Below are 57,671 nucleotides of genomic sequence, written 5' to 3'. Positions count from 1 at the left end.
ACGCTGAGCTTGAATCGGATCCGGAAAAAATTAAGACCCTGATGATCGAGCAGATTTATCGCCCGGTTCGCTGGACTGCCTGCGCACAAAAAATTATTGGCTCCGGAGTGGAGCAAATGGTTGAGTGTGGTCCGGGTAAGGTTTTGTCTGGCCTGATCAAACGTGTCGATCGAAGTGTTTCCTGTCACGCAATCGATAGCCCCAGTAACTTTAATGAAGCTCTGCGAGCTACAGCGGTATAAATCGCTCAAAAAGTAGTCCAGAAGTCGAATAAGGATAAGTGAGAATGACCTTACAGATGTCCCTTGAGGGTAAAGTTGCCTTGGTGACAGGTGCAAGTCGCGGTATTGGTGCGGCAATTGCAGATATGCTCGGTGGAATGGGTGCCACAGTTATTGGTACTGCCACCAGCGAATCCGGTGCTGAAAAAATAAGCGCCCGCTTCGCAGAAGCCGGTATCGCAGGTGCCGGTAAAGTTCTGGATGTGGGCAATGCGGAAAGTGTTTCCGAGCTTCATGCAGCGATAAAAAATGAGTTTGGTGCTCCTGCGATATTGGTTAATAATGCTGGCATCACCAAGGACAACTTGTTGATGCGCATGAAGGATGACGAGTGGGATTCAGTCGTCAATACGAATTTGACCGCGGTCTATCGCATGAGTAAGGCTTGCCTGCGCGATATGACCAAGGCGCGATGGGGACGGATTATTAATATCAGCTCCGTCGTAGGAAGTATGGGTAATGCCGGTCAGAGCAATTATGCGGCGACCAAAGCTGGTGTGGGAGGGTTCGCCCGCTCCCTGGCTTCAGAGGTGGGCTCCCGAGGAATCACGGTTAATACCGTAGCCCCCGGCTTTATTGATACTGATATGACAAAAGTCTTGCCTGAAGCGCAACGCGAGTTGCTTCTGGGTAAGATTCCTCTCGCGAGGCTCGGGAAGCCGGAAGAAATTGCTTCGGTGGTTTCCTTCCTGGCGAGTGATGCGGGAGGCTATGTCACCGGCGAGACAATTCATGTCAATGGCGGTATGTACATGGCGTAGTTTGTGTTTCAAAATGTCTCTTTAACTTATTGATTTTAGAGATATTTATGTTTTTGCTGATGGTGTTGAGGGGCCGCACATTACATCCCGAAAAACTTGGGGTACAATGGCCTCTGAATTATCCAAAAGCTGTGTGAGCCGGTCGTTATCACCAACAACATTGGATACGGTGAAAAACAATAGCGACTAAAACAGATTTTTACCCACTAGGAGTTAAATTGAATCATGAGCAGCATTGAAGAGCGCGTTAAAAAGATCGTTGCTGAACAACTGGGCGTTAAGGAAGAAGACGTTAAGCCTGAAGCCTCTTTTGTTGAAGATCTGGGCGCTGACTCACTCGACACAGTTGAGCTGGTTATGGCTTTGGAAGAGGAATTCGAAACTGAAATTCCCGATGAAGAAGCTGAAAAAATCACTACTGTTCAGCTGGCAATGGATTACATCAAGGATAACCTTGGTTAATTCCTGCTGGGTAGTTTAGGCACGGGCAGCTCAATATGCTGTACCTAGCCGAGCGATTCTGAAAGCCGTTCTATGTTTCATAGCGCGGCTTTCTTGTTATTGGTACTACGGAATTGTGACTGCTGACCGGATGTTGTTCTTTTAACTACATTGGTGAAGGACGGTAGCAGAAAATTTCAGGGGGGAGCGCAGTGTCGCAAAGAAGAGTTGTTGTAACCGGAATGGGAGTCGTTAGCCCGTTAGGTAACACCCTAGAGGATACTTGGTCTGGGGTACTACAGGGAGCTAATGGTGCTGCTCCGATTGAGACATTTGATGTCTCGGCTTTTTCAACCCGCTTCGCCGCTACTGTAAAGAATTTTGATCCCACGCCATACATGCCCGCAAAAGAAGCGCGCAAGATGGATACTTTCTTGCAGTACGGACTGGTTGCCGGTATTCAGGCTATGCAAGATAGCGGCCTGGAGGTAACCGAAGAGCTGGGTCCGCGCGTGGGTACCTGTATTGGCTCTGGTATGGGCGGTATCCTGGCTATCGAAGATAATTCATTGCTGATTGCCGAAAAAGGCCCTCGCCGTGTATCACCTTTCTTTGTACCTGGCGCCATCATTAATATGGTTGCGGGTAACCTCTCGATTAAATATGGCCTCAAAGGCCCCAATCTGGCGGTGACAACAGCCTGTACCACAGGAACCCATGCGATTGGCCTAGGAGTTCGTGCGATTCAGCACGGTGATGCCGATGTGATGGTATGTGGTGGTGCAGAAATGGTTACCACCCCGGTAGGGCTCGGCGGTTTCTGTGCGGCAAGGGCGCTGTCCACCCGCAATGATGATCCGCAATCAGCTAGCCGCCCCTGGGATAAAGACCGTGATGGTTTTGTACTGGGCGAAGGGTCTGCGGTACTCGTTTTGGAAGAGTACGAAAATGCAATCGCTCGCGGAGCCAAGATTTATGCAGAAGTAGCTGGCTTTGGTATGAGCGGTGATGCCCACCACATGACCTCTCCTCCGGAAGATGGCGCTGGCGCTGCTCTCTCAATGGAAAATGCCTTGAGAGATTCCGGTATGAGCCCAAGTGATATCCAGTATATCAATGCTCATGGTACTTCTACTCTGCTGGGAGACACAGCTGAGATCCTGGCGGTTAAAAAAGTATTCGCGGGGGTGACGGACTCCCTCGCTGTGAGTTCTACCAAGTCGATGACCGGTCACCTGCTGGGGGCTGCCGGCGCTATTGAAGCCGTTTTCTCGGTATTGTCATTGCGCGACCAGGTTGCGCCCCCAACTATCAATCTCTTCTCCCCGGATGAGGCCTGTGCCGGTATTAACCTGGTGCCCCAAGAGGCCCAGCCAATGGCAATCAATGCAGTCCTATCCAATTCCTTTGGTTTCGGTGGCACCAATGGGTCACTGATATTCAAGCGAGTCTGATTCCCGTGCCCACCGCGAGGTGGGCACACCTGCCTTGGGAGCTCCATGTACCAGTTACCTCAAATGTACTTTCGGGGGCTGGCCGTTGATCAGTTGCCAGATGATGCTGATTACTCGGGTGGAATCCTCGAAACAATGCGCTGTCACAACAAAGGTCTACCGCTTTGGTCTTTCCACCGCGCTCGCCTGGAGCGTTCGGGAGTGTTGGATGAGGCCTGTCTGGGAGAAATTGAGCAGTCGACGTTAAAATTGACAGCCGGCTGTCGCTGGCCTGAGGCGATTGCGCGCCTGCGTGTTGGCAGTGTGCGCGGGCAGCAATGTTGGGATTTGGTGCTGCGGCCGCTGATTGAAACTGCTGAGGGGCAGGTGGGCACTAGCCTTTTTCCTTGTTCGACGAGCTTGCCGATCGGTAGTAATTCGAACCAGGGCTGCAAAACTTTACTCCGTAACCGATATAATGCGGCAAAAGCAGAGCTGCCGGTGGGTCAATTTCTCGATGGATTGATGCTGGATTCGGCGGGAAGGGTCATCGAAACCCTGCGCTGTAATATCCTGGCCCGATTTGGTGGGAAGTGGATGACTCCATCCCTGCACCGGTGTGGTGTTCATGGTGTGATGCGGCAGTGGCTCTCGAGCCATATCCACTGGCAAGAGGAAGACATGGAGCTTTCCGAGCTCTGTGAGGCCGATGAGCTGGCTCTCTGTAACAGTGTTCGAGGTGTATTACCGGTAGTAGAGGTAATCGGTTACAAAAATTGGCCTGTGGGTGTCGAGACCCGCAAGCTACAGAAGCTGATATTGGATAAATTGTGGTGAAGAAAAAGCAAGCGAGTTTCGCTTGGAGAGTGTTGAAGCTGTTATTTGGCGGGCTGGTATTAGCCTGCTTGGTAGCAGTTGCCTCTCTATACGTGGCAAAGGAAGCCTTGGAATCCCCCCTGCCGATTGCACAAGATGGGCTTACGCTTCAGGTGGAAAAGGGCGGAAGTTTGTCCCGGACGCTGCGAAGCTTGCAGGGCGAAGGGATAATCCAGTGGCCGCAAATACTCCTCGCCTATGCCTACTGGGAGGGCACAACAGAAATCCATTCCGGCGAGTATTTAGTTCCCTTTGGCAGTAACGCCCGGGACTTGATTGCGCGCCTGAATCGCGGTGAAGTTACCCGCTATCGCATTACGCTATTAGAGGGCTGGACCTTTCGCCAGGCCCTGCGACAAATCCGCTCCGGTGAAAGAATCGTTCAGTCCGAAGAGGGGAGCAATGTCAGTGCCGCTGCCCGGGCTTTGGGTTTAAAGGAGGATGAGGTCGAGGGTTGGATTTTCCCGGATACTTACGTCTACCGGTCCGGTACCACAGATATTGAGCTGCTGCGTCAGGCCTATAATCGGATGCAGAAGGTACTGGATGAGGAGTGGCAATCAAAAGGGGATGATCTGCCCTATAAGTCGCCCTATGAAGCCTTAATCATGGCTTCAATTATCGAGAAAGAGACAGGGCAGCCATCTGAGCGCAGTGAAATAGCCGGTGTTTTTGTACGCAGGCTGAATAAAGGTATGCGCTTGCAGACAGACCCCACCGTAATTTACGGCTTGGGTGAGGACTTTGACGGAAATCTGACCCGTACACACCTGCGCCAGGCAACACCTTATAATACTTATGTTATTAATGGCCTTCCCCCTACGCCGATTGCCCTACCTGGGCGAGCGGCAATTCGGGCCGCTTTAAATCCAAAGCCCGGCAAGAGCTTGTATTTTGTTGGCAAAGGGGATGGATCTCATCATTTCTCAGCGACTCTGACAGAGCACAATCGTGCGGTGCGGGAGTATCAGCTGAAAAGGCGCGCGGATTACCGCTCGAGTCCGGCAAAAGGAAAGAATTAGTGTCGCACGGCAAGTTCATCACCCTCGAGGGTGTAGAGGGGGTGGGGAAATCTACCAATTTACTCTTCATCACCGAGTGGCTCAAAAAGCACAATATTAACTTTATCCAAACCCGGGAGCCGGGAGGCACCCCATTGGCAGAACAGCTGCGCGAGCTGTTATTGGCCAAACGGGATGAATCCGTTGATCCCACGGCGGAATTATTGATGGTGTTTGCCGCCCGCGCGCAACATCTGTCCCAGGTTATACTGCCCGCCTTAAAACGTGGGGATTGGGTGATCTGTGATCGCTTCACCGATGCTACCTATGCCTACCAAGGCGGTGGTCGCAGACTGGATCGACAATTGATCGAGCAGTTGGAGCAGACAGTTCAAGGGGATTTGCGCCCAGATAAAGTGCTTTTATTGGATCTCGACCCAGAAGTGGGGCTACAGCGAGCTGCACGCACTGGGGAAGCGGATCGGTTTGAGAGTGAGCATCTGGAGTTTTTTCAGCGGGTGCGTGCGGCTTATCGTGATCGAGCTGAAGCTGCGCCTGCCCGTTACGCGGTTGTGGATGCCGGTCAATCTCTGGAACAGGTGCAGATGGATCTAGCCAAGCAATTGGAGCTGTTGCTTTAAGCTATCTTGCCCCAGAATCTATTTTTAAATGATAAGAATTGTGGCTGATGTCTGTGCCTGAAACTTTTGAGTATAAATCGATACCGGTACCTCTTCCCTGGCACTCCGAGCAATGGCAGCGGTTGGGCTTGCAGTTGCAGGCGGGCCGCTGCCCGCACGCTTTGCTGCTGACTGGCCCGGAGGGGTTGGGAAAGCGACAATTCGCGGCTGCTTTTACCGCGTTGGCCCTATGTGAACAACCGAGGGCAGGTCAGGCCTGTGGAGAGTGTAAGGATTGTCGGTTGTGGATGGCTGGCTCGCATCCTGATTTCCTACAAGTTGAACCTGAAAAGCCCGGTGGCCCGCTGAAAGTGGAACAGATCCGTCAGCTGGGCAACTTTGTTTCCCGCACCAGTGGGCGGGGCGGGGCGCGTCTGGTTTGTTTGTCGCCAGCGGAGGCGATGAATGTCAACGCAGCCAATGCCCTGTTGAAAAACCTGGAAGAGCCGGCACCCTCCGTTATCTTTGTGTTGATCACCGATGCCCCCGCAGGCCTTTTGCCAACCATTCGAAGTCGCTGTCAATCTATAGCTTTTCCGCCCCCAACTGGAGAGGTGGCGTTACAGTGGCTATACAGCAATGGGCTGGAAGAGCCGCTGGCACAGCGTGTCTTAACTCTGGCAGGCGGGGCACCATTATTGGCGGCGGAGCTGGCCGAGCCCAAGTCGAGAGAAGTACGCGAGCAGTTTTTTAAAGATTTGGTTGCTGTAGCTCAGGGTACGGCAAGTTCAGTCTCTACAGCGGGCCGTTGGGAAACACCGGCCGAGGGTGTTGAATTGGTTCAACTTCTGCTTTTCTGGCAGCACTGGTTAACCCAGATGGTGCAGATTCGCAGTTGTGATCTTAGTGGAGATGCCCAGCTAATGGTTCTTTTGCAGAGGTTGCCGGGGTCGAGTGAGCAAAGCTTGCAGCCAGTATTTGCGTTCTACGATCATTTGCTTCAGGCGCGGAAAGGGTTACTGGGCACAGCTAACCCCAATCGTCGTTTGCTGCTGGAAGAATTATTTATTCGTTGGGCGAAGCTTTTTGCTTAGGCGTCTTGCACAAGTCGGGTAGGGTAATTGACGTTGCCTGGACACAGGCAGCGGGCTTAGATAAGTTAGCGCATCATTTAGAAATATAAACATTGAGGTTGTCCATGAAAGCCATGGGAGGCGGTGCCCGCAACGGCATCCTGTCACTGAAAATCCAGGATAAATCTGTGCTCTATGCGGCCTATATGCCCTTCGTAAAGAATGGTGGCTTATTTATCAGTACGGATAAATCGTACAACCTTGGCGATGAGGTTTTTCTGCTTCTGAGCTTAATGGATGAGCCGGAAAAGATTCCGGTTGCCGGTAAAGTGATCTGGATTACGCCCAATGGTGCTCAAGGCAACCGCACTCCCGGAATCGGAGTTCAATTTGGCGATAAGGACAATATCGCGCAAAACAAGATTGAAACCCACTTGGCGGGAACCTTAGAATCCAGCCGCCCAACCCATACGTTGTAACTCTCTAATGCTTGTTGATTCTCACTGTCACCTGGACAGACTTAAGCTCGATAAATTTGATGGCGATCTGGATGCTGTATTGGACCTGGCCCGCAGTCGCGGTGTTGGCAAGTTCCTCTGTGTCGGTATCAGTTTGGAAAACGCCGATGCGGTTGTTGAAATCGCATCCCGCTACGAGGACGTAGTCTGTTCCGTTGGTGTGCACCCGCTGGATGTCGACTCCGGCATGGCGGATGTTGAGCGACTGGTAGAAATGGCTAACCAGCCCAATGTTGTTGCATTGGGGGAGACAGGCCTGGATTACTACTACAGCACTGACACCCAGGAAATCCAGAAGCAGAGCTTTATTGCACACCTGAAAGCGGCGGGGCAGGCAGAGCTTCCGGTTATTGTGCATACGAGAGATGCGCGGGAAGATACTATCGCTCTCATTAAAGAGCACGGTAATACCAATACCGCAGGTGTTCTGCACTGTTTTACCGAGAGCTGGGATATGGCCAAGGCTGCCCTGGATCTCAATTATTATATTTCTTTGTCCGGCATCGTGACCTTTAAAAATGCCGAGGAGCTGCGGGATGTCGCCCGCAGGCTGCCTTTGGATCGGTTGCTCGTTGAGACTGACTCCCCTTATTTGGCTCCAGTGCCCTATCGGGGTAAGCCCAATATTCCGGCCTATGTGCGTGAAGTGGCAGAATTTATCGCTGATTTACGCGGTATTCCCTACGAAGAGCTGGCCGAAATCACCTCAGAAAACTTTTTCAGATTATTCCCCCGGGCAGTTTGATCCGGGTCTATTGGATGTTCCCCTATGATGAAGCAGCAGTTGCAAGTCATGCTGACTCTGCAAGACCAGATTAATACAGTAGTAAATGAAAACTGGCGTGAGCAAAACTTTGCCTGGTACCGCGCTATTTGGGTAGAAAGTGCAGAGTTGTTAGACCATTACGGTTGGAAGTGGTGGAAGAAGCAGCTTCCAGAAATGGATCAGGTGAAGCTTGAATTGGTGGATATCTGGCATTTCGGTTTGAGCCTTGAGTTGCAAAAAGGCTCTCCGCAGGAAGTGGCTGAGATCATGCTGAAGGAGTTTGCCGGTTCCGAGCGTACGGCGGGTGATTTCCGTGAAAACCTCGAGTCTTTCACCTTGAACACCCTGGCCACCAAACAGTTTGATGTTGCTGGCTTTGCTCAACTATTGGCCGATGCAGAAATGTCTTTTGCTGAGTTGTACCAGCGATATGTTGGTAAAAATGTACTCAACCGATTCCGCCAGGATAACGGCTACAAAGATGGCAGCTATGTAAAAAACTGGGCGGGCCGTGAAGACAATGAACATCTAGCGGAAATTGCCGGACTTTTGGACCCATCTGCTGCTGATTACAGTGACCAGGTTTACAAGGCACTGCAGACGCGTTACCGGGAATTGGCGCTGACATAATCACTCGCAAAGAGTGTCCAATACAGTCTGAGAGGTTTTGTCATACAAATTGAGCCGCTATTTCGCTTGTGTAAGATGAAATTTACTCGCGAGGCCCTATAATGCGGCCGCTTACAAACGAGGGAGAACTATCGTGAAAGCACCTGTACGTGTTGCTGTTACCGGCGCTGCCGGTCAGATTAGCTATTCGTTGCTGTTCCGCATCGCCTCTGGCGAAATGCTGGGCAAAGATCAGCCGGTTATTCTGCAATTGCTGGAAATCACTCCGGCATTGGAAGCGCTGAAAGGCGTTGCTATGGAGCTTGAAGACTGCGCTTTCCCGCTGCTCGCGGGTATCGTTCAGTCCGATGATGCTACTGTTGCGTTCAAAGATGCAGATTACGCTTTGCTGGTAGGCGCGCGTCCCCGTGGACCGGGTATGGAGCGTAAGGACCTGCTGGAAGCTAACGCTGCTATCTTCTCTGCACAGGGTAAAGCCCTGAACGACGTTGCTTCTCGTAACGTAAAAGTACTGGTTGTTGGCAACCCGGCTAACACCAATGCCCTGATCGCTCAGCGCAATGCGCCAGACCTGGACCCGCGTAACTTCACCGCGATGACCCGTCTGGATCACAACCGCGCTCTGTCTCAGCTGGCAAACAAAACTGATTCCAGTGTTAACGACATCACCCATATGACCATTTGGGGCAACCACTCTTCCACTCAGTACCCAGACCTGCACCAAGTGAAGGTTTCCGGTGCTGCAGCCATGGATAAAGTGGAGCAGGAATGGTACGAAAACGACTTCATCCCGACTGTTCAACAGCGCGGTGCAGCTATCATCAAGGCGCGCGGTGCTTCCTCTGCGGCTTCCGCTGCCAACGCTGCTATCGACCATATGCGCGATTGGGCTCTGGGCACCGCTGAAGATGACTGGACCAGCATGGCTGTATTCAGCGATGGTTCTTACGGTATTCAGGAAGGCCTGATTTACTCTTTCCCTTGCACTTGCAAAGACGGCGACTGGGAAATTGTTCAAGGCGTTGACATCAACGACTTCTCCCGCGAGAAAATGTCTGCTACCGAGCAGGAGCTGGCGGAAGAGCGTGATGCAGTAGCACACCTGCTGCCGTAATAGGGAGTGACAGGTCCCAGGCCTTGGCCGCAGACCTCTCCCAAAAACCCACACTCAGGTGTGGGTTTTTTTATGCCTGAATTTTGTAAACCCCGGCCCGGACCAGGAAACTTTCCCGGTCAGTATCTTCGTGTGAGCTGCCGCCATCGGCACTACACTGATTTTATATATCTGCCGGATGTCCCTGCTATGGTCACTGAAGTTGGCCGCAACACTGCCCGTTGCGCCTGTATCCTGCTGCAGCCTAACCAGTCCCTGTCCCTCTCCGGCAATCTGTGGGTGTTTTTCTCCCTGGTTGGGGTATCTCTCGGAATCAGCCTCGCTTTTGCGATGGCGGGAGCCTGGATGATTCTTCCCTTTGCCGGGCTTGAAATGATCCTGCTGGGCATCCTGTTTACCTACGTGTACCTCGAAGGGACCCGCAGAGAAGTAATACGCATCAATGAGGAGTTGGTAATTCTGGATTGCTGTAAGGGGTTCAGGCAGCAAACGGTGTATCATCGGGAGTTCGCCCGCGATAAGTTGGCAGTACTCGTAAGGATGGGGAGCAGTGCTACCGAAATGGCTTCGGTAAACTTTAGTGGTCCTGAGGGGTGCCTTGAAGTCGGGGAGTTCCTCACCGAGGCTGAAAAGGCGGAGCTGGTGCAGAAGTTAGGTCGTTTTGGCATTTGTGCCAGGAAAGAGAAGGAGTTTCGTCTGCAGCAGTTCTGATTTCTCTATAGAACTGGCGTCTCGTTTGTTTCTTTTCGCTATAATCCCCGCTTTACTCTTAACTGTTCCACAGGGGATATCAGATGGCTTTTCCGAAGATCGGTAATTTGGCTCCGGCTTTTACGCTGACCAACCAAAGTGGCGAGAAAGTGTCACTTAAGGATTTTCGTGACAAAAGTAATGTCGTCCTCTACTTTTACCCGAAAGCACTTACCCCCGGTTGTACCACTCAGGCATGTGGGATTCGCGATAGTGAGGCTGAATTTAAAAAAGCCAATACTGTTGTGTTGGGGGTGAGCCCGGATCCAGAAGCAAAGTTGCAGCGCTTTATCGACAAGCACGAACTGAATTTTGATTTGCTATCTGATGAAGAACACAAGATTGCTGATAAATATGGCTGCTGGGGCTTGAAGAAATTTATGGGCAAGGAGTACATGGGGCTTCTGCGAACAACTTTTATTATCGATAAGAGTGGGCGCCTTCGCCATATTATCGACAAAGTTAAAACCAAGACCCATGACACTGATGTTTTGAATTGGATTGGCGAGAACCTGGATTAATTGCCAGACTCTGAGGGGCGGGGCTGGACTGGTGCTTGGTCTGCTGTAGCCCCTACCTTTCGGACTCAAAGGCGACACGTGGGTACCGAAAGTAAGTATTTTTGGCCCTTGGTACACAATAAGATGAAAAAAAGCACTGTCGCCCCTTGCTTTCTTAATTCTTGGTCTATACTGGCAGTTGTAAAGGAAAGGTGCGCCGGCTAGAGAGAGTCTCTCTGCGGGAATTGCCGGAGCGGTTAGTTTAAAAATTGTACATCTCTGTGAAGGATTCGATGTCTGTTTTTTGGTGCATCCCGCATCACGTAGTCGTCCGCCGAAGTTGATGTTGTGTTGGTGTGGGCAGGGGCAACCGGGATTCGCTGGATGCGGACATAGAAAAATAACTGCGGCTCACGGAACTCAATAGGAGCAGCTCGATGAACCATACTCAGCCCGACCAGACTTCGCTCTCTGAAGACAAATCACTTCAGCAGGCCAGAATATCCGGAGACCCGAATATTCTCGACCAGCTGCTGGCCCCCCCCGAAGCAACCAGTTTTGGTATTGCCGCACGGGTAATAGACGTGCTGGAGCAGCGTATCGGTAAGGCCTCTCTCGCTATTCGCCCGGTAGCGTCCGACCTAAGTATGTCCACCCGGACTCTGCAACGCCGGTTGCAGGAACACAACCTCAGTTTTGCATCTTTACGTGACCATGTTCGTTTTCGTCACGCGGTGCATTTCCTCAAAGATACTGCGCTGAGCGTTGATGGAATCTCACGAATTCTCGATTTCTCTGATCGAACCAGTTTTACCAGCGCGTTCAAACGCTGGACCGGGATGTCTCCTACTGGCTACCGCCGGCAGGTCCGCCAGAGGTTCTGAGTGTGGATTGGTTTGGCCGGTCTCTACGGGATCGGCCCAATCCGTTGCCTCCGCGGGGCAAACCCGTTAGAGTTGGCGGCAATTTAATAGGCTGACTCTTTGAGGTTTTGCATGAGCTTTTTTATCCCCTCCGCCATGGCACAAGAAGCGGCGCCGGCAGCACAGGGTAATCCGATGATAACCCTGCTGATGTTTGCGGGTTTGTTTGCATTCATGTGGTTTTTTATTATTCGCCCACAGCGCAAGCGCCAGAAAGAGCACCAAGAGCTGGTTGGCGCTCTGAAAAAGGGTGACGAAGTTGTAATGAGCAGCGGGATGCTGGGCCGCGTCGACAAGGTCGATGAGGACTACATCGTATTGGAGGTTGCAGACAGCATGTCTTTGAAGTTCCAAAAAGTAGCTGTGCACGCAGTATTACCCAAAGGTACGATTAAAAAGATCTAATCCTATTCAGGGTTTATCTTTGAATGTCGTCACTAAAAAAGCCTGGCAATTGCCGGGCTTTTTTATTGCTGCCAGCTTTATGTTTTGAGGGCTTGGTCTAATTTTACCTTGTTGATAGATAGTCTCAGGTGAGTGCTATGTCGTTTACGGGTGAAAAAGAAGAAAAAATCAGTATTGTTAGAAAAGTCCGATCATTGCCCACTTTACAGGAAGTCCAGGTAAAGGAGCCGCAGAAGGATGATGGAAGCTTCTATTTTCAGGTAAATCTTTCCGCTAAAACTTCTGTTGGAGATGGGTTTCTGAAAACAGGGGTTGTTCAGGCTAGTGTGCCAGGTTGTAGTGCGTTTGAATTACGATGTGACGAGGGCAGTATTATAGGTGGTGCGGATAGTGCCCCAGCTCCGCTAGATTATCTGTCAGCAGGAATTGCATTTTGCTTTCTCAGTCATATTTCTATATACATTAATTCAGTCAAGCTCAAGGTTGATAGTGTGCGCCTGGAGCAGCAGATGCGCTTTAAAGCTGAAATTTACAACTTGCAAAACTCCACGGATGACCAGCCTCATAAGGGGCTTTGCGAGGGTATAGATATCTTTGTGTTTGTGGAATCAGAAGAACCAAGGCAGTCTATTGAGAGGATGGTGGCCGCCTGTCGGACTGCCTGTATGGGGCTGCAAACGGCAATAAATTCAGTTCCGGCTGAAGTATCCTTGATTTATAACGACCCTTGATCCCCCAGCTGTACACCTATGTTGGTGCCAGCTTTTAGTTGCTCGCATTTTTAGATTGCTAACATGGTGCTCACATTGCCGAAGAGTTTGCCTATCAAGCTGCCCGATCGCGTTCGCCTTGCAAATCTGCCAACGCCACTACAGCCGCTGGACCGTATCACTGAGCGTTATTCCTTGCCTTTTAATGGGCCGAGAATCTGGATAAAAAGAGACGATCTTACCGAATCCGCAATGTCCGGAAATAAGCTGCGCAAGCTCGAATTTGTTTCAGCAAAGGCGCGGGCTGTGGGAGCGGAGGTCTTGATAACCTGCGGTGGAATTCAATCCAATCATTGCCGTACCACTGCTTTGGTGGGGGCTCGCTTGGGGTTTAAGGTTCAGTTGATTTTACGTGGCGAGTGCACTGCAAATCCCGATGGCAACCTTTTACTGGATGAGTTGGCAGGCGCTGAAATTGCGGTTTACTCACCGGAGGAATACTCCCGGAATTTACAAAGCCTCTTTGACAGCTGGGCTGCTGAGTATCTGTCCAGAGGGCAGAGGTCTTTCTGTATCCCCACTGGCGCCAGCGACGGTTTAGGCATCTGGGGTTATATTTCGGCCTCTCAGGAATTATTGGCAGACTGTGCAGATAGGGGCTTCTCGCCTGATCATATTTTATGCGCTACTGGCAGCGGTGGGACCCAAGCGGGTTTGACCTTGGGGTGCCACTTGCTGGAAGCCGGTACGAATGTTACGGGTTTCGCCGTTTGCGACAGTGCAAATTATTTCCAAGTGAAAGTGCGTGAGGATATTTCGCAGTGGATGGCACAGTCTGGCGTATCGCTTGATTTGGAGTCCCTCAAGATTTTGGTTAATGCCGACTATAAAGGTCCCGCTTACGGGGTGGCGGAGCCAGAGGTTTACCAAACTATTAAAGAGTTGGCTTGCCTGGAGGGGATTCTTCTCGATCCTGTCTACACCGGCAAAGCATTTCATGGTCTGTTACAGGAGTTAAAAAAAGGAAATTACCAGGGCTCAGATAACCTGGTTTTTATTCATACCGGAGGGCAATTTGGCCTCTTCCCCCACCGAACTCACTTCTTCCCAGTGGCCGAATAATACGACATTACTGTTCTCGTGCCGCGTAAGCTGCTAACCTGCGCAACAAATTACAGTTGTATCTGTATATAAAACAAACAGAAATAAGTCAGAGTAGTGGGGGGTTAGTTTGGATTCCTTTAACAATCTGCTGTTGTTAATAGACGGCATGCTCGGCTCAGCACCTTGGTTCCCCTGGGTGTTACTTGGAGTCGGTTTCTTTTTCACCATTTATCTTGGTTTTCCGCAGCTTCGTTATTTTGGGCATGCGATCAAGATTGTACGCGGTAAGTACGATAAGCCTGGAGACCCGGGTGATACCTCCCACTTCCAGGCATTGGCCACAGCACTGTCGGGTACCGTAGGTACCGGTAATATCGGTGGCGTTGGCTTGGCTATTTTCCTCGGTGGTCCGGCTGCGCTGTTTTGGATGTGGATGACCGCATTCCTGGGTATGACCACAAAGTTTGTGGAAGTGACCCTGTCACACAAATACCGTATTAAAGCAGCGGATGGTTACTACGCAGGTGGCCCCATGTTTTACATGGAGCGCCGTTTGAATATGAAATGGCTTGCGGTGCTCTTTGCAATCGCGACCGTTATCTGTTCATTCGGTACCGGCAGCTTGCCCCAGGTCAACAACATTGCCCAGGCAATGCACGATTCTTTCGGTGTTGAGAAGGCTCTGACGGGTGGCATCCTGGCGATTTTGCTGGGCATGGTGATTATTGGCGGTATTACCCGAATCGCTAAAGTGACCTCCACCATTGTTCCCACCATGGCAGTTATCTATGTAATAGGTGCCTTGGGCGTTATTATCTACAACTACGAAAATATTCTGCCTTCCTTTGGGGCTGTTTTCCGCGATGCCTTCACCGGTAGTGCGGCCGTAGGTGGATTCCTGGGTGCGAGCTTTGCCTATGCCTTTAACCGTGGCGTGAACCGCGGCCTTTTCTCGAACGAAGCGGGTCAGGGCTCTGCACCTATTGCTCACGCCGCCGCTCGCGCGGACGAGCCGGTTTCTGAAGGTATGGTTTCCCTGCTGGAACCCTTTATCGACACCATTATCATTTGTACCTTAACCGGACTTGTGATTCTTTCTTCTGGTGTTTGGACTGAGAAACACGAGAACCTGTTTGAAGGTGCAGATACTTACGTTGTAGCGGGTAGCTACGATGAGAAGAATACCCAGGATGTTGAGCAGCTGTTCAAGTATTTGAGCGGTCAGGAGAGTGATGTTAAGGCCTATAACGGCTCCATTGTTGTGACTGACGGCCACCCGCTGAACAGCCAGGACTTTACCCTCATCCACGCCCGTTCTATTGCTGAAGACCTGGACTTCCGTGTGGGGGATGACAGCTTCAGCGGTGTTCTGGATGTGAAAGATGGTAAGTTTGCCAATGAAGATGTGGATATTTGGGGTAAGTCCCTGGTGCACTCTGTGGCCCTGACCAATCTTGCCTTCCAGCGCGGTTACTTTGGTGAATACGGTGGTCTGATTGTAACTCTGGGAATTCTGCTGTTTGCTTTCTCTACAGCAATTGCCTGGTCATACTACGGCGACCGCTCAATGATTTACCTTTTCGGCCCCAAGGCAGTAATGCCTTACCGAATCGTTTACGTTATTGCATTCTTCTGGGCTGCGATTGAGGACACCACAGTTATTTGGAACCTCTCTGCGGTGGCCATTGTGATAATGACCTTGCCCAACCTGTTTGGTATTACTGTGTTGGCCAAGGAGATGAAAGATACCGTGAAGGACTACTGGAAAGACCCAAGCCATAAATAATTTGTCTGGGTTTGATTAAAAATAAAAAAGGCGGCCAATATGGCCGCCTTTTTTATTTGTGCACCACCGATCCTTTGATCGATCTAGAGCTTGCCCACCCAGCAGAGACCTGCTGGGTGGAAATCAGCTCAATTACTCAGTGCTTGCACTCAGGGTAACGCCAGAGTAGGCAGAGTAAGCGCGGATACTGATATACCAGGTTCCAGCATCCGGATTACTGATGGTGCAGCTTTCGTCATTGCCCCACTGGTAGGGGCGGCAGTCGTACGCTGTACGGGTAGGCTCTTGGCTGTGGCGGACATAGAGATCTGCATCTCCGCTGCCACCTTCCATTACGGCGCTCAGGGTAGAAGCTCCAGCGTCAACCTCAATGGTGAAGTGCTGCCAGCTGTTGCGGGAACCAGAAAGGTTGGTTTCTTCCCAGCTGTCGCTACCACCACCGCCACCACCACCACCGGTGTAACTGCCTACCAGGGTGACATCGGAGAAGGAGGAGTAGCCGCGCACCATGACGTAATAGGTTCCGCCCTGTAGGTCAGCGTCAGCGATATCACAAGTTTCATTGTTGCCTGAAGTGTACGGACGGCAATCATAAGTGCTGGTGGTTGGAGCATTGCCGAAGCGAACATAGAGGTCGGCATCACCGCTTCCGCCTGACATTGCAAAAGACAGGCCTGTGGCATCTGCGGGTACATCCAGGGTGAAGTGAACTTCATCACCACTGCTGCCCTCAATATCGGTCTCGGTAACCCCATTTTCGAGTTCTCCGCCTTCATTACCACCACCGCCACCACCACCGCCGCCACCGCAGCTGCTGGTGGAAACGCCTACCGTGGAGAATGCGGCAACAACGTCATCAGTGTCGTAGCCTAAATCTGATGCTGCAGAGAAAACACCACAGGCACCATCTTCAAAATCAGTATTGGCACTCCAATACATCTGGTTGGCAAGAACAAAGGGGTCGAATGCTGTGCGGGTATTCCAGCCGCTGGTATTCGCCAGTAGGTAGAAGGCCCGGTTAAAGACGCCGGAGCTGTAGTGCACGTCCATGCCGTTGTAGTAATCATCGGCATGACCGATGGAGCTGCCATCGTCAGTTGGATCTTCAAAGTAGCGGAGTGCTCCGCTGGACTTAAAGATTTCGGCCCCTACCAACCAGTCATTGCTGCCGCGCATATAGTACTCGGCAGCTTCACCGGCAATATCAGAGAAGGCTTCATTGATACCGCCGGACTGATTGTAGTAATTCAAGTCCGAATTTTGCTCGGTAAAGCCGTGGCTGACTTCGTGAGCGGAAACATCGAGGCTAACCAGTGGATAGAAGTAGCTCTGGCCATCACCAAATGTCATCTGGCTGCCATCCCAGAAGGCATTCTCGTAGTTGTTGCTGTAATGCACCCGCATTCTCAGTTTTTGTGTGAGAGGGGATGTGTTGTACCAGTCGCTATAGAGATCAAAGACCACACCGCCAAAGAAGTGTGCGTCATTGAGTGGTGAGTAAGCGCCGTTGATTGACTTATAGTCATTGTCCGGGCAGGTGAACGAGTGGATGCTACCGCCACTCGTGCTGTGGTTCATATCAACGGTTTCGACATTGTCCGTATTCATGGCACAGCTGTCGTCAACAATCATGTGGGGGTAATCGGTACCATACTCGTAGCGCCCGGTCTTTGAATTGCCCCCTGGGCCTGTTGCATTTTGTGCAAAGTTCAAGCCGTCCCAATGCTTGAGAACTTCGCCAGTCATTGCATCGATAAAGTAGAAGGGGCGTGTGGGTTCATCGCCGTACTCAACCCAGTTGACCAGGTAAGCCAAGCGGGCATTGTCTTGCTCATCGATATAGACGTAGAGTTTCTTTTTGGGGTTATGTGCTTCCAGCTTCAAAGCCTGAACTGACAAGGCTCCCTGGATAACGCCCTGCTGCGTGCGCCAGTTGATCTGGTGGTCCATTGCCCGCTCAATAGCATTATCTTCATTGATAAATGCTTTGATATTGGGTACTTCCAGTTCCAGCCCAGTGATGACATTGCCGCGAACCTCAGTAATCAGACCCTGCCCGGAGCTGGTTACTGTTTGGCCGTAGACAGGAATGCCTTTGTGAGTCTGTTGGTAGCGGGCTACGGTTTTGCCGTTGACGAGAGTGCGCTCACGAACTTTTTCGAGCGCCATATCCGATCCGCCGGTGGCAGCTAAAGTTTGTGGTGAGAGCATGTCCGCCGTGGCGGGGACGCGCTCAACAGCATGTGCACTAATAGCCAAGGCTAAAGTGCAGCTTAGTCCTACAAAATGCTTCATTGCTAGCTTTCCCTTTTATAGCTTTTTTATATATGAATCCGCCGGTATACAGCCGTATTTCCCTTGTGGGGACCGTATTAAATCTGGTTGGCCAATACAGGCTGGATTTTTATGTGGTAAGACAGCAGAAGATAACCGTCGCCAGGAAGGGACCGCGGTAGCGGCAGTGGCGTTCGCTTTCTCAAACCGGTTGCCCTAATTAATTGGGCAACTTGAGATTACCCTGCATACGCATCTAGGCAACAAAAAGGTGATGGCAAACTAATATATTTGAATTGTTTTCGATATTTTTGCTCGGATCGTCACAAATTAGGAAGTGATGTTCTGCCTGTGAGGTGGAAAAGATGAGTTGTTTTTTCCGAAAAAATAAATTTGGCGATAACAGTTTATTATTTCTGTTAGCTTTTAGTGGAACGGTTATTTATACATTTAATAATAGAAATTCCCTCTCCCACGAACTGATCACACGATTAAACTCTTCATATTCATTTCTCTTGATTGCGCTCCAGGCTTTTACGAATTTACTGCCAAACATTTCTGTTGCTTCATCACAATCTGATAGGAGTGTCAGGGCATGTTCCTGGGTGCGGGGAAGTGTAATTGACTCTTTGGAGCAGTCGCCCTGATAAGGTGCGCTCGGTGCGACTTTATTGGTCATTCCTAAATACCCGCAGGCAAGAGAAGCTGCTATGGCAAGGTAGGGATTGCAGTCTGCTCCGGGAAAACGATTTTCAAGACGTTTACTTTGTGGCGAGCTGTCGGGAACCCGAAGGCCTGTTGTTCGGTTGTCGTAACCCCAGTGGAGACTGGTGGGTGCGGCCATTTCAGGTGTAAAGCGGCGATAGGAGTTTACATTTGGAGCAAAAAAACTAATAAAACCGGGAGTGTATTTCTGCATGCCGCCAATAAAATGCAAGAAATTATTGCTCTCTTTTCCTGTATTATCGACAAAAATATTTTCACCGGTTTTTCTATCCGCCACACTCTGGTGTAAGTGCAGCGCGCTTCCAGGTTCGTCTTCCATCGGTTTTGCCATGAAGGTTGCATAAATGCCGTGGCGCAGAGCCGTTTCGCGCACTGTGCGTTTAAAGGTAAAGACCTGGTCAGCTAAATGAAGTGGATCTCCATGTAGAAAGTTAATTTCCATCTGGGCAGTGCCTGATTCGTGGATCAGTGTGTCGACATCAAGCCCCTGAGCTTCACAAAAATCATACATGTCTTCAATGATGGGCTCGTATTCATTGGCTGCATCAATGCTATAGGATTGTCGGGTTTTTTCTGTGCGTCCCGATCTTCCCACAGGCGCGGATAGCTTTTCATCCGGATCCAGGTTTCTTTTTACAAGATAAAACTCTACCTCAGGGGCGACAATAGGCTTCCATCCTCTGTCTGCATATTTTTCGAGGACAAATTTTAAAATATTACGGGTGCTGATAGGGTGAGGGTCCCCATCTCGAGAATGGCAGTCATGAATGATTTGTGCTGTCGGATCATTGGCCCAAGGGTTTAGGCGCACTGAGTTGGGGTCAGGGATTAGGAGCATGTCGGTGTCTGCTGGATCAACAAGCTCATTGTGTTCGTCGACATAATCCCCAGTTACAGTTTGCACCAAAATGCTTTCCGGTAAACGGCTGTCTTGAGTTAAGAACTTATCGGTGGGGGTGAACTTTCCTCTGGCGTTACCTGACATGTCGGGAACAAGGCATTCAACTTCTGCAATATTGTGATTTGCCAGCCAGTTTGTAATTTTATCCATTGGATAGCCATTGCTTACTTTTTCTTCCTGAGTGAAATTCTATGATCAGTGCCGGAAAGCATTGCGCTGAAAATAATTCCTCCTGTGTAAAGGAACTATATACTGCCGATTGGAACAGGGCCGTTTATTTAAATGGCATTGAGGGTATCTGGTAGAAATATGAAGGTGATGAATAGGTTGGATGAGCACACGGAATCCTATTATGCCGCTACAGCTAACGACCTTCAGGAGTATCCATGCCTGGAAGGTAACGTGGAGGCAGATGTCTGTGTTATTGGTGGTGGTTATACGGGACTTTCCAGTGCTTTGCACTTGGCAGAGCGCGGCTACCGTGTGGTGCTTCTGGAGGCCAATAGGATTGGTTGGGGCGCATCAGGAAGGAATGGAGGACATGTCGGTGTTGGACAACGGCGAAGCCAGGGTGATCTGGAAGCCATGTTCGGATTCGACACCGCTAAGCAGCTCTGGGATTTGAGTATCAACGCTGTTCAACTGGTGGAAAGTCTTATAGTCAGGCACCAGATTCAATGTGATTTAAAACGCGGGATCATGCATCTTGCAGCAAAATCCAGTCACGATAAATATCTGCAGGATGAAACTGAAGAACTCAGAGAGAAATATGATTACAGGCAAGTTGAGTATATAGAGAAAGAAGAAGTTCGACAGCTTGTAAGTAGCAAACGATATCTCGGCGCACAGCTGGATTTTGGTTCGCTACATCTTCATCCTCTCAATTTTGCATTAGGTCTTGCCCGCGCAGCAGTTTCTGCTGGTGCCAGGTTTTTTGAGTGTAGTGGTGTGCAAGGGTATTCGAGCTCTTCTCCCTTTACGGTGAAAACTGCACGAGGAAAGGTGAAGGCCGAAAAGTTAATTTTAGCTTGCAATGGTTACTTGAAAGATCTTGAGCCTCGCTTAGCGGGGCGCATAATGCCAATAAATAATTTTGTGCTGGCAACAGAGCCCTTACCGGAGGGGCTCGCTAGGAAAATCATAGCCAATGACTTCGCACTACAAGATACTCTATTTGTTATAAATTATTGGAAATTATCTGGCGATAACCGCTTAATTTTTGGGGGAGGGGAAAATTACACCAGGCGTTTCCCTAAAGATATTCGCAGTTTCGTCCGCAAGTATATGTTAAGGGTTTACCCGCAGCTGGAAAATACTACTGTTGATTTCGGCTGGGGGGGTACGCTGGCCATTTCTATGAATCGGATGCCCTGTATAGGACAGTTACAGACGGGCCTATATTACAGTCAGGGGTATTCTGGACATGGAGTGCCTACGGCAACTTTTGCGGGCAAGCTTCTGGCTGATGCAATTTATGGGGAGAGTGAGGGTTACAACGTGTTTTCTTCTCTTCCTAAAGTAGAGTTTCCAGGTGGCACTTTATTGAGGTGGCCGGGGTTGGTGTTGGGGATGCTTTACCACAGTTTGTTAGATAGGTTTGGAAGCTAGTCTTTGAATGATGTGATAGAGAATGCCGACACACTAATGTGTCGGCACTGGCCTTAAATATTATTGGCTCTGGGCGGAAAGAGTTACGCCTCTGTACGAAATATAGCCCTGTACACTGATGTGCCAGGTACCTGCAGCTGGATTGCTAAAGCTACAGAATTCATTATTGCCGTTTACGTAAGGACGACAATCCCAGTTGTCGGTGGTTGGGGTGGCACCATAACGGACGTACAAATCGGCATCGCCATTGCCGCCGAGCATTTCGACGGTCAAAGATGATGAGCCTGATGGTACATCCAGGGTGAAGTGCTGCCAGCTATTTCGGCGGCCTGATAAGTTGGTTTCTTCCCAGCCTTCTGAGTTTGAACCACCATCATCGCCACAGTTGCTGGTAGATACCCCTACGGTGTCGAACGCTGCGATTACTGTTGCAGTATCGTATCCGAGATCTTCAGTAGCTGACAGGGCTCCGCAAGCACCTTCAATGTAATCGGTGCTTTGATTCCAATATGTTTGGTTAGCAAGCACAAAGATATCGAAAGCAGTTTGGGTGTTCCAGCCGCTTGAGTTGGCGATCAGGTAGAAAGCCCGGTTGAATACGCCGGAGCTGTAGTGCACGTCCATGCCGCTATAGTAGTCGGAAGCATGGCCAATGGATCTGCCATCTTTGGTGGGGTCATCCATATAGCGAAGAGCGCCATCAGCCTTGTATATATCGGCTCCCACCATCCAGTCGTTAGTGCCCTTCATGTAGAACTCGGCAGCTTCACCGGCCATGTCAGAGAAGGCTTCGTTGATGCCGCCGGATTGGTTGGCGTAGGTCAGGTTGGAGTTTTGCTCAGTAAAGCCATGGCTCACCTCATGAGAGGATACGTCCAAGCTGACAAGTGGGTGGAAGGTTGTGAAGCCATCACCAAATGTCATTTGGCTGCCATCCCAGAAGGCGTTCTCGTAATTGTTGCTGTAGTGAACTCGCATTCTCAATTTTTGTGTGAGCGGCGATGTTCCATACCAGTCACTGTACATATTGAAAACGACATTGCCAAAGAAGTGGGCATCATTCAACGGGGAATAAGCACCATTGATTTCTTTGTAATCATTTTCCGGACAGGTGAAGGAGAAAACGCTACCTCCGCTTGTACCGTGATTCAAATCCACAGTCTCTACGTTAGCAGTGTTCATGGAGCAGTTATTGTCAACTTCGAGGGCAGGGAAGTCCGTTCCATATTCATAGCGCCCGGTTTTTTCATTGCCACCGGGGCCTGTGGCATCCTGGAAGGCAAGGCCGTCCCATTGCTTGATAACTTCGCCAGTAAGTGCGTCTACAAAATAGAACGGTCTGCTCGGCTCATCTCCGTATTCGACCCAGTTAACCAAATAAGCTAATCGCGCCTGGTCGTTTTCATCGACATAGACATAGAGCTCTTTTTTCTGGTTTTGTGCGTTGAAGCGCATGGACGACATTGAGAGAGCTTTTTTACTGTCACCATCCTGAGTGCGCAGATTCAGCTGATGGTTCATGGCTCGATCAATAGCATTATCGGCATCAATCGTTGCGCGGGCGGTAGGTACCTCCAACTCTAGGCCTGAGAGTACGTGGCCTCTCACTTTTTCAGTTAAGCCTTGCCTGGAACTGGTTATGGTTCTCCCCCAAACGGGTATGCCTTTGTGAGTTTGCCGATATCGGGCAACCGTTCTCCCATTGGCGAGCGTGCGTTCACGAACCTTTTCCAGCTTCATATCTGAGCCAGCGATTGAGGCTAGAGACTGATTGGAAAGTAACTCTGGTGTGACATTAATACGCTCCGCCGCTTGGGCGCTAATAGCGAGTGCGAGTGTGCTAGCGGCTCCTAACAAATATTTCATTAAGTAATTCTCTTTATGATTATAATTTAATGGCCATAGTTAACCGGGAGCATAAAATAAACGCTCAGTGGTTAATGCTGTCTGGTTAAGCGGCCAATTGAATCACACCCCAAGAATATCTCGCGCTATGAGCTGAGAGCTGTATGGAGTTTATGTGCAAAATTTTCTTGGGGGTTGTTTGCCGTTGTCAGGCGAAATAACGATATCCCTTGTTGTTATTCCTGACAATAATTTTTTTGTAGTGGATGTAAACTTGAAAGGTCAAATTGTTTTTTTGATGTGTATGTCACGAATTCAGATATTTGCAACTTTGGTTATTTGAGGGGTTTTAATTGGTTAGTTTATAGCTTTTTTCTGAGTGGCAAACTTTTTTGAGTTGTATTTAAACGGTAAAGCTTTCTGTGGTTTTGTTATTTTTGTTTATTTCTGGTGCGAAATTCTTCAATTTAATTCAATTTGCATGAAGGGGGTGCTATATGTTTGTTAAGTTTGAAGTGGTGTATTAATCTGGGTTCTTTAAGGGGTTGTCAAACTAAAGGATTAAAGTATTAATCCTTTCTGGATTTGATGGGGGTGGATATTAACTCTACCAAAACTTTACTGTAGAAAAATGCACGCGGTAGTTTGGGGCGGTTTCAATTTCGAGTTTTGAAATGTTTTGCTCCATCGTCTTAATCCCGCAGTCAAAGCAATATTGACTCCCTGGACACTTGTGCAGCGCTCTGGAGGTAACATCGGGAAGGGCTGGCATTCTTATCTGTACATATCGCTCAATTTGTGGAATATAAGTTTGAGATTTGTCGTAGACTCTCACTGCCCTCAGTGAAGCTGCGGTGTCGGTGGATTAACGATGTAGAGGCTCTCTAATGGCTGTGCGTCCAGATAAGTTAGTAATCGCTATTTCCTCTCGCGCTCTGTTTAACCTTAGCGATAGCCACAAGGTTTTTGAGGAGCAGGGATTGCACGCCTTTTCTCATTATCAAGTTGAGCGTGAGAACGATGTTCTGGAAAAAGGGGACGCATTCCCTCTGGTTGAGAAGTTTCTAAAGATCAATGAGCTTCTTGGCGGGGAGCCACGGGTGGAGGTGATCCTGCTATCAAGGAATAGTGCCGATACCGGATTAAGGGTATTTAACTCGATAGAGCACTATGGACTCAATATTACTCGTGCGGCCTTCTGCAATGGTGGAAGCCCTTACCGTTATATTGGCCCATTTGGATGCAACCTGTTTTTGTCTGCTGATGGTGTAGATGTCCGCCAAGCGTTGGAGCAGGGGGTTGCTGCGGCAACCTTGGTTGCCGGAGGAAATCGCGAATATCGTGATGATGTGTTGCGATTTGCCTTTGACGGCGATGCGGTAATCTTCTCTGATGAGGCTGAGCGAGTCTACAAAACGGAAGGCCTGGCTGCTTTTACTGAGGCGGAGCGTGCCTCAGCACAGAAGCCACTGGGGGGAGGGCCCTTTAAGGGGTTCCTTGAAGCTTTGCAGAGATTGCAGGCTGAATTTGAGATGGATACCTGCCCGATACGAACGGCTTTGGTAACGGCACGTTCCGCACCGGCCCATGAGCGGGTCATCAGGACATTGCGCGCCTGGGATATTCGTGTGGATGAGTCAGTTTTTCTCGGCGGGCTTCCTAAAGGTGAGTTCCTGCGGGCTTTTGGCGCCGATGTCTTCTTTGATGATCAGCCTAGTCACTGTGTTTCTGCAGGTGAGCATGTGGCTACGGGTCATGTTCCTCATGGAATCGCAAATGCAGAGGTATAAAAAGTTCAAAAGTGATAAAGGTGTACGTTATCACTCAGTGCTCTCTATGCCGATAATGTTCGAACTTTTCCCGGTCCTCATCCGAGAGGCTTAGCTCTAATCATTAGAAAATAAAGCCGACAGAAAGTCCGGGATCCCCCAAAGTTGATTGACACTTTCGTCTCTACCACGGATATTCAACCGTCCATTGGCCCTGGCTTTGATTCACTGCTATTCTTTTCTCGTATAACTCAAGATAGTTTTTATAACTATCGATCAAAAAATGGTATTACTCGCTCTCGGCCAAGAGCGAACTTAATGAAAGGGAGGATCTATGAAGCTGCAGCAGTTGAGATATATCTGGGAAGTGGCACATCACGACCTCAATGTTTCTGCTACAGCGCAGAGCCTCTATACCTCCCAGCCGGGAATCAGTAAGCAAATCCGACTTTTGGAGGATGAGCTTGGCGTAGAAATCTTCGCGCGCAGCGGCAAGCATCTCACAAGGGTAACCCCGGCAGGGGAGGCAATCTTAAAGACTGCCGGCGAAATTATGCGCAAAGTGGAGAATATCAAACAGGTTGCGCAAGAGTTCAGCAATGATAAAAAAGGTAGTCTTGCTGTAGCCACCACTCACACCCAGGCGCGCTATGCCTTGCCCCCGATTATTAAGTTGTTTATAGGCCGTTATCCGGAGGTTTCCCTGCATATGCACCAGGGAACGCCTATGCAAATTTCTGAGATGGCGGCAGATGGCACTGCAGACTTTGCTATCGCTACCGAAGCTCTGGAGCTTTTCAGCGACTTGGTGATGATGCCTGTCTACCGCTGGAACCGCTGCATTCTGGTACCGAAAGATCACCCGCTTTGCCAAGTGAGCAAGCTATCCCTTGAGGACGTGGCGAAGTACCCGATAGTTACTTATGTATTTGGGTTTACCGGCCGCTCCAAGTTAGATGAAGCTTTCTTGGAGAAAGGGTTGTCACCTAAGGTAGTCTTTACCGCCGCCGATGCTGATGTAATCAAAACTTACGTGCGTCTGGGATTGGGAATTGGCATTGTGGCTGATATGGCCGTTGATGGCGAAGATGAGGACCTTGTGGCTCTCGATGCCAGTGATCTATTTGAATCGAGTGTTACGAAAATAGGCTTCCGTAAGGGGATTTTCCTGCGAGGCTTTATGTATGAGTTTATCCAGCAATTTGCCCCCCATCTCAGCCGTGAGCTGATTGACCAGGCGGCACAGGCGACATCCCGTTCTGAGGTCGATGCGCTGTTCGCCGATATGGAGTTGCCGGTTTACTAGAGGTGCTGCTGAATGGAAGTGCCGAATAAAACTAAGGGATGGAGGCTATGAAGCCTCCATCTCGATCAGGGGGCGCAGCACTTCTTTGGCGAACTTGAAGTAAACAGTGAAAATCTCTGCTTCCTTACCTTCGCGCTCTACGACAAAGAAGGGCGCTCGCTCTACCTTGTACTGCTGAGCCAGCTGTAAGCCCGGGCTTTGCGGGTCACGCACGTCGGCGATAAGTGTCTGGTCGATAAATTGCATTTGGCCATTTTCTTCCAGCTTTTCTTCAACGTCGCGACACTTGGCGCAGGGCGAGCCGTCGGCGAGAATTTTCTTGACCAGTGTGATCTTCACGATAATTTCCTTGATCCAGTGCAATGCCATTAAAGGCAAGATGGACTGAATCTATCAGAACCCCTAATAACTTTGAAATATCAATCGCCGATACCTTTATAACTGAAATTTGTAGTGATGCTACAAAAGACGCCAAAATAGGCTATTTTTTGGTCGTTTTTCGGCGATTTGATGCCTACTGCAAAAATTGTTCAGTTGTTTCCAGTAGTAAGCGCACCTTGGCCAAGCACTCCTGGTGCTCTGAAGTGGGATCGGAATCTGCAACGATCCCACCACCTGCCGCGCAGGTTAGGTGTCCATCGTTGGCACTGAAGGTCCGGATGGCGACATTGGTGTCAGCGCGGCCACAGCTGCTGATGTAGCCAATACTGCCGCAATATATCCCCCGGGGACTGGATTCCAGCTCCCGGATCACTTCCATAGAGCGTCGCTTTGGAGCACCTGTGATAGACCCTCCAGGGAAACAAGCTTCGAGTAATTCGCTGTAGACCGACTCTTCGGGTAGCTCGCCAGTTACTACGCTGACCAAGTGGTGGACATTGGCAAAGCTTGCCAATTGGAATAGCTCGGGAACACGTACAGTGCCACTGCGACACAGCTTACTCAAATCATTGCGCAGTAAATCGACGATCATCAGGTTTTCCGCCCGGTCCTTGGGGCTTCTCTGCAACGAGAAGGCGGCGCGCTGATCTGCCATCTTGTCAGCGTGTCTTGCTGCAGTGCCTTTAATCGGTTCCGTGCGCAAACTGGCGCCATCAGCTCGGATAAATCGCTCCGGCGACATACTGAGCAGGCTGCCATGGGGCAGGGCCATATAAGCAGAAAAGGGACCGGCAGCTTGAGAGCGCAATGCCAGGTAAGCTGTTAGCAGATCGCCGCTGTAGGGGGCCCTGAAACGCTGGGTAAAGTTTGCCTGATAGATATCGCCGGCGGCGATATATTCCAATATCTGCTCAATTTGTGCCCGATAATCATCTGCACTCAGTTCGTGCTCAAATGGTGAAAGCAGTCGGAAGTCCCCGGGTGTAAGCGTGGTCTCCCAGTTGATAGCTTTAAATCGCTGTATCAATTCGCGAACTTGCTGGGGGGGGCAGGCGGGGTGGAAAACCAGGTGATTGCTGCCCAGTTGGTGGTCGGCAATAAAGGCCCATGTGTAGAGCCCAAAAAAGCCTGCAGGCAAGTCCGTAGGGCGCATATCTGCCGGCAGATAATTGCCCTCTACACCGAGTTCATAGCCAGCGTAACCAATAACCCCGCCGCAAAAAGGCAGTTGTGAGTCCCTGTCCTGAGGGCAGAGTTCGCACACCAGGTCATCCAGCCGGGCAAATGGCTCGGGTGTGTCGGCACTTAACTCAAGGGTATTTATCGGGTCGGCACTAATGATGTCATAGCGCCCACCCTCCGCGAGAGGTCGACCGCTGTCGAGCCAAACGGGGATAGGTAAATCCGCTATCGCCGCAAAAGCGGCGGGCGTGTTTAATGAGTAGGGCAGAGAGACAATTTGCATATCAAGCTACAGCAGTCCGGAAGACGGCGCACACTACACATTTTGCGGCGGCAATTAAAGGGTGTGTGGCTCTTTAGTCAATCCTGCGCTCAATACCGGCCTGAGACATCAGGCGGGTGGCGAGTTCCTCCACCGAAAGTTGGGTTGCATTGAGGAAAGGCACCTGGGCCCGCCTCAGCATTTGCTCAACTTGGCGCACCTCGAATTCACATTGTTCCTTAGAAGCGTAGCGGCTGTTGGCGCGTCTTTCCTGTCTAATTTGCATCAGGCGTTCGGGCTCGATTGTCAGGCCAAACAGCTTGTTGCGAAACGGGCGCAGGATCTTGGGCAGGGTGGTGGAGTCCATATCCTCTTCGGTGATGGGGTAGTTTGCCGCGCGCAGGCCAAACTGGAGTGCCAGGTACAAGCAGGTAGGCGTTTTGCCAGAGCGTGAAACGCCCAACAGGATCACATCGGCTTGCTGGAATTCGCTGACTCTGCGGCCATCGTCATTGTCCATAGCGAAGTGCACTGCTTCAATCCGGTCGGTGTAGCGGCGGTTGTCGTCAATGCCGTGAGAGACGTTGACCATCTGCGCTGGATCCCGGTTAAACAGATTGGCCAGTGGCGTGAGATAGTTCTCGAAGATATCGAGCATCAGCGCAGAGCTTTGGTGCAGCTGTTCCCGGATCTCGTCAGAAACAATGCTGGTAATAATGATCGGCTGTAAACCGGATTCATCGGCTGCTTTTTCTATGCGTTGCAGGGCCTGTTTAACTTTTTCGGTGGAGTCTATATAGGGAAGCGTAACCTGCTCAACTTGTTGATCGCGGAACTGTGCGAGTAGGCTGTGGCCAATCGCTTCGACGGTGAGACCGGTTCCGTCGGAGATAAAAAAAGCCGTGCGCTTGTCTTTTGCCATGTTTGTTCTCAGTTTGTCGGCGTGAGGGGGCTATTGTAGGGGAGGAATGGGGCAAAGGTCTTTTATTCTGGCGTTTTGCAATTTTTGTAGAAAATTTACAACATTTTGGCCAATTTTTACGGGCTATTTTTTACAAAACTCATCCTTATAATCTGCCGCCACTCAACCTGAATTTTAGAGGGCCTTCACTTGACGAACTTCACGATCGACTTCGCAAAACTGGGCATGGCCGATGTCGACAAAGTCGGCGGCAAGAACGCATCACTGGGCGAGATGATCTCCTCTCTCGCCGGTGCCGGCGTGAGCGTACCCGGTGGCTTCGCTACCACCGCAGAAGCCTTTAGGGCTTTCCTGGCTCACGAACAGCTGGAGCAGCGTATAGCCGAGCGTTTGCAAGGATTGGATGTTGGTAATGTCACCGAGCTGGCCCAGGCGGGAGATGAAATCCGCAACTGGATTTTACAGACTCCGTTCCCCGAGCAGCTGGAAAAAGAGATTCGCGAGGGCTATGAGGCCCTGGGTGGTGCGGAAACTGCTGTTGCAGTTCGCTCCTCTGCAACCGCCGAAGACTTGCCGGATGCGTCCTTCGCCGGTCAGCAGGAGACCTTCCTTAATATCCGCGGTATCGACGCTGTATTGAAGGCAGTAAAAGAAGTTTTTGCTTCCCTCTACAACGACCGTGCTATCGCCTACCGCGTGCATACCGGTTATGCGGATGTGGGCGTTGCTCTGTCTGCCGGTATCCAGCACATGGTGCGCAGTGAGACTGGTGCAGCGGGTGTGATGTTTACCCTGGACACAGAGAGTGGCTTCCGCGATGTGATCTTTATCACCGCTGCATTTGGTTTGGGCGAAACCGTTGTTCAAGGTGCGGTTAACCCGGACGAATTTTACCTCTACAAGCCAGCCCTGGATGCGGGCCGTCCTGCGATTCTGCGCCGCAATCGCGGCAGTAAAGCGATCAAGATGGTTTACGACGAGAGCGGTGAATGTGGTCGTTCCGTAAAAACTATCCCGGTGGCAGACGAAGACCGCCAGCGCTTTGCCCTCAACGATGCGGAGCTGACAGACCTGGCAATCCAGGCCCGCAAAATTGAAGAGCACTATGGTCGCCCGATGGATATCGAGTGGGCCAAAGACGGCGACAGCGGTAAGTTGTTTATCGTACAGGCGCGCCCGGAAACTGTACGCTCCCGCGATCAGGGAACCAGCATTGAGCGCTACAGCTTGCAGGAGCGCAGTGACGTATTGTGTGAAGGTCGCGCAATCGGCCAGCGCATTGGCGCGGGCCCCGTTCGCAAGCTTGAATCCGTAGAAGATATGGCGCTGATGCAGGATGGTGAAGTCCTGGTTACCGACATGACCGACCCGGATTGGGAGCCGGTCCTGAAAAAAGCGAGTGCTATTGTTACCAATCGCGGCGGCCGTACTTGTCACGCGGCAATTATCGCTCGTGAACTGGGCATCCCCGCAGTAGTAGGTTGTGGTAATGCAACCGAGCTGCTGGAAACCGGCACTCCGGTGACTGTTTCCTGTGCGGAAGGCGATACCGGTTTTGTAATGGCTGGTGAACTGGAATTCCAGCGCGAGGAAACTGAAGTTGCGGAAATGCCGGAGCTGCCGTTCAAAATTATGTTGAACGTGGGCAACCCGGATCGCGCATTCGCTTTCAGCCATCTGCCTAACCAGGGCGTTGGCCTTGCGCGCCTTGAGTTTATCCTCAACCGCATGATCGGTATTCACCCGAAAGCACTGCTCGAACTGGATAACCTGCCGGAAGATCTGCAGCAGAATATTCGCGAGCGTATCGGTGGATACGATTCTCCAGAAGACTTTATTGTCGAAAAACTGGTGGAAGGCATCGCTACCTTGGCTGCAGCCTTCGCACCGAATCGTGTCATCGTACGCTTGTCCGACTTTAAATCTAATGAGTATGCGCACCTTGTGGGTGGCCAGTTGTACGAGCCAAGCGAAGAAAACCCAATGCTTGGCTTCCGTGGTGCAGCTCGCTATCGCTCCGAAGATTTCCGCCAGTGCTTTGCCCTGGAGTGCCGTGCACTGAAGAAAGTCCGCGATGAAATGGGACTGACCAATGTGGAAATCATGGTGCCCTTCGTCCGCACCCCGGAAGAAGCTGAGGAAGTAGTCGGTCTGCTGGCTGAAAACGGCCTGCGCCGTGGAGAAGGTGGCCTCAAGGTCATTATGATGTGCGAACTGCCGTCCAACGCTTTGCTGGCGGAAGACTTCCTGCAGCACTTTGATGGTTTCTCCATCGGTTCCAATGACCTGACCCAGCTAACGCTTGGTCTGGACCGCGACTCCGGCCTGGTTGCCGATTTGTTTGATGAGCGCAACCCAGCGGTCAAGGCACTGCTTTCCAGGGCGATCCAAGCCTGTAAGAAAGCGGGTAAATATGTAGGTATTTGTGGTCAGGGTCCTTCTGACCATAAAGACTTCGCCCGCTGGTTGATGGATGAGGGGATCGACAGTGTGTCCCTGAACCCGGATACCGCAGTAGATACCTGGCTATTCCTGGCCAACGAGGAAGGTTAATTTTCCTCCTAAAGCGGCCCAACTGTGGGCCGCTTTCCCAATTATTCCCCCGCTATATTTAACTGTAATTTTTCTGCTGAAGCGGTGTTTGCCTTGGTGGAAAATGAGTCCGTTGTTGCAGTTAAATCCGGAAACACCTGATTTTGTTCTGCTAATTGTGTTTGAAAAATTTAAACGACACATTACCCAAAAAATACAAACCTCTATCAGCTGATCCACACAGAAGAATTCATTCTAAATCTTTCCGCTCGCCTCAATAGAATCGGAAGAGTCCTAAGGTTGCGTGTAAATCGAAAAACAGATTGCGCAATGTGCTCCGTAAAAATGTTCGCCGTGGGCCCTGGCCCCACTGGCGCGCACCTGAAAATTACCGACAGACTGTTTATCTGTTGGATTCAGGGCAGGGTACCCAGACTCGGTGAGGTGAGCTATGCAAGCGAGTAGACAGTTTCAAATCCCCATACTTCATGTCTTTTTGATGATGTGCCTTATAGCTTTAATGGCAGCGCCACCGGCAGATGCAAAGCCACGCGCATCTAATTGGTTTGATGATCGCGCCGCAGCCAGGGGTGGTAGTCCATCAATTAGAATTGATTTAAGTGAGCAGCGCGCATATCTGTATAAAGGTGGGAAATTAGTTGGTGTCTCCCGTATTTCTTCGGGGAAGCGCGGTTACAGCACAAGCCCCGGACATTTTCGTGTGTTGTCCAAACACCCTTACCACCGCTCGTCTATTTATGGCAGTTTTGTTGATAGACGCACTGGCAGAGTCGTGAGATCGAATGTAAATACTCGAAAGCACCGTCGCCCTGCGGGTACTGTGTATCGTGGAGCAAAAATGAATAACTACATTCGTTTTAATGGCGGTATCGGTCTGCATGCCTCAGGCCACGTGCCCGGCTACCCCGCTTCTCATGGCTGTGTACGTATGCCCCCACATATGGCGAGAAAGTTCTATCAGCATGTGCGTGTAGGCACGCCGGTTCGTGTAACACACTAGTTTCAATTTCGTGGCAGCGAAGGCTTGGCCGGGTATTATCCATCGTGGTGATACCCGGTATTTATTTGCCTCTTAGCTCTTCTACTTTTTTCCCGCTATTATCCTTCTCTTCCATAGATTGCTGCGAGAATATTGATGCTCAAGTCAACCCCCGATTTATGTGATGCCTACCCTGATGAGGTGCGAGTAGTTGATCCTATGTTTATCAATTACGGTGGCCGAGATCGTTTTGGTGGGCAGATTGTCACTATCAAATGTTTTGAAGATAACTCCCTGGTGCGAGAACTGGTGGCTGAACCGGGGCAGGGCAAGGTTTTGGTAGTAGATGCTGGTGGATCTATGCGGCGGGCTTGTCTTGGCGATATGCTGGCAGAAAAGGCGGTTGCCAACGGTTGGGAAGGTATCCTGATGTATGGCTGCATTCGCGATGTAGATGAAATCGCGGAACTGGATCTGGGGGTGCAGGCACTTGGTAGCCATCCAATGAAAACAGAAAAAAAGGGAATTGGTGAAAGAGACCTGGCGGTGAGCTTTGCCGGTGTGGATTTCCGCCCGGGGGAATACCTCTACGCGGATAACAACGGTGTAATTGTGGCGGGTAAGGCACTGACCTAAAAACGCCAGTAAGTCCATTGGGTCTGGAAACTGGCAGCGAAAAAGCGCTGCCAGTTGTTGAGAATCAACTCAGCGGGGATCAATTAGATCATCAGCGGGGTTCTCCGGCATTCTCAGGGACATCAAAAATGCCAAGATCTTATTCTGATCATTTTCACTTAAATACTTGAAATTCTGTGCTGCGTTACTGGCCTCGCTTCCGGGGCTGTCGTGGAGAAAAATGGCTTCTGCCAACGTAGTGGCTCTGCCGTCGTGTAAATAGGGCGCGGTATCGGCCACTCCCCAAAGGCGTGCGGTAATAAACTCACGGTTTTGCTGGTCCGTTTGGAAGAAGGCGTTCTCAGCCAGCCCCTCGCCCATGTCGTGGCGCTTGAGATCAGAGAACATCGCGACCTCTATTCCGCCATTGCGGGTTTGGCGAAAATTTGTCGGTTGCTTGGTGAGGTCCACTTCGTAAAAAATGTCTTCAAAGGGAGTTTCTGGAGAGCCGGTAAGTTTATAAGGGAGGGTCCTTCTCTGGGTGACCATCGTTGGGCGGTGGCAGTCGGCGCAGCCAATATCGGAGAAAAGCCTCCGGCCGTCACGGTGTTCTCTGTCATCGACATCGAATGGTGGTTCCAGGGTGGTAATAAAGATACTCAGTGCGGATAAGTCCCCAACGGTGATTTCGTTGACGACTCCGTCATTATCAGCATCTGCTGTTGCTCCGCCAAAGGCTTCCGAGGCCTGCATCCCCATATGAAATGCCAAGGCGGAGACATCGAACTCCCTGACTGAGGCGTTGTCACCTTTTCGACCAAATGGCCTGACAACCAAATCGTGCTCGATGCCTTCGACATTGGTTGTATCCAAATTGCCGTACTCGTCGGCAATGATGCTCCCAAAATTGACTGATTTTGTTTCCAGTTCAACGATGGTGCCGGGGTTGTTGAGGGCGTGTTGTTTAAGATTTTGTAATTCATGGGTCATCTCACGACCAACCAATTCAATCCCCCCAGCGCCAAATAAAAATACCGGATTAATCAGCCGCCCATCAAACTCTGCGATACCGTCAAAGTTTTCATCGATAACATCGATATTGGCGGGACGGAATAATACGCTGGTTCCGAATCCTCCACCTCCGCCAATGCCTAATCTGGGTGGCGTTGTTCTATTGCTGATAACGGTGTGGCACTCCAGGCAATTTTGCGCATCGAGGCCATTGACCCGTAAAAATGTGCCATTACCTTGCAGGGTGGGCCTGTTACCACCGGTGGGGGAGTGGTTGTCCGGTTCAGAAAAATCGTGGGGGCCATCACCAAAGCCGTCGTAACGATTGAAAGGCGTGCTGAAAATAATCAGCCCCGCTTCACGTATTTCGTCGAGGTGAAGTTGTCCCTGGGAAATTTCATCCTGGCTAATCCTATCTGCAGGGTCTAAGCGCGGTGCTTCGCCGATAAGATCGGCGTAAATTAATGAAGGGAGCATCAGGCTGATGCTGGTGAGAGATATTGCCGTTAATCGCTTCATGTCAAAATCCTTGTTTATTTTTCTTTCCCTTTCAAAAAGTTATAAGGCCAAGTCCCTGGAAAAAATGGTTATTTAATTGAAAGGGGGTGATGGGGTCTCACAATACGAATTGCTGTGGACGGAGTGAGAAAAAGCTAATCTCAATAACTTTTCAATGGCCCTAAAAAAAACAACGCCGGTTTTGTTGAAAAATAAAATGTCTATCAGAGTAGGGGCATGGATTTCTTCTGTGAATTCTTACCTGCAATCAAACGTCTCCTATTATTGTGCATTGATGACTCTCTCGACCCTGCGGGAATTAGCAGTGTTTGTTGCAACGGCTGCCGCTATGGAAGGTGAAAATGAGCGAATTGCGCAAAAAATTCTTTACCGCGCCTCTTTTAAAAATTATTAAACGGGTACTTCCGCCAATTTCTGAAACAGAAAGGGAGGCGATGGAAGCGGGTGAAGTTTGGTGGGACGCTGAGTTATTGTCAGGTAAACCACATTGGGATCAATTGTTGGGGATGGGTCCGCCCGCGCTCAATGAAGAGGAGCAGGCTTTCCTGGAGGGGCCAGTCGAAGAGCTGTGCCGAATGATCAACGATTGGCAAATTAGCTATGTGGATCGCAATATTCCGGAGCATGTTTGGGATTTCCTTCGGAAAAATCGCTTTTTTGGCATTATTATTCCCAAGAAATATGGCGGCCTTGGCTTTTCCCCGACAGCTCATGCGGAGATAGTGACCAAAATTACCACCCGCAGTACCTGTGTGGGTGTCACAGTAATGGTGCCTAACTCATTGGGCCCGGGAGAGCTGCTACTGGCTCACGGTACGCAAGAGCAAAAAGATTACTATTTGCCACGTCTGGCAGATGGCACTGATATTCCCTGCTTTGCACTGACCAGTCCGGAGGCCGGATCTGATGCGGCATCCATGATTGACCGTGGCGTAGTCTGTTACGGCGAATATCAAGGCGAAAAGGTCCTTGGTATGCGTGTTAATTGGCACAAGCGCTATATCACCTTGGGCCCGATAGCCACGGTGTTAGGTTTGGCCTTCAAGCTCTATGACCCGGACCATATTCTCGGCGATGAAGAAGAGCTGGGTATTACGGTTGCCCTGGTGCCCACAGATACACCGGGAGTTTCCATTGGTCAGAGGCATCTCCCAGCGCTGCAAGCATTTCAGAACGGGCCCAACTGGGGAAAAGATGTTTTTATGCCGATGGATTGGATTATTGGCGGCGAGGAGAATGTCGGCAAAGGTTGGGAGATGCTGATGAGTGCCCTTGCCGCAGGCCGAGGAATTTCTCTGCCATCCCTGTCTACCGGTGGAGCAAAAATGGCCGCGCGCATGACCGGCGCTTACGCCCGGGTTCGAGAGCAATTTAATGTGCCTGTTGGCCGCTTTGAAGGCGTGCAACGCCGCTTGGCTGAAATTGCTTCTATCGCCTTTGTATTGGATAGCGCCCATAAAACGACTACCCGTGCCCTGGATGAGGGGCGAAAACCAGCGGTGATCACCGCAATTATGAAAGCCAATGCTACTTGTGGTCTACGTCAAGCCATTATTGATGCAATGGATATTCATGCGGGCAAGGCCATTATGGATGGTCCATTAAATTACCTGGGTAATGTTTATCGAGCGATACCGGTAGCAATTACGGTAGAGGGGGCCAATCTTCTCACTCGCAGTTTGATGATCTTTGGTCAGGGCGCAATTCGCTGTCACCCTTATATCTTGCAGGAAATGTTGGCGGCAGAAAATCCGGATCATGAAGCGGGTTTGGACGAACTGGATAAGTTGCTGCCCAAGCATATGTGGTTTCAATTCAAAACCCTGTGTCGGGGTATTTTTCACGGCTGGACGGTGGGCTTGTTTGCCAGCAGCCCTCGCAACGTAGGGCACGCCGCTAAGTACTACCGGCAATTGAATCGGTATTCGGCGGTGCTATCTCTGGTCACCGAATTTTCCTTGATGACCCTGGGAGGAGAACTCAAGCGAAAAGAATTGATTTCTTCCCGATTGGGCGATGTCTTGAGTCAGCTGTATCTGCTCAGCTGCACCCTGAAGCGCTTTTATGATGATGGCAACCCTAAGGATGACCTCCCTCTGCTGGAATTTGCCATGCGAGATGGATTGCATAAGATCGAAGTCAACTTGTTGGAGGTGTTTCAAAATTTCCCCCGGCCATTTATTGGCCAAGTAATGCACTTCCTCACCATGCCTTGGGGTCACAGTGTCCACACCGCATCGGATCGGCAAGCCAAGGCCTGTGCGGAATTACTGTTGACGCCATCGGCCACTCGCGACCGGCTGACCAGTGGGGTTTTTCTAGGAACTCCTGGGGATGGAGTGGATATTGTTGAGCAGGCGTTTGATCGGGTATGCGCTTCCGAGCGGGCTCGTGAAAAATTAAAAAAAGGCGGTATTCGCAACCTGAGCAGGGATAGCGTGGAAGAAGGGTTAAAGAAAAATCTAATCAGCGATGAAGAGGCTGAGATACTCTACGATGCAGCGGATGCTGTGGAGAAGGCAATTCAGGTGGATCACTTTGAGCACTTGGGTGGGTGTGCGGGCACAGTCCAATAAGGTTTGAGGAAAGCTACCTCCGATGGAATCTGCGCACAAGAATTCTCCAGAGAGCTTTACCAGTGCCGAGGAATGTGTCGATAAGCTTTTAGAAGTCGTCGGCAAGAAAATAGTTCTGGCATTACCGCTGGGGCTTGGTAAGGCAAACCATTTCGCTAATACGCTATACGCTCGAGCGGCAGAAGATCATACGATTTCTCTGACGATATTTACGGCCCTGACGCTGGAGCGCCCCCGTGGGGATAGTGATATTTCCCGGCGCTTTATCCAGCCACTTCTGGATACCCATTACAGTCAATACCAAGACCTTGCTTATGTTCCCGCGAGGAGGAAAGGGCACCTGCCAGGTAATATCCAGGTTATTGAATTCTTTATGGAGCCCGGTTCGCTGCTCGGCAACAACTATGCGCAGCAACACTACGTGAGTGCAAATTATACCCAGGTACCCGGTGAGCTGATCAGTCGGGGGGTTAACGTTATTGCGCAAATGGTGGCGCCTTCAGAGTGTGGAGGTAAGTTCAGTTTAAGTTGCAACCCAGACCTGACACTGCCTGTTCTAAAGCTGGCTGCTCAGCGCAAGGACTACCCCCTGTTTTTATTGGGTGAAGTAAATACACAGCTGCCCTATATCCATGGAAGCAGTGAGCTACCGGCCAGTGCTTTTGACTTTTTGCTGAAAGGCGAAACTTTTGATACGCCGCTGTTTGCGGCTCCGGCCCTGCCAGTAACCTTTACCGAATACAGCATCGCCTACCATATCGCCAGCCTGGTTGAAGATGGAGGAACCCTTCAAGTAGGTATCGGCGCCCTGGGAGATGCGGTTTGCCATGTACTGCGCTTGAGGCATAAGGAAAACGCCCTCTTTTGCCGGATTCTGGATGACTTGGTGGAAGAGGATGCTAAGCGCTACCGAGAGGAATTGCCTCTATGTACTGGCACCTTTAAGCGGGGCCTTTATGGGGCCAGTGAAATGGTGCCCCACGGTTTTCTCCATTTGCGCAGAGCGGGGGTTCTGACCCGTAAAGTCTACGCTGATGCGACAATTCAACATCTGCTCGATAGCGATCAGATTACTGATACTGTGCAGGAAGAAACGCTGCTGGCATTAAAGAATGCTGGCCGTATCAGTTGCCCTTTAACCGTGGCAGATACAGATTTTTTACAGCAGCTTGGCATTGTGGACCCCAGCTACAGTTGGCGGGGCCATAAGTTGCTGACTCCTGATGGTGAAGAAGAGGAGTGTGATCTTCACAGCGAACATGGGCGCCGCCGTCTAATTGGTAGTTGCCTGAATAAAAAGATCGCTGGGGGGATCTGGTTACATGGTGGCTTCTATCTGGGGCCGGAACTTATGTATCGAGAGTTGCGGGATCTGGACCCTAAGGAGGGTGCAGGTCTCGATATGATTGACATCAGTTTTACCAATGACCTCCAATCCCAAAGAGACCTAAAGCTGGCGCAGCGACAGCATGCGCGCTTTGTAAATTCAGCCATGATGGTGACCCTTGGGGGGGCGGTTGTCTCGGATGCCTTGGTGGATAACCACGTGGTGAGTGGGGTGGGAGGGCAATATAACTTTGTCGCCCAGGCTTGGGACTTGCCTGGGGCCCGATCCATTATTGCGCTCCCCAGTGTGCGAATGCGCGATGGTATCTGCGAGAGTAATATTGTGTGGGAATATCCTCACACGACCATTCCCCGGCATTTGCGCGATGTGGTTGTGACGGAATATGGCGCAGTCGATTTGCGTGGTAAAACAGACCGGGATGTAATGGTGGCCATGCTCAGTATCTGTGATACCCGCTTTCAAGCTGTATTGCTAGAGCAGGCCAAGCACGCGGGGAAGATAGAAAAAAGCTTTTCGATTCCCGAGAGTTTTAATAAAAACACACCTGAACACCTCGCCAGTGTATTCAATGACGAAAAATGCCTGGCGGAACTGCCTCACTATCCACTGGGTACTGATTTCTCTGATGAGGAAGCCCTGCTAGCGGTGGCCCTACAGCACTTGCGCTCCGCTGATAAAAGCTGGTGGAAAGTGTTGGCCAATATTTTTAAAGGCCGCCGGGTCTGGCACGATAAATCCTCAAGTGCCGACTATATCCAACGCTGCTTACAGCGAATGGGGTACGATCATACAGAAACCTATGAGCATAGGCTGGAAGCCTATATCGTTGCTGCCGCGTTACAAGAGTATATCGACCAGCGTAGGCCCCTGCGCCGTGAGTAAATAAAATTAGTGAAGTTTGCCCTGGGCCTGGATGGCGGTGAGGGCAATGGTATACACAATATCATCCACGAGTGCGCCCCGTGATAGGTCGTTAACCGGCTTGCGCAACCCCTGCAACATTGGCCCAATACTCACTAAATCAGCGCTGCGTTGAACGGCTTTGTAGGTCGTGTTGCCGGTATTCAGGTCGGGAAAGATAAAAACTGTGGCCCTGCCGGCTACGGGGCTGTGCGGGGCTTTTTGGGCGGCGACATTGCGGATCAGGGCGGCGTCGTATTGAAGGGGGCCATCAATAATCAGCTGCGGTCTCTTCTGTTTGGCCAACTGGGTAGCCTCGCGGACTTTATCGACATCGCTGCCGCTGCCGGATGTGCCGGTGGAGTAACTGATCATTGCGACTCGGGGTTCTATACCAAATGCCGCTGCGGAATCTGCTGATTGAATGGCTATAGCGGCGAGTTGCTGTGCATTGGGATCGGGATTGATCGCGCAATCTCCGTAGACCAGTACCTGTTCAGGGAGCAGCATAAAAAATATCGAGGAAACCAGCTCTTCATCCGGGGCAGTTTTGATCAGTTGCAGGGCAGGCCGAATGGTATTGGCTGTTGTGTGAATAGCGCCGGATACCAGTCCATCCACTTCACCCAATGCCAACATCATAGTTCCGAGAACCACATTATCCTGTAGCTGCTCCAATGCTACCACTTGAGTGAGCCCCTTGTTTTTACGCAGGGTAACCATGGGTTCAACGTAGTGTGCTCTCACTGCCTTGGGATCGACAATTTCCAACTTTTTATTGAGCTTTAACCCCTGCTGCTCAGCAATTTTGAAAATATCTTTTTCTTCGCCCAGTAAAACCGGGTGTGCAATCTCTCTCTCCAGGCAGAGCTGGGCGGCGCGAATGGTGCGGGGTTCGGTTCCTTCGGGTAGGACAATCCGCATAGTGCGACGCCGGGCCAGTTCCGTGAGGTGGTAGCGGAATGCCGGGGGTGAAAGGCGTTTGGGGATTTCACTTTGTTGGCTCAGTGATTCCACCCACTCCTCATCCAGGCGACTGGCGAAAAATTCCTGCACCCGGTCCACGCGATTTCTGTCATCTGATGGGGTGCGCAAATTAAAAGTCTGCAGTGACATCACCGTGTGCCAGGTATTGGAAGGCACCAGTAAAATGGGTAGGCCTGTTTCCATGGCCGGGGTGCACAGCTTCAAAATGGCTTTGTCCAAATGGTAGCCGCCGGTTAATAGCAGGCATCCAATTTTGACTCCATTCATCACGGCTAAACATGCGCCCACAACCACATCGGGCCTATCGGCAGAAGTTACCAGCATGGCCCCAGGCTTAAATCTTCTCAACATATTGGGCAGTGAGCGGGAGCAGAAAGTGACGGTATGCAACCTGCGAGTTTCCAGCTCCCCTTTATTGAGTACCTTTGCATTAAAGTGCCGCGCCAGGTCGAGTGCACGGGGGGAGAGCAGTTCTGCATTCCAGGGAATAAAACCGACAATACGCAGTGGAATCTGCTTTGAAAGTATCTCAGGGGTCAGGCTAGGGGGGCTTTCTTTACTAGATTCCAGTTGTGAATGCAGTCCAATTAAATGAGCTCCGGGAGTATCCATAATTTCCGCTGGCAGACCCACTTTATTGATGATGCAGCCCACTACGCGCTTCGCATCCTCGCCGCCATAAAGACGAACGGCAAATTCCAGTCTCTCGCGAAGTTGCTTGATTGAGTCGCTGGCACCGGGAGATGGACAGGCGACGAGTACCACTTCCGCATCTAGGGTTTTGGCAATTTGATAATTCAGCTGGTTAGTCACGGGATTGTCGCGGCTGGGTAGCACGCCTTCGATTACATTAACTTCAGCCTTCGCCGAGATTCGTCTGAAGCGGGCGAGAATCTCTTCCAGTAAATCCGCCATTTTTCCGGTGGATACCATCGAGTCCGCATATTCGGCACTCAGCGAGCTGGGGATGGCCAGGTTGGATGTTTGCCGCAAGATTTCGGTGGTGCGCTCTATAGTGCCGTCTGGTGGTGGGGGTTCGGCGACGGGTTTAAAAAATTGAAGCTCAATACTTTTTCGGTCTAGCGCCCGAATTAAACCCAGGCTTACAGAGGTGATGCCGGCCCCCGCTTCCAGGGGAACCAGCATCAGGGTTCTGGCGTTACTGTGTCGCAGCATGTTTAAGACTGCACCAAGCGCGATGTATCCCGGGCAATAATCCAGTCTTCCTTAGTGGGGATTACCAGGATGTTGGGAGTTTCCTGCGCAGAGATTAAGCCCTCCACTTGCGACTTGGTTTTCTGATTGGCTTCGGGGTTGAGCTGGTAACCTAAGGGTTTGAGCCATTCGATGGTCCGGCTTCGCACCCCGGAGGAGTTCTCCCCGATACCGCCTGTGAATACCAAAGCATCGACGCTACCCAAGGGGATGGTGTAAGCAGCAATATATTTGGCCAGGCGGTAACAGAATATTTCCAGGGCGAGTTTGGCTCCCTGATGATCTTTCTCGGCAGCTTGCTCCAGTGCGCGGCAATCACTGCTCAGGGTGGATATGCCCAACATACCGCTTTCTCTATTTAGCAGCTGCTCAAGTGAGGCTTGGGTATATCCCAGCGCTTGCTGTAAGTAGAGGAGTATTCCCGGGTCCAGATCGCCGCAGCGACTCCCCATTACCAGTCCTTCAAGAGGTGTAAGCCCCATGCTTGTATCTACACTGCAACCCTGTTTGATGGCGCAAATAGAGGCGCCGCCACCGAGGTGGGCAGCAATGATATTGAGTTCAGCCGTCTGTTTTCCCAGTAGTTCGGCGCACCGCTCGCCAATGTACTGATAGCTACTGCCATGCATGCCATAGCGGCGGATCTTGTGCTCTTCGTACAGTGGGTAGGGGAGCCCGTATAGATACGCATACTTCGGCATTTGCTGATGAAAGGCGGTATCAAAAACGGCGACTTGGGGGAGTTGGGGGAATGCATCGAGGGCGGCGTAGATCCCCTTGAGAGCAGCGGGGTTATGCAAGGGGGCTAAGTCACAGCACTCTTCGATACAGGCCATCACCTTCTGATTGATCAGAACGGAGCTGGAGAAATGCTCGCCGCCATGGACGACTCGGTGACCTATCGCTTTTAACCCGTCCTGTAACTCTGACCAGGCTCGGTCAAACTGTGTTACCAGCTCATTAATTACCGCCGCGTGGTCGCTATCCAGCGCGAGCCGATGGGAGTCTTCTGTTCCTTGATAGTGCCACTTCAGTTTGGCTTTGGGGGTGCCAAGGGCTTCCGCGATACCAGCAAGATGTTCTGCACCCGAATCTGGGTCCAGCACGGAAAACTTCACTGACGAGCTGCCGCAATTGAATATCAGAATTAAATTTTGATCGCTCATGATGCGCGAATTTCAACGAGGGTGCTTTAAGGCTAGCCGAGGAGTTGTCTTTGCGAGGGAAAGAACCGGAGTAGTTCAGTTTCGGAATAAAAAAGGGCCGCAGTAGCGGCCCAAGTAATAAAAATTGCAGAGATCAAAGCATAGGCAAACTTGCGGTGCTTTGAGATGAACCCAATAGGTTCAAAAAAAGAGGCGGCAAGTGCCGCCTCAAATTTACTGAAACCGTACCGGTCGATTAACCGAACTGGTTCATGGTGTTGTCTTTACCACCAGCCTTCAGGGCAGCATCACCAGCAAAGTATTCTTTGTGGTCGTCGCCGATGTCGGAACCAGCCATGTTCTGGTGCTTAACGCAGGCGATGCTCTGGCGGATCTCTTTGCGCTGTACGCCTTTCACATAGCCCAGCATACCTTGCTCACCGAAGTACTCTTTGGCCAGGTTGTCGGTAGACAGGGCCGCAGTGTGGTAAGTCGGCAGAGTGATCAGGTGGTGGAAGATACCAGCTTCGCGAGCTGCGTCGGCCTGGAAGGTACGGATCTTCTCGTCGGCCGCTGCAGACAGCTCAGAGTCGTCGTACTCGGCGCTCATCAGGTTGGCGCGGTCGTATGCGGATACGTCTTTACCTTCTTCGGACCAAGCATCGAATACCTGCTGGCGGAAGTTCAGGGTCCAGTTGAAGGACGGGCTGTTGTTGTAAACCAGCTTCGCATCGGGAACGACTTTGCGGATTTCGTCCATCATGCCGCCGATCTGGCGAACGTGAGGCTTCTCGGTTTCGATCCAGATCAGGTCTGCACCGTTCTGCAAAGAGGTGATGCTGTCCAGGATGCAGCGCGCTTCGCCAGTGCCCTTGCGGAACTGGAACAGGTTGGAAGCCAGACGCTTAGGACGCAGCAGCTTGCCTTCGCGGTTGATGATTACGTCGCCGTTGGCCAGCTCGGAAGCATCGATTTCTTCGCAATCCAGGAAGGAGTTGTACTGGTCACCCAGGTCACCCGGCTTATTGGTTACAGCGATTTGCTTGGTCAGGCCAGCGCCCAGGGAGTCGGTACGGGCAACGATAACACCATTGTCTACGCCCAGTTCCAGGAACGCGTAGCGAACTGCGCGGATCTTGGCCAGGAAGTCTTCGTGAGGAACGGTTACTTTACCGTCCTGGTGACCACACTGCTTCTCGTCAGAAACCTGGTTTTCGATTTGGATACAGCAAGCACCCGCTTCGATCATTTTCTTGGCCAGCAGGTAAGTTGCTTCGGCGTTACCAAAACCTGCATCGATGTCGGCGATGATCGGTACAATGTGAGTCTTGTGGTTGTCGATCTTGTCCTGGGCAGCTTTCTCAGCTTCTTTATCGCCAGCTTCGCGAGCGGCGTCCACTTCGCGGAACAGGTCGTTCAGTTCGCGGGCATCAGCCTGGCGCAGGAAGGTGTAGAGCTCTTCGATCAGAGCAGCTACGGAAGTTTTTTCGTGCATGGACTGGTCGGGCAGAGGACCGAATTCGCTGCGCAGAGCGGCAACCATCCAGCCGGACAGGTACAGGTAGCGGCGGTCGGTATTGCCTTCGAAGTGCTTCTTAATAGAAATCATCTTCTGCTGACCGATGAAACCGTGCCAGCAACCCAGGGACTGGGTGTACTTGGACGTGTCCTTGTCGTAGTTTTCCATGTCGGCGCGCATGATATCAGCGGTGTACTTGGCAATATCCAGGCCGTGCTTGAATTTGTTCTGGGCACGCATACGGGCAACAGATTCGGGATCAATGGCGTCCCAGGAGCTGCCATGGCTTTCACGGAGCTTTGCTACCGCGTCGATGTCTTGAGTGTAAGTGGACATGACTGTAAATCCTTAAACGGTGACTGCGATTAGGTGTTGAGTATCTTAGGAGGAGTGGCATAATTTGCCTAATTTATTGATTTTATTTTCACTATCGATTTGGCGAATAGATGTATGCAACTGGAAAGAGCTGACCTGAACCTGCTGGTTTACCTCGATGTGCTACTGCGCGAACGCAATGTGACCCGTGCAGCCAATTACCTGGGGCTGTCCCAGCCGGCCATGAGCAATGGCCTGAAGCGCCTGCGGGAACTGTTTGACGATCCGTTGCTGGTGCGCACCCGCGAGGGCATGATGCCCACGGAAAGGGCTCTGGAATTGCAGCCGATGGTGCGCGAAGCACTCTCATCCATTGATCGGGTTATCCAGCCAAATCGGGATTTTGACCCCGCTAATACCCGCCGCACCTTCCGCATCATGGCCAGTGACTACGCCGAGTCCACCCTGATACCGCCGCTGCTAAAGCAACTGCGGGATGACGCCCCGGGTATCAGCTTGGATATCATGACGCCCAGTGATGTGAGCTTTGTGGATGTAGAGCAGGGCAAGGTGGATATGGTGATCAACCGCTTTGACAGCATGCCGCAGAGCTTTCACCAGGCCACCGTATGGCGCGATAGCTTCTCCTGTGTGATGCGCGCCGATAACCCGATTCTCCGGGATTACAATCTGCAGAGTTATCTGGAAGCCCAGCATATCTGGGTGAGCAAGACCGGTATGGGGGTGGGTGTCGGGGTTAACCCGGAAGATGTACAGCGCTTGGGCTGGGTGGATGAGGCCATAGGTCGTTTGGGAGAGAAGCGGGATATCTCCGTTTTCACCCGTCACTACCAGGTAGCTATGCTGCTGGCTGAACAGAGCGATCTGATCGTAACGGTGCCCACTCGCCTGGCCCAATTGGCCAGTGATAACCCCCGAGTAGTGAGGCGTGATCCGCCCCTGGATATTCCCAACTTGGAGTTAAAAATGGCTTGGAGCCCGCTGTTACAGCAGAGCGCCCCGCACCGCTGGTTGCGCCGTTTAATTCTCGATATTGGCCGCGCTTTGTAACGATATTGCAGTAAGGTGATGTGTCTGCGTGGTTTTGTCCGAGCAATCGCACATCAGCCACTTCTTCATAAAAATTCGATCTATGAATAGTGGGAATTGTGTCTATAAATTAGCGGTATGTGGAAATGGCTGTTTAGAATGCCGCTATTCCAACAATCTGATGAGAGGCCCTGGGTATGACGGAACGAGTCCAAATCGGCGATCTGCAAATCGCGCCAGAACTATATAACCTGGTTTGCGAAGAAGTGATTCCAGGAACTGGAGTTAGCGCCGAAGCTTTCTGGGCCAAATTGGAATCTATTGTCCACGATCTGGCTCCGGTAAACCGCGCCTTGCTGGAAAAACGCGATGAACTGCAGGAGACCCTGGATCGCTGGCACACGGACAACCCCGAAGGTTTCCGCGATCTGGAAGGCTATCAAACTTTCCTGCGAGAGATCGGCTACCTCGCCGACGAGCCTGCTGAATTCAGCGCAACTACCGAAAATGTCGATGAAGAGATCGCCATCCTGGCGGGACCTCAGCTGGTTGTGCCGGTAATGAATGCACGCTACGCGCTCAATGCGGCAAACGCGCGCTGGGGCAGCCTTTACGACGCACTTTACGGTACTGATGTGATCAGTGAAGAGGGTGGCGCGGAAAAAGGTACGGAATACAACCCGGTTCGCGGCGCTAAAGTGATCGAATATGCACGCAACTTCCTCGATCAGTCGGCCCCGCTTACCTGTGGCAGTCATGCTGAGGCGGTGCAATACCGCATCAATGGCTCGCTGCTAGAAGTGGTACAGGCCAATGGCGACATCGCCACCTTAAAAGATGCCAAGCAGTTTATTGGTTATTTGGGTGACAGTGAAGAGCCCTCCAGCATCCTGCTGAAGCAGCACGGTTTGCACTTTGAGATCCAGGTGGATCGCGAGAGCCCCATCGGCAAAACCGATGATGCCGGTGTGAAAGATGTGCTAATGGAATCTGCGCTGACCACCATTATGGATTGCGAAGATTCGGTAGCGGCTGTCGATGCTGAAGATAAGGTAGTGGTTTACCGCAACTGGCTCGGTCTGATGAAGGGTGACCTGAAGGAAATCATTAGCAAAGGCGGTAAGTCCTTTGAGCGTAAGCTCAATGCAGATCGTGAATACACCTCCCCGAATGGCAACCAGGTTACCTTGCCGGGGCGCAGTCTGATGTTTGTACGCAACGTCGGCCACCTGATGACCAACGATGCAGTGCTGTTCGGCGATGGCCAGGAAATCCCCGAAGGGATTCTCGACGGCATGATCACCAGCTTGATCGCTTTGCATGACCTCCGTGGTGAGAGCCCGATCAAGAATTCCCGTGAAGGCAGTATCTATATCGTAAAACCAAAGATGCACGGCCCGGAGGAAGTGGCTTTCGCCAATACTCTGTTTAACCGAATCGAAGATGCGCTCGATCTGCCCCGTTACACAGTAAAAATGGGCATTATGGACGAAGAGCGTCGCACCACTGTGAACCTCAAAGCTTGTATTGCCGAAGCGAAAGAGCGTGTAGTCTTTATTAATACTGGCTTCCTCGATCGCACCGGTGACGAGATCCATACTTCCATGCTTGCGGGCCCCATGATTCGCAAGGGTGATATGAAGCAATCCACATGGATTAACGCCTACGAAGAATGGAATGTGGATGTTGGCCTGAACAGTGGCCTGAAAGGCAGAGCGCAAATTGGTAAAGGCATGTGGCCAATTCCAGACCAGATGTCAGCCATGATGCACGCTAAGTTGGCCCACCCAATGGCCGGTGCCAATACGGCGTGGGTACCGTCGCCCACGGCTGCTACCTTGCATGCCTTGCACTACCACAAAGTGGATGTGAATCGCCGCCAGGAAGAGATTCAACATCGCCATCATGCCAAGCTGGAAGATATTCTGACAGTTCCGGTAGCGGCTGAAACCAACTGGAGTGCTAAAGATATCCAGCTTGAGTTGGACAACAATGCCCAAGGTATTCTCGGCTATGTAGTACGCTGGGTAGAGCAGGGCGTGGGTTGCTCCAAGGTGCCGGATATCAATGATGTAGGCCTGATGGAAGACCGTGCAACCCTGAGAATTTCCTCTCAGCATATCGCCAACTGGCTCAAGCAGGGTATCGTTAGCGAAAAGCAAGTGCGTGAAACCATGGAGCGTATGGCTGCTGTGGTAGACCGCCAGAATGCCGGCGACTCCAATTATAACGATATGGCACCGAACTTTGATAAGAGCGTTGCCTTCCAGGCTGCTTGTGAGCTGGTATTCGAAGGTTGTGCCCAGCCGAATGGTTATACCGAGCCGGTTCTGCACCGTCGTAGACGCGAGTTTAAAGCTCTAAATGCATAATTGCTGAGCTAGTTGAGTTCGAGAAGGCCCCATTTGGGGCCTTTTTTATTTTGGGGGTCATTGGATTATTAATTAATTGGCACGAGCTTGATTGTTCCGCGTTAACCCACTTTGCTGCGGGTAATCCTGTAGCTTCTCTATTGGCTCTTAAGTTAAATTATGGAACTCTAACTTGCAGAGTTTTTCATCTTTGTTATTCGTTATTGGATTGGGTGACCAAGGCAAAATAAGCAGTGCATCTTAGAGGGGGTGATGAAGCAGGAATAATTCTTCTTATGTGTGTTTGGGAATTGGTCTGTGCAAGCATGTTATTTTCTATGGATTGAGATGATGTTCCTATGGCAGGGTAATACGGACAGGCGATACTGAGGTGATATTTTTTTACATTCTTACCAGGGCTCAATCCATGTTTAATTACCCAAAGGATATCTACGCGACTGGATTAGTGATGCTGTTTTCATGTGTTTATTCTACCGGTAGTTTGGCTGTCCAATGCGGAGATATTATTGCCAATTCTCAAGTCCTCACTGACGCATTATCTTGCAGTGATGATCCAGCGCTAACTATTGAGGGGCCGGAGGGTTTCCTTGTGATAGAAGGTGAGGGTTCTATTGAGTGCACTACTAATGGTATAGGAATCCATATGCTGGGGAAGTCTGGGGTTGTCATGGGAGGGTTTGTCACTAATTGTGATTTAGGGTTGTTGTTGGATGGAGATGGTTCCCATAAAGTGATTGGTGTAACAGTTGAAGAATCCTCTAGCGCAGCAATTTTTGCACAAAGTGACGGTAATCTAATTCGTCAAAGCACGGTGTCGAACACTACTAACGTAATAGCATCTGGTTTGGAGCTAGATGGTGAGAGAAATGTTGCCGTTGGTAATAATGTGTCTGGATTTTTAGAATATGGAATAGCTGGCTTTGGTTTCTATTCATATATTGGAAATAATTATGTAGAGAATAGTGAGTTGGGGATTATATTGGGTGCATTAGTAGTTGATGGAGAGAGTATAGGTGCTTCGTATTGCGTAATTGAAAGTAATACAGTGGTAGGCAGTCTACGTACGGGAATTGGAATAGGCGCACCCTATACATATCCTAACATGGATAATTTAGTGACAGGGAATACTGTAACTGGAAGTGGTAATGATGATATTTTGGATGATAATGAAGAGTCAGATTGTAGTGATGGTTTAAATGTGTGGTCTAACAATACTGCTGACACATCATTTCCATCCTGCCTTAAAAATCTTTAGAAGTTAAGAAAATATTCCTATAGTGGGTTGATCGTAAAGAGGCGATACTTTGGTGAAGCTATATTCTACTTGCTGAGGTTCCATCAATGTCCTTCTCTCCAAAAACACTCCTTGCTCCTGGGGTGGTGATGTCAACTCTATGTTTTTCTTCAGTCTGCATTGCAGATGTTGAATGTGGCGATACTATTACTGACGCGCAGACTCTTACTGGTGAGCTTTCTTGCAGCGAAGATCCAGCAATAACGGTTGAAGGTCCTGACGGTAGTCTTGTAATGTCTGGTGAAGGCGCAATTGAATGCACTACCGATGGGGTTGGGATACTTATGTTAGGAGCTTCAGGAGTTGTGACGGGTGGAGTTGTTAGTAATTGTGAAACTGGATTGGAGTTGGCGGGGAGTGGCCTACATAAAGTATTCAGTGTAACCGTCGAGGAATCCAGTGGCGCAGGCGTTTTTGCAGAAAGTGATAGTAACCTTATCCGACAGAATACCTTGTCAAACACCACTAATGTTAAGGCATCGGGTATTGTGCTGGAAGGGGTTGCTAATGTTGCAATTGGAAATAGTGTCTCTGGTTTTTTTGAAAATGGAATTGGTGGCTTTGGTTTCTTTTCTTATATTGGGAATAATTATTTAGAAGGTAATGCTGTTGCTATAAGCCTGGGAGCAAGAATAATTGATGGTGTGACTGTAGGTGCTTCTTTTTGTGTTATTGCCAGTAATAATGTCCAGAATAATGAAATTGGGGGCATAGCGATTGGAGGTCCCTATGTCATTCAGAATATGGACAATGTAGTTAGTGGAAATACAGTAGCAGGCAGTGGCTTTGATGACCTTTTAGATGACAACGAGGCTTCAGATTGTAGTTCTGGGACCAATATTTGGTCTGGCAATACAGCAAATACTTCGTTCCCTTCATGCCTTAAAGATTTATAAGTAGTGTATTTGGGGTGTGGCTCAGTTAGTCATAATCTTGATCTTTAGGCTTGCAGAAAGGAAAAGTCTATAAAGATGTACCTGCATGTTTGGGGGGTAGGCGTTTATTTTTATTGTTTGTCAGCTTTTATATTTATTATTATTTGGATTGATTCTTAGATCTGGGGTTGGTTTAGATAAGCTCGCCGATAGCGAATTTCTTTAGCTCTTGGTATGCCATACTTCCTTTTGGTTATCCGGTATATATTCGGGGTGAATATATATTGCTGTGTCATAGATCAAAATGACGAATTAATAGTATGTAGAAATGGTCGGAGAAAGCTTTGCAGTTGTCTCGTAATGTTAAAGAGTCGATTAAGCTAGCAACAGCTTTAGTGATCGTTTATGCCATTGCCTTGGGCCTGAATTGGGAGAAGCCTTTTTGGGGTGGATTTGCTGTTATTGTCTGCAGTCAGGCGAATCTGGGGCAGTCTCTTAATCGAGCCATTTTGTGGATTTTAGGGACGCTATTTGCCTTGCTGGCTGGCTGGTTAATCGTCGCATTATTTCCACAGGATCGCTGGTTGTTTATGATCGCCCTATCTATCTGGGTATCTATCTGCGTTTATTTTTTGCAGAGATCAAACTATCAGTATTTTTGGCTTACAAGTGGTTATGTCATCTTTTTGTTGTGGGATGTGACTGGTGGCGACTTCTCTATCTCCTACAAGGCTGGGGTTTTACGTATTCAGGAGTCCTTGCTCGGAATAATTGTCTACGGATTGGTAGCCGTTTTGATCTGGCCTAACTGTAGTCGTGGTGAGTTAAGAAGAGCATCTCTGGATTTATTGAGAGAACATCGTCGGTTTGCGGATAATTGTTTTTCCCGGGTTAGAAGTGGCGAGAAAATAAAGATTAGGCGTAAAAAACGTGTTGCTCTTTTAGAGCTTGATACGCGCCTACAAACAGCTATTGGCGATGCGAGTTCAGATAGTTATGAGGTGTGGGAATGTCGAAAGCAGTGGGGTCACTTTGGTCAATCTGCGACAGCCGTCACGCAATCCCTCTTGAAGTTGGAAGAAAGCTTAGCCCTCTCTGGTGATCTGGGTATATCGAAATACCTTATTGGTGTCGACGAATACATGCCCGACATTGAGGGACGTCTCGCGCAAGTGGAAAGCGCCCTTTCAGGGGAAAGGCCTGTAGATAGTGCCAATGGGAGAGTGGTTCGAGGAAATATTGAAGAAGTAAAGAGGTTGTCAACCTTTGAAACCGCTGCTTTAGCCGTTACTAGAAAATCCTTAAATGACTTGGAGGTTGAAACCCGATCTCTAATTGATTCAGTAAATGATATACAAACACGGGGTGACTCCTATTCGAGACAGGTAAGTAGCGATGGCATAGGCTGGCTTGGAGCTTTGATGCCCGACCCGGACAGGTTGACTAATATTGTCCGTGTTCAGATGGGAATGTGGATCGCTTATCTGGCATATCTTTTTATCCCTGACATGATTGGTGGATTGCTGGTTATATTACTGATAACAGTAATAGGTATTCTCGCCTCAATGACCCCTAAAATTCAATTGTTTGAAACCTGTGTTTTCACGATTTTAGTGTGCATATTATCGGCACCTATATATTTCTTTCTAATGCCGAAATTGCACGGATTTTATTCATTGGCTGTCGTGATTTTTGTATGGACGTTTGTAGTAAGCTTTTCTTCGAATAAGGTCTTTGGACCCCAGTCGATGATTCGAACCCTGGTTCTTATCTTTCCCCAGATTATTTTTAATTTTAACAACTCTCAAGAGTATAGTTTTGTAGTTTACACAAATTATCTATTTGTGTTGGCGATAATTTTTTGTATTTTGGCCGTTTCAAGAAATATCCCCTTCACTGCTCACCCAGAAATAAACCTGAAGAGAAGTATTGATAGGATTCTCAATAGTGCCGCATGGCTGGTGGTGGAGGGTGATATTCCGAAAAAAAAGAGAGAATCATTGTTTTTCAGGTTATATATATTGTACCACCTGAATATTATTATGATCTCAAGGAAGAGAGTGTTCTATTGGGTGGAGGGCATTTCTGATAAAAAAATGCGGGGTATGACCAGAAGCCAGATGCAAAGCCTTATAGGTTTGGCTATGTTGATATCCAATCAGGTTAAGCTGTTATATAAGATAGATAAGAAGAAAATAAATTTTGTGGCTCCTAAAAGATTACTTCGCGAGGCATTTATGTGGAGGCGGCTTGCAAGCAAAATACTTATCTATTTTTCTGGTGGCAACCAAAAGGTTGATATTGAATCCCTGCGAAGAGGTTATAGGAGGATATTTGAAAGGGCAAATATTGATGTCGGTGAGTTGATGGAGCTAAGGGAATGTAGTGAAAAATCCAGAGAGGGTGTAACAAACTTTCTTTATTTCTTGGGTGTTATCCACTGCATCAATAACTATCTGGTAGAGTTTCGTCGCGTTTCAGAAACTGTGGATTGGAAGGCTTTCTGTGAGGAAAGGTGTCTTTAATGTCTGTAGGGTTTTAAATGGAAAGAGTACCGCACGATATATCAATAGGCAGTTTCTATCTATCACCAATATTGGTGATAGCTTTGTTTGGTGTTGTTGCAGCCTTGTTAACCGCTAGGCTTTTGGATCGGTATCGTTTATCCCGATATTTTGCCAATCCACCGGTTGTTATTATCTCCCTCAGTGTAATTTATTCAATTTTTATAGGAAGGATATTCTTGGGAATATAGTAGTGGCTAGGTATAGAAAATATATTTTTACTGGAACAATAGTGCTTGTAGCACTGCTGTTACTTATTATCCAGTTCTGGAGATATCTCAATAATCCCTGGACCAGGGATGGAAAAGTGCAGGCGGACATTATTCAAGTGACTCCCAGGGTAACTGGACAGGTAGTTGAGTTGCCTATCAAGAATAATCAGTTTATTAAAGCAGGGGAACTACTGTTTCAGATTGATCCGAGAATATATGAAGCAGCCTTGGAAGAGGCCAAGGCAGAGTACGAGGAAGCTCTCGATACATACCGAGCGCAAAACAAGAATGTTCTCGCTTATGAGGCCAGGATTAGGGAGTCAATAGCAAATATTGATCTGGCAAAAAGTAATATCGGCGCGCTTGATGCGGAAATTGCAAGAACCAAAGCTGAATATGATCGGCAGAGAGAACTGCTACCCCAGAGAGCGACATCAGTAAGGGCATTGCAAGCGGCTCAGGCTGAGTATGAATCCACAATTGAGTATCGAGCGGGTGCAGAAGCCAGCTTGGTGGAATCTATGGCTGCTTTGGAGCAATCCCAAGCGGAGCTGGAGCAGGTTAGAGCACAATTGGGAGCGCTTGGAGCCGATAACCCGGGCGTTCGTGCGGCTTTTGCGCTGCTGGAGCAGGCGCGGCTTAATCTCGAATACACAACAGTTGTTGCTCCGGTTACTGGTTATGTTACCAATATAGATTTTCGTTACGGTGATCAGGCTGTCGCCAACCAACCTGCACTTTCTGTAGTTGATATAAGCACTTTTCGCATTGATGGTTTTTTTCGAGAAACTTTTGTTCGTCGGATCGCTCCGGGGGATAAAGCGTTTATGAAGTTGATGGCTTATCCTCATCTAGAATTGGAAGGATATGTTGAAAGTATTGGCTGGGGTATTGCTCGCAAAGATGGAACTGCAGGTAATGACTTGTTGCCAATGGTAGATCCCACATTTGACTGGATTCGCCTTGCACAGCGTATTCCTGTCAGGATTCATCTGACAGAAGTCCCCGAATCTGTGAAGCTTCGTGTTGGATTTACCAGCTCAGTGCTAGTAATGAGCAATTCTGCGGGCACCGAGCAAGATGAACCGGTGCAATCTCAATAGTTTCAGGAAAGGGTTAATACGGAGCCTACAGGGGTGTCTGTTGGCATTGCTGCTCATCTTCGGCAGTAGTTGTATGCTGGGGCCAGATTACCATCCCCCGCCGGTAGAGGTCGAAAGTGAGTGGATCTATCAAACCAGCTCAAAACTGGATACCTTGGAAGCCGTTAACCCATTGTGGTGGCAGTGGGCATTTTCAGATGTGACGCTGGACGAATTAGTCTCACTTGCGATTGAGAATAACCTGGAGCTGCGTTCTGCGGCTCTCAGGGCTCTCCAGGCCCAGCAACAGCTAGCTATTGCAATAGGTAACCAGTATCCCCAAACACAGCAGCTTGAGGGACTTATTGATCGTTCAAAGTATGTTCGATCGGGGATCACTGGCAATCTGCAGACTGAATATTACCCGAACTTTAATTTAACCTGGGAATTAGATACCTGGGGGCAGTTAAGAAGGCTGGTTAATTCGGCCGCAGCAGATTTTGAAGCCAGCATAGCTGACTATGATGGTGTGCTGGTTTCTATTATTGCCCAGGTGGCGCAAACCTATATCAATATTCGCACAACGAAACGCAGACTGGAAGTTGCCAGGGAGAATATTCGTGTGCAGCGTGAAGGTTTAAGGATCGCTAGAGTCAAATTTCTCGCAGGTGAAGTCAGCGCATTGGATGCGGAGCAAGCACAGGCATTGCTAAGCAACACAGAAGCCAGCGTGCCGGGACTGGAGATAAATTTGCAGCAGTTTGAAAATGCCCTGGCGATTCTTCTTGGAATACCTCCTAATAGTTTGAGTCACATAGTCTCTTTTCCCTCATCCATACCTATGATTCCCAAAGTCGTTACTGTTGGGATGCCACAGGATCTCTTAAGGCAACGCCCCGATATTCGTGCAGCAGAACGACGGCTGGCAGCTCAAGGTGAGTTAATAGGTGTTGCGAGGGCGGAACTCTATCCAAATTTTAGTATCGGTGGAGAAATAGGGGCTATAGATATTAATGGCGGTCAACTCAATGGCAGTAGTAGTGCCTGGGATCTGTTCATTGAATTTGACTGGAATCTCTTTAACTACGGAAGGCTCCGTAGCAATGTCAGGCTACAGGATGCGATTTTTCAGCAGTTAGTATCAGACTATCAGCAAGTGGTTCTGTTAGCGCAAGCTGATGTGGAGAACGCCATTGTCGCTTACATAAAATCTCAAAGGCAATTGGTTCACTATGAGGTGGCTGCTCAGGCCTCCCAGAGATCTGTCGATATTTCCCTGTCTCAATATACTAATGGCCAAGTGGAATTTGATACTGTGATAACTACGCTGATATCAGATGTTCAGCAGCAGGATATTTTGGCGATAGCGCGAGGTGCCGTGGCAGCGAATCTGGTGCAGGTGTATCTATCGCTCGGAGGTGGATGGCAGATACAGCAGGGAATTCCACCATTTCAACTTCTTCCAGAAGACATTCAGCAGGAAATGCTAGAAAGAACACCGTATTGGAACAAGGTTCAATAAAATTGGTTGAAGATTCTTAGTTTGATGGTGGTACTAGATGTATGAATTTAAGTAACCGTATTGTAAGTGCTTTATCTGCACGCAGATTATTCAAGCGATAATTGTCCCGTCAAATTCTATTTAGGTTTTGGTTATGATGACTAGCGCTCCGTTCGACAAAGATACAAATTTGATGGCAAAAGCTCTGGTAGAGGCTATCCCGGAGCAGGGTAGATACTTAGAGTCCCTAACTGGTAAAAGTCTTATATCGAGCAGTCAGCTTAATAGAGATGGAATATTGCAGTTACTCAGACTTGCTGCTCGCTGTGAGCTGGATAACAGAAAATTCTCATGTCATTTAAACAATAAAATCTTAATCAGCGCATTCTTTGAGTCGAGCACCAGGACGAGGCTATCTTTTGAAAGCGCCTGGCTGCGACTTGGAGGGAGTACTGTTTCAATTACAGATAAAGGGACAACACGTATTGGTGTCGGAGAGAGCTTAAGAGATGTTGCAGAGATGGTAAGTAATTATGGTGATTGTGTAGTTTTGAGGGATTCTTCTGAAGATTCAGTGAAAATTATGTCTAATAATTTAAGTATACCAATCATCAATGCTGGTAACGGGATAGATGAGCACCCCACGCAATCCCTTATCGATCTATATGCACTTCTTAAGTGGAACCCTTCCATTCTGTCAGGAAAAAGTCGAAAAATCTCCATTGGCTTAATTGGAGCGCCAGCTCGAATGCGAGCGGCGAGAAGCCTCTTGATACTCATGAGCTGTTTTCCTGAGTTTTTCTCAGAGGTTTTTGTGCTTTGTGATGAGGAGGAACAAGAACCGTTTCGGCAAGCGCAATTATCAATGCTTCAGGAAAAAGGTTTAAAAATAAGTTTAACGGATAAGATTGGAGATATTCTTCCCCGACTCGATGTGGTCTATATGAATGCTATATCCCTAAAAACAGCGGGGCATAGAGATTTTGGGTCTGGATATTTTATAGATAATAATTCTCCTTTGAAAAAACAAGCTATTGTGCTGCATCCTTTACCCCGAATGGGGGAGCTTGATAGTAATCTGGATGATACGCCCCATAATTGGTATTTTATACAGGCAAAAGGTGGTGTGTACGTCAGAATGGCCTTGGCAATGGCTATTTGTGGCCGCCCTAGTGAGATCGTAGATATTGCCTAGCCTCTCCAGTTTCGAAATGACCCCAATAAAAGGTATCGTCTATGTGCGGAATAGCTGGGATTCTTCATAGTGCGCGTACAATGCCTGTGGATGGCCAACTCCTTCTAAATATGGCTGCTATTCAGTTCCACCGTGGCCCGGATGGTGTAGGTTTTACAAACCCTCCAAGTCTAGGATTTGGGATGAGTCATGTGCGCTTATCGATCAATGACCTGAGTGATGCGCGCGCTTCTCAGCCTTATGTATCAGAAGATGGTCGTTACTATTTGGTTCATAATGGTGAAATCTATGATTATCAGCGAATAAGAGCCAGACTGAGGGCCTCTGGAGTTTATTTTTTAAGTAAAAGTGATTCCGAAATTATCTTGCATCTTATTGCGGAGTTAGGTCTTGTTCGGGCTATTAAACATCTTCGAGGAGAATTTGCATTTGCCGTTTACGATCAAATGGAGGACTGCCTCTATTTGGTTAGAGATCGGTTTGGAGTGAAGCCACTTTATTGGGCAAGAATCAAAAAAGGTTTAGTATTTGGTTCTGAAATTAAAAGTTTGTTTGCCCACCCTGATGTCCAAAGAAGACTAACAGCGCATGGAGTGTATCACCAGCTTATTCAGGTATCGATTCCTGGAACAACCGCTTTTGAAGGGGTTTTCCAGGTTGAACCTGGGTGCATTACAAAAGTTAAGCGAGACAACACTGAACTGGCTGTTACTCAACATAAATATTGGGACATCGATTTTTTGATTTCAGATGAGTATGCTCGTGACAAGTCTGATGAGTATTATATTGAGGGTTTGCGGGAACAAATTATAGACTCCGTGTCTTTGAGGCTTCAAGCTGATGTCCCAGTAACCTATTATCTTTCAGGTGGTGTTGATTCGGGTAGCTTGCTTGGAGTAGGGCAGTCGCTTTCGCAGCAGGATCTCACCGCCTTTACGATAGCGTTTGAAAATCCGGATTACGATGAGTCTCATAT

48 protein-coding genes (2 of these 48 cut by a window edge) are annotated in these 57,671 nt (G+C 49.7%); 38 read left to right on the top strand and 10 right to left on the bottom strand.

The genetic code is table 11. The features are described from left to right. The 19 genes from fabD to ACJJIQ_RS10385 form a co-directional block, all read left to right on the top strand. Nucleotides 1–242, top strand: the 3' end of a protein-coding gene (gene fabD, locus ACJJIQ_RS10475; RefSeq protein WP_444957916.1) for an ACP S-malonyltransferase. Its footprint begins 703 nt before the window's first position; 242 of the gene's 945 nt are visible here — the last part of the coding sequence; its start codon lies off the left edge, out of view; the stop codon is at nt 240–242. Nucleotides 243–298: 56 nt separating this feature from the next. Continuing rightward, nucleotides 299–1,042 carry a 3-oxoacyl-ACP reductase FabG gene (fabG, locus tag ACJJIQ_RS10470; protein WP_444894745.1) on the top strand — a complete coding sequence of 248 codons (744 nt, stop codon included), beginning with the start codon at nt 299–301 and terminating at the stop codon, nt 1,040–1,042. A 225-nt stretch (nt 1,043–1,267) separates the two neighbouring features. Beyond that, the gene (acpP, locus tag ACJJIQ_RS10465) at nt 1,268–1,504 is read left to right on the top strand and encodes an acyl carrier protein (protein WP_020415205.1); all 237 of its coding nucleotides are present in this window, start codon (nt 1,268–1,270) and stop codon (nt 1,502–1,504) included. Between the two features lie 191 nt (nt 1,505–1,695). Continuing rightward, the gene (fabF, locus tag ACJJIQ_RS10460; protein ID WP_444914006.1) at nt 1,696–2,937 is read left to right on the top strand and encodes a beta-ketoacyl-ACP synthase II; all 1,242 of its coding nucleotides are present in this window, start codon (nt 1,696–1,698) and stop codon (nt 2,935–2,937) included. Between the two features lie 45 nt (nt 2,938–2,982). Further along, nucleotides 2,983–3,753: an aminotransferase class IV gene (locus ACJJIQ_RS10455; RefSeq protein ID WP_444896975.1), complete on the top strand. Its 771-nt coding sequence runs from the start codon at nt 2,983–2,985 to the stop codon at nt 3,751–3,753. 29 nt (nt 3,754–3,782) lie between these two features. Next, on the top strand, nt 3,783–4,814 hold the full coding sequence (mltG, locus tag ACJJIQ_RS10450; protein WP_445364805.1) for an endolytic transglycosylase MltG: 1,032 nt from the start codon (nt 3,783–3,785) through the stop codon (nt 4,812–4,814). Then, nucleotides 4,814–5,434, top strand: a complete 621-nt coding sequence (tmk, locus tag ACJJIQ_RS10445; RefSeq protein ID WP_282932477.1) for a dTMP kinase — start codon at nt 4,814–4,816, stop codon at nt 5,432–5,434. The genes mltG and tmk overlap by 1 nt, the downstream gene beginning before the upstream one ends. Nucleotides 5,435–5,481: 47 nt before the next feature. Continuing rightward, the gene (locus tag ACJJIQ_RS10440) at nt 5,482–6,507 is read left to right on the top strand and encodes a DNA polymerase III subunit delta' (RefSeq protein WP_445364551.1); all 1,026 of its coding nucleotides are present in this window, start codon (nt 5,482–5,484) and stop codon (nt 6,505–6,507) included. Nucleotides 6,508–6,611: 104 nt separating this feature from the next. Beyond that, on the top strand, nt 6,612–6,965 hold the full coding sequence (locus tag ACJJIQ_RS10435) for a PilZ domain-containing protein (RefSeq protein WP_413662279.1): 354 nt from the start codon (nt 6,612–6,614) through the stop codon (nt 6,963–6,965). A gap of 7 nt (nt 6,966–6,972) precedes the next feature. Then, nucleotides 6,973–7,749 carry a TatD family hydrolase gene (locus ACJJIQ_RS10430; RefSeq protein ID WP_444957912.1) on the top strand — a complete coding sequence of 259 codons (777 nt, stop codon included), beginning with the start codon at nt 6,973–6,975 and terminating at the stop codon, nt 7,747–7,749. Between the two features lie 27 nt (nt 7,750–7,776). Further along, nucleotides 7,777–8,400 carry a dUTP diphosphatase gene (locus tag ACJJIQ_RS10425; protein WP_444898227.1) on the top strand — a complete coding sequence of 208 codons (624 nt, stop codon included), beginning with the start codon at nt 7,777–7,779 and terminating at the stop codon, nt 8,398–8,400. A gap of 133 nt (nt 8,401–8,533) precedes the next feature. After that, on the top strand, nt 8,534–9,514 hold the full coding sequence (locus ACJJIQ_RS10420; RefSeq protein ID WP_445364550.1) for a malate dehydrogenase: 981 nt from the start codon (nt 8,534–8,536) through the stop codon (nt 9,512–9,514). Nucleotides 9,515–9,586: 72 nt separating this feature from the next. Next, nucleotides 9,587–10,225, top strand: coding sequence for a DUF2244 domain-containing protein (locus ACJJIQ_RS10415; RefSeq protein ID WP_413662277.1), 639 nt, complete (start codon nt 9,587–9,589; stop codon nt 10,223–10,225). Nucleotides 10,226–10,308: 83 nt separating this feature from the next. Continuing rightward, entirely contained in the window at nt 10,309–10,785 is a 477-nt protein-coding gene (gene bcp, locus ACJJIQ_RS10410; RefSeq protein WP_445364549.1) for a thioredoxin-dependent thiol peroxidase, read from the top strand. A gap of 416 nt (nt 10,786–11,201) precedes the next feature. After that, complete coding sequence (locus tag ACJJIQ_RS10405; RefSeq protein WP_020415217.1) at nt 11,202–11,648, top strand: helix-turn-helix domain-containing protein; 447 nt, start codon at nt 11,202–11,204, stop codon at nt 11,646–11,648. Between the two features lie 111 nt (nt 11,649–11,759). Next, complete coding sequence (gene yajC / locus ACJJIQ_RS10400) at nt 11,760–12,092, top strand: preprotein translocase subunit YajC (protein ID WP_282932486.1); 333 nt, start codon at nt 11,760–11,762, stop codon at nt 12,090–12,092. A 137-nt stretch (nt 12,093–12,229) separates the two neighbouring features. After that, the gene (locus ACJJIQ_RS10395; RefSeq protein ID WP_444908065.1) at nt 12,230–12,823 is read left to right on the top strand and encodes an OsmC-related (seleno)protein; all 594 of its coding nucleotides are present in this window, start codon (nt 12,230–12,232) and stop codon (nt 12,821–12,823) included. Nucleotides 12,824–12,886: 63 nt separating this feature from the next. Further along, a complete protein-coding gene (locus tag ACJJIQ_RS10390; RefSeq protein ID WP_444914002.1) occupies nt 12,887–13,924 on the top strand; it encodes a D-cysteine desulfhydrase family protein in 1,038 nt (345 codons plus the stop codon). Nucleotides 13,925–14,033: 109 nt separating this feature from the next. Further along, nucleotides 14,034–15,692 (top strand): alanine/glycine:cation symporter family protein, encoded by a 1,659-nt coding sequence (locus ACJJIQ_RS10385; protein WP_413662275.1) that lies wholly within the window; start codon nt 14,034–14,036, stop codon nt 15,690–15,692. A 132-nt stretch (nt 15,693–15,824) separates the two neighbouring features. Here the strand turns inward: ACJJIQ_RS10385 and ACJJIQ_RS10380 are convergent, their stop codons facing one another. Beyond that, nucleotides 15,825–17,987: a M4 family metallopeptidase gene (locus ACJJIQ_RS10380; protein ID WP_445364548.1), complete on the bottom strand. Its 2,163-nt coding sequence runs from the start codon at nt 17,985–17,987 to the stop codon at nt 15,825–15,827. 421 nt (nt 17,988–18,408) lie between these two features. Continuing rightward, nucleotides 18,409–19,743: a glutamine synthetase family protein gene (locus ACJJIQ_RS10375; RefSeq protein ID WP_282932490.1), complete on the bottom strand. Its 1,335-nt coding sequence runs from the start codon at nt 19,741–19,743 to the stop codon at nt 18,409–18,411. Between the two features lie 168 nt (nt 19,744–19,911). On the opposite strand from ACJJIQ_RS10375, the gene ACJJIQ_RS10370 reads away from it, so the two are divergent. Then, nucleotides 19,912–21,201 (top strand): NAD(P)/FAD-dependent oxidoreductase, encoded by a 1,290-nt coding sequence (locus ACJJIQ_RS10370; RefSeq protein WP_445364804.1) that lies wholly within the window; start codon nt 19,912–19,914, stop codon nt 21,199–21,201. A 60-nt stretch (nt 21,202–21,261) separates the two neighbouring features. Here ACJJIQ_RS10370 and ACJJIQ_RS10365 read toward each other — a convergent pair whose 3' ends face one another. Next, entirely contained in the window at nt 21,262–23,067 is a 1,806-nt protein-coding gene (locus ACJJIQ_RS10365) for a M4 family metallopeptidase (RefSeq protein WP_444957910.1), read from the bottom strand. A gap of 866 nt (nt 23,068–23,933) precedes the next feature. Between ACJJIQ_RS10365 and ACJJIQ_RS10360 the strand changes: the two genes are divergently transcribed. Beyond that, nucleotides 23,934–24,836, top strand: a complete 903-nt coding sequence (locus tag ACJJIQ_RS10360) for a 5'-nucleotidase (RefSeq protein WP_413662270.1) — start codon at nt 23,934–23,936, stop codon at nt 24,834–24,836. Nucleotides 24,837–25,149: 313 nt separating this feature from the next. Continuing rightward, complete coding sequence (cysB, locus tag ACJJIQ_RS10355) at nt 25,150–26,121, top strand: HTH-type transcriptional regulator CysB (RefSeq protein ID WP_282932493.1); 972 nt, start codon at nt 25,150–25,152, stop codon at nt 26,119–26,121. 45 nt (nt 26,122–26,166) lie between these two features. Here the strand turns inward: cysB and ACJJIQ_RS10350 are convergent, their stop codons facing one another. The 3 genes from ACJJIQ_RS10350 to ppsR form a co-directional block, all read right to left on the bottom strand. Further along, nucleotides 26,167–26,460, bottom strand: a complete 294-nt coding sequence (locus ACJJIQ_RS10350; protein ID WP_444896984.1) for a hypothetical protein — start codon at nt 26,458–26,460, stop codon at nt 26,167–26,169. A 175-nt stretch (nt 26,461–26,635) separates the two neighbouring features. Beyond that, complete coding sequence (gene pabB / locus ACJJIQ_RS10345) at nt 26,636–27,967, bottom strand: aminodeoxychorismate synthase component I (RefSeq protein WP_445364547.1); 1,332 nt, start codon at nt 27,965–27,967, stop codon at nt 26,636–26,638. A gap of 73 nt (nt 27,968–28,040) precedes the next feature. Next, the gene (gene ppsR / locus ACJJIQ_RS10340) at nt 28,041–28,868 is read right to left on the bottom strand and encodes a phosphoenolpyruvate synthetase regulatory kinase/phosphorylase PpsR (RefSeq protein ID WP_445356242.1); all 828 of its coding nucleotides are present in this window, start codon (nt 28,866–28,868) and stop codon (nt 28,041–28,043) included. A 189-nt stretch (nt 28,869–29,057) separates the two neighbouring features. Here ppsR and ppsA point away from each other — a divergent pair, with 189 nt between their 5' ends. From ppsA to rraA, 3 genes are all read left to right on the top strand, one after another. Continuing rightward, nucleotides 29,058–31,421 (top strand): phosphoenolpyruvate synthase, encoded by a 2,364-nt coding sequence (ppsA, locus tag ACJJIQ_RS10335; protein WP_282932498.1) that lies wholly within the window; start codon nt 29,058–29,060, stop codon nt 31,419–31,421. A 430-nt stretch (nt 31,422–31,851) separates the two neighbouring features. Then, on the top strand, nt 31,852–32,421 hold the full coding sequence (locus tag ACJJIQ_RS10330; RefSeq protein WP_445364546.1) for a L,D-transpeptidase family protein: 570 nt from the start codon (nt 31,852–31,854) through the stop codon (nt 32,419–32,421). A gap of 135 nt (nt 32,422–32,556) precedes the next feature. Continuing rightward, complete coding sequence (gene rraA, locus ACJJIQ_RS10325) at nt 32,557–33,036, top strand: ribonuclease E activity regulator RraA (RefSeq protein ID WP_445364545.1); 480 nt, start codon at nt 32,557–32,559, stop codon at nt 33,034–33,036. A gap of 69 nt (nt 33,037–33,105) precedes the next feature. Here the strand turns inward: rraA and ACJJIQ_RS10320 are convergent, their stop codons facing one another. Further along, nucleotides 33,106–34,545: a di-heme oxidoredictase family protein gene (locus ACJJIQ_RS10320; RefSeq protein ID WP_445364544.1), complete on the bottom strand. Its 1,440-nt coding sequence runs from the start codon at nt 34,543–34,545 to the stop codon at nt 33,106–33,108. 154 nt (nt 34,546–34,699) lie between these two features. Here ACJJIQ_RS10320 and ACJJIQ_RS10315 point away from each other — a divergent pair, with 154 nt between their 5' ends. Genes ACJJIQ_RS10315 through ACJJIQ_RS10305 form a run of 3 tightly spaced genes read left to right on the top strand, consistent with a single transcriptional unit; the run spans nt 34,700 to nt 39,351 of the window. Further along, nucleotides 34,700–34,939, top strand: coding sequence for a hypothetical protein (locus ACJJIQ_RS10315; RefSeq protein ID WP_413662261.1), 240 nt, complete (start codon nt 34,700–34,702; stop codon nt 34,937–34,939). After that, the gene (locus ACJJIQ_RS10310; protein ID WP_413662260.1) at nt 34,887–37,121 is read left to right on the top strand and encodes an acyl-CoA dehydrogenase; all 2,235 of its coding nucleotides are present in this window, start codon (nt 34,887–34,889) and stop codon (nt 37,119–37,121) included. The genes ACJJIQ_RS10315 and ACJJIQ_RS10310 overlap by 53 nt, the downstream gene beginning before the upstream one ends. 22 nt (nt 37,122–37,143) lie before the next feature. Next, nucleotides 37,144–39,351, top strand: coding sequence for an acetyl-CoA hydrolase/transferase C-terminal domain-containing protein (locus tag ACJJIQ_RS10305; RefSeq protein ID WP_445364543.1), 2,208 nt, complete (start codon nt 37,144–37,146; stop codon nt 39,349–39,351). Between the two features lie 6 nt (nt 39,352–39,357). Here ACJJIQ_RS10305 and pta read toward each other — a convergent pair whose 3' ends face one another. The 3 genes from pta to ACJJIQ_RS10290 form a co-directional block, all read right to left on the bottom strand. After that, nucleotides 39,358–41,532, bottom strand: coding sequence for a phosphate acetyltransferase (pta, locus tag ACJJIQ_RS10300; RefSeq protein WP_445364542.1), 2,175 nt, complete (start codon nt 41,530–41,532; stop codon nt 39,358–39,360). 2 nt (nt 41,533–41,534) lie between these two features. After that, a complete protein-coding gene (locus ACJJIQ_RS10295) occupies nt 41,535–42,689 on the bottom strand; it encodes an acetate kinase (protein ID WP_445364541.1) in 1,155 nt (384 codons plus the stop codon). A 283-nt stretch (nt 42,690–42,972) separates the two neighbouring features. Beyond that, on the bottom strand, nt 42,973–44,571 hold the full coding sequence (locus tag ACJJIQ_RS10290) for an isocitrate lyase (protein ID WP_282932507.1): 1,599 nt from the start codon (nt 44,569–44,571) through the stop codon (nt 42,973–42,975). 114 nt (nt 44,572–44,685) lie between these two features. Between ACJJIQ_RS10290 and ACJJIQ_RS10285 the strand changes: the two genes are divergently transcribed. The 10 genes from ACJJIQ_RS10285 to asnB all read left to right on the top strand — a co-directional run. Beyond that, nucleotides 44,686–45,621, top strand: coding sequence for a LysR family transcriptional regulator (locus ACJJIQ_RS10285; RefSeq protein WP_108733532.1), 936 nt, complete (start codon nt 44,686–44,688; stop codon nt 45,619–45,621). A 176-nt stretch (nt 45,622–45,797) separates the two neighbouring features. Beyond that, nucleotides 45,798–47,972: a malate synthase G gene (locus ACJJIQ_RS10280; protein ID WP_444928093.1), complete on the top strand. Its 2,175-nt coding sequence runs from the start codon at nt 45,798–45,800 to the stop codon at nt 47,970–47,972. A gap of 406 nt (nt 47,973–48,378) precedes the next feature. Then, nucleotides 48,379–49,227 (top strand): right-handed parallel beta-helix repeat-containing protein, encoded by an 849-nt coding sequence (locus tag ACJJIQ_RS10275; RefSeq protein ID WP_445364540.1) that lies wholly within the window; start codon nt 48,379–48,381, stop codon nt 49,225–49,227. A gap of 128 nt (nt 49,228–49,355) precedes the next feature. Next, the gene (locus ACJJIQ_RS10270) at nt 49,356–50,162 is read left to right on the top strand and encodes a NosD domain-containing protein (RefSeq protein ID WP_445364539.1); all 807 of its coding nucleotides are present in this window, start codon (nt 49,356–49,358) and stop codon (nt 50,160–50,162) included. Nucleotides 50,163–50,485: 323 nt separating this feature from the next. Beyond that, a complete protein-coding gene (locus ACJJIQ_RS10265) occupies nt 50,486–52,666 on the top strand; it encodes an FUSC family protein (RefSeq protein ID WP_445364538.1) in 2,181 nt (726 codons plus the stop codon). Between the two features lie 17 nt (nt 52,667–52,683). Further along, nucleotides 52,684–52,896 (top strand): DUF1656 domain-containing protein, encoded by a 213-nt coding sequence (locus ACJJIQ_RS10260; protein ID WP_353057030.1) that lies wholly within the window; start codon nt 52,684–52,686, stop codon nt 52,894–52,896. A 41-nt stretch (nt 52,897–52,937) separates the two neighbouring features. Continuing rightward, nucleotides 52,938–54,020, top strand: a complete 1,083-nt coding sequence (locus ACJJIQ_RS10255; RefSeq protein ID WP_444893662.1) for an HlyD family secretion protein — start codon at nt 52,938–52,940, stop codon at nt 54,018–54,020. Between the two features lie 40 nt (nt 54,021–54,060). Next, a complete protein-coding gene (locus ACJJIQ_RS10250; RefSeq protein ID WP_445364537.1) occupies nt 54,061–55,521 on the top strand; it encodes an efflux transporter outer membrane subunit in 1,461 nt (486 codons plus the stop codon). Nucleotides 55,522–55,654: 133 nt separating this feature from the next. After that, nucleotides 55,655–56,695 carry an aspartate/ornithine carbamoyltransferase family protein gene (locus ACJJIQ_RS10245; RefSeq protein WP_445364536.1) on the top strand — a complete coding sequence of 347 codons (1,041 nt, stop codon included), beginning with the start codon at nt 55,655–55,657 and terminating at the stop codon, nt 56,693–56,695. A 41-nt stretch (nt 56,696–56,736) separates the two neighbouring features. Further along, nucleotides 56,737–57,671, top strand: the 5' end (the start) of a protein-coding gene (asnB, locus tag ACJJIQ_RS10240) for an asparagine synthase (glutamine-hydrolyzing) (protein WP_445364535.1). It continues 1,105 nt past the right edge of the window; 935 of the gene's 2,040 nt are visible here — the first part of the coding sequence; its start codon is at nt 56,737–56,739; its stop codon lies beyond the right edge, outside the window.

It is taken from the genome of Microbulbifer maximicatervae (SeqCode), from assembly GCF_052468295.1.
The sequence above is the reverse complement of the archived record's forward strand: the minus strand, read 5'-3'. Positions and strand labels throughout refer to the sequence as shown.

What these genes read in the sequence shown, in the direction of transcription:
- fabG (WP_444894745.1), top strand. Translation starts at nt 299, where the DNA reads ATGTCCCTTGAGGGTAAAGTTGCCTTGGTGACAGGTGCAAGTCGCGGT.
- ACJJIQ_RS10310 (WP_413662260.1), top strand. Translation starts at nt 34,887, where the DNA reads ATGAGCGAATTGCGCAAAAAATTCTTTACCGCGCCTCTTTTAAAAATT.
- ACJJIQ_RS10415 (WP_413662277.1), top strand. Translation starts at nt 9,587, where the DNA reads ATGCCTGAATTTTGTAAACCCCGGCCCGGACCAGGAAACTTTCCCGGT.
- ACJJIQ_RS10380 (WP_445364548.1), bottom strand. Translation starts at nt 17,987, where the DNA reads ATGAAGCATTTTGTAGGACTAAGCTGCACTTTAGCCTTGGCTATTAGT.
- yajC (WP_282932486.1), top strand. Translation starts at nt 11,760, where the DNA reads ATGAGCTTTTTTATCCCCTCCGCCATGGCACAAGAAGCGGCGCCGGCA.
- ACJJIQ_RS10390 (WP_444914002.1), top strand. Translation starts at nt 12,887, where the DNA reads ATGGTGCTCACATTGCCGAAGAGTTTGCCTATCAAGCTGCCCGATCGC.
- ACJJIQ_RS10440 (WP_445364551.1), top strand. Translation starts at nt 5,482, where the DNA reads ATGTCTGTGCCTGAAACTTTTGAGTATAAATCGATACCGGTACCTCTT.
- ACJJIQ_RS10365 (WP_444957910.1), bottom strand. Translation starts at nt 23,067, where the DNA reads ATGAAATATTTGTTAGGAGCCGCTAGCACACTCGCACTCGCTATTAGC.
- rraA (WP_445364545.1), top strand. Translation starts at nt 32,557, where the DNA reads ATGCTCAAGTCAACCCCCGATTTATGTGATGCCTACCCTGATGAGGTG.
- pta (WP_445364542.1), bottom strand. Translation starts at nt 41,532, where the DNA reads ATGCTGCGACACAGTAACGCCAGAACCCTGATGCTGGTTCCCCTGGAA.
- bcp (WP_445364549.1), top strand. Translation starts at nt 10,309, where the DNA reads ATGGCTTTTCCGAAGATCGGTAATTTGGCTCCGGCTTTTACGCTGACC.
- ACJJIQ_RS10305 (WP_445364543.1), top strand. Translation starts at nt 37,144, where the DNA reads ATGGAATCTGCGCACAAGAATTCTCCAGAGAGCTTTACCAGTGCCGAG.
- ACJJIQ_RS10375 (WP_282932490.1), bottom strand. Translation starts at nt 19,743, where the DNA reads ATGGATAAAATTACAAACTGGCTGGCAAATCACAATATTGCAGAAGTT.
- ACJJIQ_RS10425 (WP_444898227.1), top strand. Translation starts at nt 7,777, where the DNA reads ATGAAGCAGCAGTTGCAAGTCATGCTGACTCTGCAAGACCAGATTAAT.
- ACJJIQ_RS10285 (WP_108733532.1), top strand. Translation starts at nt 44,686, where the DNA reads ATGCAACTGGAAAGAGCTGACCTGAACCTGCTGGTTTACCTCGATGTG.
- ACJJIQ_RS10330 (WP_445364546.1), top strand. Translation starts at nt 31,852, where the DNA reads ATGCAAGCGAGTAGACAGTTTCAAATCCCCATACTTCATGTCTTTTTG.
- pabB (WP_445364547.1), bottom strand. Translation starts at nt 27,967, where the DNA reads ATGCAAATTGTCTCTCTGCCCTACTCATTAAACACGCCCGCCGCTTTT.
- cysB (WP_282932493.1), top strand. Translation starts at nt 25,150, where the DNA reads ATGAAGCTGCAGCAGTTGAGATATATCTGGGAAGTGGCACATCACGAC.
- ACJJIQ_RS10280 (WP_444928093.1), top strand. Translation starts at nt 45,798, where the DNA reads ATGACGGAACGAGTCCAAATCGGCGATCTGCAAATCGCGCCAGAACTA.
- ACJJIQ_RS10360 (WP_413662270.1), top strand. Translation starts at nt 23,934, where the DNA reads ATGGCTGTGCGTCCAGATAAGTTAGTAATCGCTATTTCCTCTCGCGCT.
- ACJJIQ_RS10370 (WP_445364804.1), top strand. Translation starts at nt 19,912, where the DNA reads ATGAATAGGTTGGATGAGCACACGGAATCCTATTATGCCGCTACAGCT.
- ACJJIQ_RS10320 (WP_445364544.1), bottom strand. Translation starts at nt 34,545, where the DNA reads ATGAAGCGATTAACGGCAATATCTCTCACCAGCATCAGCCTGATGCTC.
- ACJJIQ_RS10290 (WP_282932507.1), bottom strand. Translation starts at nt 44,571, where the DNA reads ATGTCCACTTACACTCAAGACATCGACGCGGTAGCAAAGCTCCGTGAA.
- ppsR (WP_445356242.1), bottom strand. Translation starts at nt 28,868, where the DNA reads ATGGCAAAAGACAAGCGCACGGCTTTTTTTATCTCCGACGGAACCGGT.
- acpP (WP_020415205.1), top strand. Translation starts at nt 1,268, where the DNA reads ATGAGCAGCATTGAAGAGCGCGTTAAAAAGATCGTTGCTGAACAACTG.
- ACJJIQ_RS10395 (WP_444908065.1), top strand. Translation starts at nt 12,230, where the DNA reads ATGTCGTTTACGGGTGAAAAAGAAGAAAAAATCAGTATTGTTAGAAAA.
- ACJJIQ_RS10455 (WP_444896975.1), top strand. Translation starts at nt 2,983, where the DNA reads ATGTACCAGTTACCTCAAATGTACTTTCGGGGGCTGGCCGTTGATCAG.
- ACJJIQ_RS10405 (WP_020415217.1), top strand. Translation starts at nt 11,202, where the DNA reads ATGAACCATACTCAGCCCGACCAGACTTCGCTCTCTGAAGACAAATCA.
- ACJJIQ_RS10315 (WP_413662261.1), top strand. Translation starts at nt 34,700, where the DNA reads ATGGCCCTAAAAAAAACAACGCCGGTTTTGTTGAAAAATAAAATGTCT.
- ACJJIQ_RS10430 (WP_444957912.1), top strand. Translation starts at nt 6,973, where the DNA reads ATGCTTGTTGATTCTCACTGTCACCTGGACAGACTTAAGCTCGATAAA.
- ACJJIQ_RS10260 (WP_353057030.1), top strand. Translation starts at nt 52,684, where the DNA reads ATGGAAAGAGTACCGCACGATATATCAATAGGCAGTTTCTATCTATCA.
- ACJJIQ_RS10245 (WP_445364536.1), top strand. Translation starts at nt 55,655, where the DNA reads ATGATGACTAGCGCTCCGTTCGACAAAGATACAAATTTGATGGCAAAA.
- ACJJIQ_RS10435 (WP_413662279.1), top strand. Translation starts at nt 6,612, where the DNA reads ATGAAAGCCATGGGAGGCGGTGCCCGCAACGGCATCCTGTCACTGAAA.
- ACJJIQ_RS10270 (WP_445364539.1), top strand. Translation starts at nt 49,356, where the DNA reads ATGTCAACTCTATGTTTTTCTTCAGTCTGCATTGCAGATGTTGAATGT.
- ACJJIQ_RS10275 (WP_445364540.1), top strand. Translation starts at nt 48,379, where the DNA reads ATGTTTAATTACCCAAAGGATATCTACGCGACTGGATTAGTGATGCTG.